We start from the raw sequence: 41,495 nt of genomic DNA on the forward strand, positions 1-41,495 counted from the left end.
CCACGGGTCGCCGCCTACCCACTCATACGGGATACTTCCCACCAAGCCCACGGACAACGCGTCCGTGGGCTTTTTTTTCATACACGGAGAGCCGCCGCGCTCGCATCCGACCGCTAAACTTAAACGCTCGACAGCGGTACGTTCGGCTGGCGCCAAGGTGGCAGAGTCTGGTCAGACGCAGCGGCCTGCAGAGCCGCCCAACGCCGGTTCAAATCCGGCCCTTGGCTTCGGTTCTCTTCGATACGGACCGGTCGGTCGGTCCCACGAACTGGCCCGCTTAGTAACCGTTAAACACCGGGTGACCCATGCGTGAACTATGCAACGACGCGCTGTGGCCGTGTTTGTCGCGCTGTTCCTCGCCGTCGCGGGCGTGGCGGGCGCGCTGACCGCGACGGCCGATAGTCCGGAGATAGCGCTCGAAAACCCGGAAGTCGACGCCTCAGTGAACGAGTCGATCGATGTCGGCGGCGAGACGTACGTCGTGGCCGCCATCTCTGAAAGCGAGAACGACGATGGCCAGACGGTCATCTCGGGGACGCTCGAACGCGAGTTCACGGCGGAGACCTCCGAAACCTGGGCGAACGGGTCGACCGTCTCGGTCGACGACAGCGAGTGGCGCGTCGAGATCCCCGGGGAGAACGCCACCGAGTTCACGCTCGTCGAGGTGCTCGACCGGCAGGCGATCCTCGAGGCCGACGACGCGGCCGAAAACGAGACGGTCACTCTTGAGGACGGCGAGTACGTCGCAGTGACCGACGAGAACGGCGACCGGACGCTGGTGCCCGTCGACGAGTACTTCCCCGCGCCCGAAGAGCGGTCGTACGCGACGGGCGAGACGCTCGGGTACGACGGGCAGACGGTCACGGTCGACGACGTGACGGCCGACGGGGCCGTCCTCGTGTGGGAGACCACCGAGACGGAGACGGTCGAGCTCGCCCAGCAGTCGACGGTGACGATCGGCGACACGGAGTACGTCGCGCACTTCCCCGACGCGTCGACGCTTCGGATGTCGACCGACATCGAGGCGTACGAGGCGCAGGTCTCCGAGATAGAGCGGTTCAACCAGTACAACAGCGGTCTCTCGCGCGTTCTCGTCCTCTCGGTCCTGTCGTCGATCATGCTCGCCGGGATGGCGTTCATCCCGTCGCGATACTGACCGCCGACCGGCGTTTTCGTTCGGTTCCGCTCCGCTACCCGAGTTCTACCGACAGTCACTACCCGTCGGGACCGCTATCGCGACCATGAGTTCGGCAACGGAGAAGGTGCGACAGCTCGCGCCCCACTGGGCGGTGATGTTCGTCGCCATGTTCGCCGCGCTGGCGGTCGTCGAGCGCGTCCTCGGCGGACTCGGGCTCGCGGCGTCGCTGCTGATCGTCTTGGCCATCGCCGTCGCGTATCCCGTCGTCGTTCGGACGCTCGGCGTCGCGCCGCCAGTCTGGCAGCGGTGACGGTGCTGCCGAGCGGAGTCCGACGGCAACCTCCTCGGTGGAGGTCGGCCAGATAACACCGGTGTCAGCCGGTCACCGTCCCGTCCCTCTCGTTTTTATACGGCTCGGTCGCCTTTCGATCGGTATGAGCGACGAGAAGCCGGCTTCGGTCACGTCGGAGCTCCCGGACGCACCGTTCCACACCAGCGGCACCGACCACATCACGGTCTGGGGGAGCAACGAGGAGGACACGCTCGCCTTCTACCGCGACCTGCTCGGGATGCCGCTCGTGTTGCGGCAGCCGAACCTCGACGACCCCTCGCAGACGCACCTCTTCTTCGACACCGGCGACGGCCGGATCCTCACGGTGTTCGTGAGCGACGAGCGGGCGTCCGCGCGCGGCCAGCGCGTCAACACGGGCGCCGTCCACCACCTCTGTTTCAGCGTCGAACCCGACGAGTACGAGGATATCATGGCGGCGCTCGAGGAGGCGGGGAAGGGGTACAACGTGTTCGACCGCGGCATCTTCCACTCGATTTACACGCAGGACAACAACGGGCTCGTCATCGAGCTGTCGGCCGACAAGTACGAGATCCCCGACGATCGGAAGGGCGAGGTGCTCGCGACCGCGCAGCGGCTCCGCGAGGAGGACGGCGCCGACTTCGCGCAGGACCGCCACATGGAGGGGGCCCTCGAAGAGCTCGGTCTCCCCGTGAACAAACACGACCTGCCCGACGCCGACGCCGGCGTGGGGGTCTGAGATGGCCGACCGCGCTCCGGGACCGCACACGGGCGAGGACCCGCACGGCGACGAGCCGCTGGTCACGGCCGGGACGCCGCTCGACGACGCCGACGCGGCGCTCGTGCTCGTCCACGGCCGCGGCGCGACCGCTCGGAGCGTCGTCGACCTCGGCGAGCAGCTGGCCGGCGACCGCGACGTCGCGCTCTCGCCGGCGGCTTCACCGCCGGCTGTCGGAGAGACCTCCGGTCTCTCACTACTCGCGCCCGCGGCGGCCGGCAACACCTGGTATCCGAACTCCTTCCTCGCCCCGGTCGAAGACAACGAGCCGGGTCGGAGTTCCGGGCTCCGGGCGGTCGGCGCCGCGGTCGACCGCGCGGTCGACGCCGGGATCGCACGCGACCGCGTCCTCGTCGGCGGCTTCTCGCAGGGCGCCTGCCTCGCGAGCGAGTTCGTCGCCCGCAACCCGACCCGCTACGGCGGGCTCGCCGTCTTCAGCGGCGGGCTGATCGGCGAGTCGGTCGACGTCGACGACTACCTCGCGGGCGGCGACGCGGCGGATGAGTCGGCTGACGGCGACGGCCCGCTCGCCGGCACGCCCGCGTTCGTCGGCTGTAGCGACGTCGACCCGCACATTCCCGAGGAACGGGTCCACGAGACGACCGCGGTGCTGGAGGCGCTCGGCGCCGATGTCGACGAGCGGATCTACGAGGGGATGGGCCACGGGATCAACGACGAGGAGGTCGCGGCCGTGTCGGAGCTGGTCGCCGCGCTCGCGTAGCCGCCTCCCGGCCCCGGCCGCCGGTCGCCGCTCACGCCGCCGCGACCGACAGCCACAGCGTCGTTACCGCCGTGGCGAACAGCACGGTCCCGATCGCGGTCGCCGCGGCCGTGAGTCCCCCCGTCAGCGTCGCCAGCATCGCCGGGACGCCGACCGCGAGGACGAACAGGGCGACCGACGCGCTCCCCGCAACCATTGGGTCGGCGCCACGCACGAACCGCCCGAGTCCGGCCGTGCTGTCTAGCGCCGCGGCCCGTCCGTCCGGCGGGCTCTCGGCCTCTCGGTTGCCCTCCGCGCCGCTCTCGACGGTGGCGTCTCTCCCCGCTCCCGAGCCTCGCCCGGTCACGATCCGCCAGCGGCCGTTCTCGTTCCGCGCCCGGGCGTACTCCCCCGCGACGAGGTCGGCGGCGCCCGGTGGATAGCCGAGTCCGCGGACCAGCGCGAGGAAGTCGCTCTCGTCGTACCGGCCCGCGGTCGGCCAGCGGTACCGGTCGCACAGGCGCTCGCCCGTCGGGAGCGCGTACGCGACGCGGACCGCGTCGCCGTCGCGTTCCCAGCCGATCAGTTGGATCCGGACGGTGCCGTCCCCGGCGGCGTGCCGGTCCAGGAGGTACAGCTCAGTCGCGTCGTCGAGCGCCGTCGGATCCCGGTCCGCGAAGGCGAGCGACGTCCCGTCCGGCAGCGACCTCGACCGGTCGGCCTCGGGCTCGGCCGCCTCCGTCTCCGGAGCGTCCATGTCGGTCGTTGTCGCCGGACGGGGATAAGTGCGGGTCCGACGGGCGGAGGCCGTCGAAGCCGTCGGCGGTCCCGTCCGGCTCACGCCAGCCAGTCGTCGGGCTTCGTGTCGTAGTCGACGTCGTCGGCCGCGATCCGGGCTTCGGTCTCGGCGTCGAGGTCGTGTTCCGTCACCTCGCCGCCGTCGTACTGGAACCGCACGCCGACCTCGGTGCCCTCGGGTTCCTCGCCGCGCCGCTTGGCGCGCCGGATCTCGCCGTCGTCGTACTCGACGCGGATCGTCGCGAGGTTCACCGGGCGCCCCCACAGCTCGAAGACGCGCTTCAGGGTCGCCTTCGCGCGCTCCTCGTCGAGTTCGACGCCGTTGTACCGGTGGCCCAGGAGGAGCTCGCCGCGGTTCCGGAAGTTCCCGTCCAACACGACGATTGTCGGCTTCCCGAAGTTCGTGAACCGGAGGAGCAGCTTCTTCCGGACGTCGTCGGCGTCGACGCTGGCGACGCGGTGCTCCTCGGTGGCCCGGCTGTACTCGTAGGTGAAGTAGTTCCCCTCGCGAACGAACTCGTCCGTGAGGAACGCGTCGATGAACGTCACGTCGTTGTGGCTCTCGCGGGCCTCGAACATGCGGTCCCAGCCGGCCGCGCGGTCGACGTCGTCGATCGCCGCCGCGACCGTCTCGTACCGGTCCACGTCGAACAGGTACCGCGCCTGCTCTTCGAGCGCCTCGCGGGAGACGTTCCGGAGGGCACCCCGGTGTTCCGGCCGCGAGAGGACGTAGTGGCGCTCGGCGAGCCCCTCGCGCGTGAGCAGCTTCCACGGGTAGCGCTCGATGTCGATCTTGTCGCCGCCCGTCTCGCCCTCGCCGGGACCGCCGCTGGCGGAGTCCTCCCGAGCGGACAGCGCCCGGTCGACCGCCTCGGCGTCGACGCGCGGGTCGCCGTCGGCGGCCATGTCGGCGAGCTCGTCCAGCGTCGCCGGGCCGGCGCCCGCGATTGCGGGGTGGGGTTCGAGCAGGTCGGCGACCTCGTCGAGGTCGACCCGTGAGTGGAAGTTCTCGGGGGTCACCCCCTCGACGCGGAGCAGCTTGTCGGTCACCTCCCGGCGGGCGGCCCGCAGCTCCACGTGCGTCCACAGCTCGAAGCCGAGCTTGTACGGGTTGAGCCCGGGCGAGCCGAGCACCCGGGACATGTGGTCGGCGTACGTGAGGAACTCGTCGGGGCCGGCGAACCCCTCGCCGCCCATCATCATCGACTCCCAGTACGAGTTGTGATTGATGAATCCGGCACCCACGTATCGGTGAGTTTCCTCCACGGAGATGTCGTATACGTCTCCGGTTCCCTCTTCGACGCTTACGACCTCGTCAGTCCACTCTTCGGTTTCGAACCACGCGAGTTCGTCGACATACCTCTCGAGTGCTTCGTCCTTAGAGGAGTAGCCGAACCCAATCTCCGTATGGAATCGATCGGCGGACTTGCCGGTCAGATGTACGTGGAAACAGCCGTCGGACTGCTCTCGACGGCGTGAGATAATATCGAAGTTTGTCAGCAGTAACTGTACGACCTTCGAGACCGATTCGCTCTTGCTGCTGAGTATCACCCCCTGGTCCCCGGCGTATCCGTCAGCATCGAACAACCCTCTAAGGAATTCGCTCACGACCGTTTTCGGCGAGCGAAGGACTGGCTTCGGGACGACCTTGTCGGCGGCACCCGTTCGCAGATCGAACCACTCCGTGAGCAGTCGAACCAGATTCGCGGAGTAAATGTACGTCCGCCATCGAGCCCCGTCTTCGGAGACGGTCGGAGAGATACCGAACAGTTCGTCAGCCAATCCGGCGAACTCCTCCGCTTTGGCCTTCGAGCCGGATGTAAATCCGACCTGTCCGGACGCTTCCGAAACGTGTCCGTCTCCGACCAGTAATCCGAGAAACCGTCCGAGTTTCTCGGACACTTGATCGGGAACTGCGATGACATCGCTCTTCGCGACGCTCTGATTCTCCCCATCGTACGACGCAAATGCTCTCTCGATGGCCTCGGACTTTTCCGCACGCCCCGTCTTACGATAGCGCATAACTGTCCAGATCGAGACGCCCGCCTCGGCGGCCACGTCGTTGAGCGTAGTGTGTTCCGGGTTCTGCCAGTCGACGTCGACGTAACTCGTCGGCCAGAGACCGTCTCCACCTGATATCTCGATCTTGTCGCCTTTCGAGATATCTCGTAGCTCGACCCACGAACCGTCTGGTTTCCGGATCCGGTGGTTGTCGGAGCCGCGTAGTTCGAAGCCGCGTCGAGTTTCGATCGAAACGGTGTCGTGATCCGAAATGACGTTGGAGTCGTAGACGGCTTGTGCCCCGTCACCGTCCGATACGGCGGGAAGATCATCAACGACCTCGCGCATCGGGAGGAGTCCCCCCTCGGTGAAGACGGGAGTTTCGGGTGCGACACAGGCCCATCCCTCGTTCATCACCTTCGTTTGTTTCTGTCCCGCAAAATAATATGCCTCCTCGCGGATCGCGTCGATGACGGTGGTCTCCCACGGCTCGCGGTCGACCGCCTTCCCGCTGTCGGAGTCGTACCGCTTCCCGTGGTCGCGCAGGAACGCGAGCACGTCCGGGCGCGGCTCCTCGGGCTCGACGCCCTCGCCGCGCGCCTCCAGCCACTCGTCGTCGAACACGTCGCGGCGCACCTCCTCGGAGAGGTCGAGCTCGTCGATCCGTTCTTCGATCGCCGCGAGCGGGTCGTCGTCACCGTCGCTCACGTCGGCCGCGACGCCGGGCTCCTCGACCGACCGGGCGGCGTCGACCGGGCTGTGCTGGTCGATCGTGTCCTCTAACGCGGTCACGGCGTCGATCAGCCGCTCCACCTCGTCGCGGTCGACGTCCGTCCGCTCGGCGATCGCCGCGATCCGGTCGGCGTTGCGCTCCAGCCGCGCCGCCGCGTTCGGGCCGCCCTCGCCGCGGTCGGCGTACAGCCCGAACCACTCGTTGTTCGCGAAGAAGTCGGCGTGCGCCTCCACGTGGGTGATGACGGCCTTCTGGTCGGCCGTCGAGTTCGACTCCTGGAGGAACGCGTGCGCGGGGTCATCGTTGTTGACGATCTCGAACGCCTTCCCCAGCCCGTGGCGGTCCAACTTCGACTGCCGCTCGTAGTTCATCCCCCACCGCCAGTGGGGGTACCGGCGCTGGAAGCCGCCGTAGGCGATCAGCTCGTTCATCTGGTCGTGGTCGACCACCCAGTAGCGCACCGGGTACGGCGCCAGCCCGAGCCGCTCGGCGAGGTCGCGCGCCTCGCGGGCCGGCTCGTCGAGCGACTCGGCCTCCCGTTTCGCCTCGATCCGGTCGTCTCTCATCGCCGCTCACCCCCGTCCGCGCGTCCCGTCGCACGGCCGTCGGCGGTCCCGGATCCGTCGCCCGACGACTCGGTGCTGAGGATCTCGTAGATGGCGTCCGTCACGTCGTCCGGCTCGGAGACGCGCGCGACCGCCACGTCGTCGGCGTCGCCGAACGCCTCCTCGAGTTCGTCGGCGTGGCGGGCGTTCGCCGCGCCGTCGCCGGGCTGGGTCTCCACGTACGCGTGGAGGTTGGCGTCGATCGACTCCATCTTCGGGATCACGCGCTCGGTGGTGTCGCTGCCGGCGTTCTCGGAGTCGCCAGCGGCGAACACGTACCGGTTCCACTCGCCGTACGGGTACTCCTCGAGGATCTCCTCCACGAGGTCGTACGCGCTGGAGATCCGGGTGCCGCCGCCGGACTGGATCCCGAAGAACTCCTCCCGGTCGACCTCCCACGCCTCCGCGTCGTGGACGACGTACCGGAACTCGGCGGCGTCGTACTTCCCGGTGAGGTACCAGTCCATCGGGGTGAACACGCGCTCGACGAGCTCCCGCTTCGTCTCGCGCATCGAGCCGGAGGCGTCGCGCACGTTGATCACGACGACGTTGCGCTCGCGCTTCTCTATCACCTCCGGGTGGCGGAACCGCTCGTCCTCCCGGCGGAACGGGACGCTGTCGAGCCCCTCCCGGCGGATCCGGTGGGTGACGGGCTCGCGGTCGACCTCGGCGTCGAGCGCGTCGAAGCTCTCCCAGCGGTCGAGCGCCGCCACCGGCTCGCCCCGCTCGCCTTCGAGCGTCGCCGCCGCGTCGGCGACCCACGCGCGGGAGACCGGGATCCCCTGCTCGCGCGCCCACGCGAAGACGTCGTCGACGTCGGCGCCCGCGACGAACAGCCCCTCGCGGACGTACGCCTCGTCAAAGTCGGTCGCGAGGTGGCGCTTCAGCCCGCGCTTGAAGAACTCGTCGACGTCGAGGGCCCCCCGCGGCCCCGCGCGGGCGGTGTCGGTGAAGTCGCCCTCCACCTCCTCGATCACCCGCTTCCCCTTCGGTTCGAGGTCGAGCCCGAGCGCCTCGTCGAGCTCCTTGGCGAACTCCTCGGGGTCCATCTCGTAGTACTCGTGGTCGCCGCCCTCCTCGCCGGGGTCGCCCTCCTCGTCGCCGTCGCCCGGCTCGGGGTCGACCGGCTGGCCGGGCTGCGGCTGGCCGTCGCCGCCCTGTCCCACCCCGCCGGCGGAGCGCTGGTCGTACTCGAACGCGGGGAGGTCGACCACCTTCACCGGAATCTTGACCCGGTCGGCGTCGGAGCCGCCGAGGTCGCCGCGGCTGATGAACTCCGCGAGGTCCTCCCGCCGGCTCTCGCCCACCTCGCGGAACCGCTCGCGGTCCTCGGTCAGTCCCACGGGTCACCACCCCCGTTCCGGTCGGCGCCGCCGTCATCCCCGTCGTCGCCGGCGCGGCCGGCGTCGACGTCGGGCCACTCCTCGCGCACGTCCTCCATCACCGCGCGGCTCGTCAGCTCCGCGGACGCGCGGCTGTACCCCCGCTCGCACAGTCGGTCGATCGTGTCGGCCTTCACCCGTTCCGTCTCGGTATCGGCGGGCGGGTCGGCCCACGCGGCGGGGTCGAGGTCGGGGAATCGCCGCTTCACGTCGGCGAGATCGTTCGCGTCGATCACCGCCTTCAGCTCGGGCACTTCCGCGAGCTCCACGTCGTCGACGCTGAACTCCTCGCCGCGGTTGCGCCACGCGTACCGCGTGAGCCCGCGGATCACCCGCTCGCGCCGGAACCGCTCGACGTCGCGGCCCGGGTCGGTCCCGCGGTAGTCGCTCTCGTCGAACCGCCCGAGCGTCTCCGTCTCGAACACCTTCATCGCGAGCGGGTCCGGCGCCGCGTCCTCGCGCTCGCGGTCGGTCGGGTCGTCCTCGTCCCACGCGTACACGTGTTCGACGTACTCGGCGACCGTCTCCGTCGGGACCGTCTCCTCGGCGAGGATCGCGTCGACCACGTCCTCGCGCTGGCGCTCGCGGATCCGCTCGGCGACCGGGCTGCGCCGCCCCTCGAACTCCGCGGCCTCGGCCCGCGAGAAGAGGGGGGCGTCGGCGAGCCCCTCCGCCATCGCGTCGAGCACGTCCGTCGGGGTGACCACGCGCTCGACGGGGAGGTCGGGGTGGCTCCGGTCCGCCGTCGTCGCGAGCAGGTCGGCGACCGCGTCGCGGGCGTAGGTGACCGGGATCCCGTTGCGGCCGTCCCCCTCGGCGAGGGCGACGTCGTCGACGGTGACCGCGTCGTCGCCGCGCCGGACCTCGCCCGTCTCGTACAGCTCCGCGGTCTCGATCAGGTCGAGGTCGCCCGGCGAGTCCTCGGCGTCGAGGCGCGTGACGACCGCGTACAGCGCCGCGGCCCCGACCGCGTGCGGCGCGAGCTCGCGCTCGACGAGGCTCCCGTCGGACTCTCTGACCTCGATCGACAGCGGCGCGGCGCCGGGGTCCCGGTCCCCCTCTGCGGGCCCGCTTCCCCGACCGACGCCGGTCGGCTCGGCGGGTTCGCCGACCGACTCCTCGACCGCGGTCGCGCCGGCGATCTCGCGCCGGAGCAGCCGCGCCTCCAGCCGGCGGTTCGTGAGGTACCGGAACTCGTGTTTCGAGAGCCGGCGCTTCAGCGCCTTCAGCGGGTCGGCGTCGCCGCGCTCGGCGTGCCGGTCCAGCTCCGCGTCGAGGTCGGGGTTCGAGATGACGATCAGCTGGGTGTCCACGTCCATCCCGATCCCCTTGTCGAGCTTCACGCGGCGCTCGTCGGGGACGTTGAGCAGCCGCCGGAGCAGGTCGGCGTGTTGGCTCGCGTCCTCGACGACCGTGGCGACGCCGTTCCCCTGCGAGAGCACGCCGTCGTAGCTGAACGCCTGCGGGTTCTTCCGCCCGCGCGAGTCGAGTTCGCGGAGCATGCCGCCCATCCACGAGCCGACGAGCCGCTCCTTCGCGGTCCCGTCGTCCTCGGCGTGGAGGACGCCGATCCCGCTGCCCACGTCGACGACGTAGCTCGTCACGCGGAGGTGGTCGCGGTCGGTGATCGCCGAGAAGAGGTCGCGGCGCCCGCGCTCGCGGTAGGTCGACTCCAGGTGGTCGTACGCCTCGCGGCTGAACGGGTCGAGCTCCACGTCGGCGGCGATCGGGTAGGCGTCGCCGTCGACCGCGTCGGCGATCGACTCCCGGACCGCCTCGGGGAAGACGGACAGCGGGTGCGACTGGACCGGGCTGCGGTACCACTCCCCGGCGTCGCCGCCGTCGCCGTACGAGAGCGACGCCGCGCCCGCGCCACCGCCCCCGCCGACGCCGCCCCCGGCGCCCGCGACGTTCCACTCGACGGTGTACCGCCGGCCGGCGTCCGTCTTCGAGAACGCGCGGAGGCCGTTGATCAGGCACCGCTTGAACTCCGATTTCCCCGTCGCGGTCGGCCCGTCGACCCAGACTATCGTCTCGTCGCCGCCCCGCCCGGTCGCGGCCGCGCGAAGGTCGTCGACGAACCCGTTGAGCGCGCGGGTGTTTCCGAGGACGGCGTGTTCGCCGTCGTTCGCGGGGTCGTCGAAGAACCGATAGCGGTCGAGCGTCTCGCCGCGCTCGCGGACTTCGCGGGTGCCGTACGACTCCACGGCCGCGAGGAGGTACCCCGCGCCGGAGGCGGCCGCGGTCGGATTCTCCAGCACGCGGTCGACGTAGGCGGCGAGGCTCATCGGCGGGTCGTACGCCCCGCGGAGCACCTCGTCGGCGGCGTCGAGGAACCCATCGCCGTCGTTTCGGGTTCGATCGCTCATCTCACCCACCGCCGTCTTCGATCTCCGAGCGCGCGACGGCCGCGCCCGCGTACTCCAACACCTCGGCGGCGCCGTCCTCGGAGTAGCCGCGGTCGACCAGGGCCGAGACCCAGTCGCTCCGGTCGTCGTCGTCGAGGTCGGTCGCGGACACCAGCGCGGAGAAGTTGATGTTATGCTTCTTGTCCTCCCACAGCTTCCGTTCGAGGGCGCGGCGGAGCCGGTCGTTCTCCTGCGGGTCGAACCCGCGCCCCTCGCGGGCGCGCCGCGACACCCAGTTCGACACCTCCTGTCGGAAGTCGTCCTTCCGGTCGGAGGGCACGTCGAGCTGCTCTTCGACGGCGCGTAAGAACGTCTCGTCCGGCTCCGTCTCCCGCCCGGTCAGCTCGTCGTCGACGGTGTCGTCGTCGATGTACGCCATCACGTGGTCCATGTACTTTTCGCCCTGTCGGCGGAGCTCGTCCACGTCGTACGCTAACGCGTGGCGCACGTCCTCGATGGCGCGCTCGCGGTACTCCTCGCGGACGCGGTCGAGCAGGCGCTCGTAGCGGTCGAGGTCCTCGGCCGCGATCGAGCCGTGCCCGCCGAGGTTCGCCTCGAAGTGGTCGAAAACGGACAGCGGCGAGAGGTACCCCCGCTCGCGGTGGGTGGCGTCCATGATCGCCTCGGCGATCTCGTCGCCGACGAAGCGCGCGGAGATGCCGTCCATCCCCTCGCCGACGTCGGCGGACTCGGCGGCGTCCTCGCGGAGCTTCCGCCGGTCGATCTCCTCGTCTTCGAGCTCGCCGTTGTACGCCTTCGCCTTCTCCACGAGCGTCACCGTCTCGTCGCTCGGCTCCTCCAAGCGGGTCAAGACGCCGAAGAGCCCGGCCATCTCTAAGGCGTGCGGCTCGACGTGGACGTTGGGCACGTCGGCGTTGTCGAGCATCTTCTCGTAGATCTTCGCCTCGCTCCCGTACTCCAGCACGTAGGGGTAGTCGATCCGCTTGGTGCGGTCGTTGAACGCCTCCATCTTCTCGTCGCCGGTCTTCTCGCGGTACTCCGGCATGTTCGTCCGGCCGACGATCACCTGATCGATGTCGATCCGGGGGTTGTTCTTCGGCTTGATCGTCGACTCTTGGGAGGCGTGGAGGAAGTCGTAGAGGAACTCCCGCTGGAGCTTCAGCAGCTCCTCGCCGGAGAAGAGCCCGCGGTTGGCGTTACAGAACGCGCCGGCGTAGTCGAACGCGCGCGGGTCGGACTCGCCGTACACCGCGAGCTTCGCGTAGTTGACGTCGCCGGTGAGCTCCGTCTCGTCCTGGTTCTTCTTGTCCTTCGGCTCGAACGTCTCGATGAACTCCCGGCGGTTCTCGTCGGCGACGAGCCGGACGACCTCGACGTGTTCGTCGAGGACGCGCTCCAGGTCGTCGTCGTAGTGCGCGAGCAGCTCGTTCAGGTAGAACTCCGAGGCCGGGTCCGGGTGCTGGTCGTTCCGGAGCGTGTAGGGGGCGTCGAGCCGCTCGTTGAGGTCGTCGATCACCGCCTGCCGCTGCGGCTTCGGGAGGAGGACGAGCGGGTCCTGACTCATCGGCGAGCGGACCGTGTCGTCGTCCGGGTCCTGGTCGTCGATCACCGAACAGAGGTCGACCCAGCGGAAGGTGTACATCCGGCCGGCGTCCTCGCGGGTGTACGCCTCGAAGTAGCGGCGCACGAGCCAGTCGAAGTGGGACTTGCCGGAGCCCACCGGGCCGAGCAGGAGCTTGATCCGCTTCTCGGGGCCGAGCCCGCGGGCCCCGGACTTCACCTTGTTGACGAACTCGTGGATCGCCTCGTGGACCTCGCGGCCGTAGAAGACGTTCTCGCCGTCGTGGAGCGGGTCCTCGGCGGCGAGCGCGTACTCGACGACGCCGCGCTCCTCGTCGTAGCGCGTCCCGTAGTGGTCGAACATGTCCGCGACGCGCTGGTGGGCGTTCCGCGCGATCCGGGGGTCGTCGTACAGCGCGTCGAGGTACCAGTCGAACGAGCGCGCCGCTCTGAGGTCGTCGGGGACCTCCGTCCGGTACTCCTCGCTGAGCCGTTCGAGCGTGTGTCGGTCTGCCATCGTATCACGTTCGCTCGGACGGCGAGGCGACGTCGCCGGCGTCCGACGCGACGGCCGGAGCTGTCGCTCTCCGTGCGCGTGTCGGCAACTCGTCGAGCCGCGAGCGGCGCGTCGTCGGAGGCGCGCGTCGGTGCCGGTGATCGCCTCGCCCGTATCCGAGGCTATATATGTGGGAGGGATTGGCACGGATAAGTATGTCGCCAGTTCACATCCCGCTCGATCCGTTCGGCGCCGTCGCAGTCCCCGGATTCGCCCCGATCGGTGACGGTCCGTCGGCCGGTTTTATCCGGGGTTCGTGAGATCCACGGCGGGCGCGGACCTCGGACCCTCGCGGATCGCTCGCGCGCGCCGTCCGTTTCACCCCCCGCCCGAGAACCGGAAAGCTCGCCCCCGGAACCCACTCTTTTGCGGGCCGCCGCCCCAGTACGCGTGTGACGTTCAGCATCTGCGTTCGCGAGCGGTACACCGACGACGACGGCGGCGACCAGATCCGGTTCGGCGTGGCGGTGACCACCCGCCTGCCCGGCGTCGGCACGCTCTGTCCGTTCGCCTCCTCGGACGGCGCGGTGGCGACCCAGTCGCTCGTCAACGTCGAGCTGGGGCGGAAGGGGATCGAGTACCTCGGCGACGGGCTCGCGGTCGACGACGCGCTGGAAGCGCTCCTGAACGCCGACGAGGGGAGCGCCCAGCGTCAGCTCCACGGCGTCGACGCCGACGGGACGTTCGCGTTCTCCGGCGACGAGTGTAACGGCTGGTACGGCCACCGAGAAGGGCAGAACTACACCGTCGCGGGCAACCTCCTGACGGGCGAGGACGTGATCGAGGACACCGCGGCCGCCTACGAGTCCGACGCCCACGGCGACGCGCCCCTCGCCGAGCGGCTGATCGACGCCCTCGCCGCGGGCCACGCCGCGGGCGGCGACAAGCGGGAGGACCTCGAAGTGCAGTCCGCCGCGCTGCTCGTCCGGAACACGGAGGAGGACGCGGACGACGCCTACTACAACGACCTCCGGGTCGACGCGAGCGAGACGCCGGTCGCAGACCTCCGCGAGACGTACGAGACCGCCAAGCGCGGCTACGAGACGATCTTAGAGAAGTACGCCGAAGAGGAGGCGGAAGAGGAGACTGATACCGACGCCGACACCGCCGACGAGGAAGCGAGCGACGACGCGGGAGCCGCTGACGGCGAGTAGCGTTCGCTCGCTACACCGACAGCCGGGCGAGGATCGGCAGGTGGTCGGACGGGTACCGGCCGCGATCGTCTCGGTCCGCGAGCGTCGCGAACGCCTCGACCGAGAGTTCGGGCGAGACGAGCGCGTGGTCGATCCGGCGCCCGTCGATGAGGCGAGCGAAGTCGGTGAGGCTCGTCTCCGGGCCGTGCCGGAGGTCGGCGGCGGCCGCGGCGTCGCGGAGCGGGCGGGCGTCGTCGTCTACCGGCGTCGCGGAGCCCTTCTCGTCGGGTTCCGAGCCGTCGCCGACGAGGATCCGGTGCGGCTCCGACCCCGGCGTGCAGTTGAGGTCGCCGACGAGGACGACGGGGGGCGTTTCGTCGGGGTCGCCGCCGGTCCGGTCCGACGTCGCTACCGGCGGGAGTCGCTCGCGGAGCAGGCGGGCGGATTCGCGCCTCGCGCGGGCACTCACGTGATCGAAGTGCGTGTTTATAACGCGAACCGCGGTGTCGCCGTCGCGGGCGCGCACCCGTGCCCACGTCGCGATCCGCGGATGAGACGCGTCCCAGCCGGTCGAGGGCTCTCCCGGCGTCTCCGAGAGCCAGAACGTGTCACCCTCGACGACCTCCCAGCGGTCGTTCCGGACCGCGATCGGGCACCCCTCGCCCTCGCCGCCGGCCTCGCGGCCGCGACCGACGAACTCGTACGCCGGGAGCCGCTCGCGGAGGTCCTCGCGCTGCCCGGGGAGCGGCTCCTGGAAGGCGGCGACGTCGGGGCGGTGGAACCGGACGAGCCGCGCGACGGCGTCCCGGCGGTCGTGCCAGGCGTCGTGGTGGTCGCCCCGGTTGGCGTAGCGGACGTTGTAGCTGAGCACCCGGATCCCGGTCATCACGTCGGGACTCGCGGGCGAGGCGATTAAAAGACGCGGAGCGATCGCGAGTTCGTTTGGCTCGTGGTCGGTGGGTGTGATTCCGCTCGTTTATAAATGACTGCGTGCGAATCGGCGGCGAACACCGCCGAAGCCACAGCCGTTTACTTATAAATGGCTGCCGACAGATCGGTGGTAGACACCGCCAAAGCCCCAGCCGCGAGGGCGGCCGCTCGCAGGCACGCGCCACAGCGTCGTTCATTTATAAACAGTCGGCACTGTCGCCGCCCGAGCGCTACACCGAGAACTCGTAGAGGTCGTCGCCGACGTGGTGGATCGACTCGACCACCTTCCCGCTGTCACCGACCATCTCGTCGCCGTCGGCCATCGCTCGGCCCACCGCCAGCACCTTCCCGTGGGTCTCCTCGGCGATCACGACGAGGTCGCCCTCGCGGATCTCCGGGTCGGCCTCGACGATCCCCGGGCGCATTACGTCGGCGCCGTCCGAGACGAAGGATATCGCGCCCGCGTCGACCGTGACGACGCCCGTCTCCGGGTCGTAGTCGTTCGCGCCCCGGACGGTGAGGAACGGCTCGTCGTCGTCGACGTAGAAGACGGCGGGGTCGCCGTCGACCAAGACGAGCTCGTAGCCGGCGTCGACGAACTCGACGAACTCGAAGGCCTCCCCGTCGATGTCGACCCCGAGGTGGTCGGCGACCGCCTCTTGGATCGCCGTGATCTCGTCGCTCCGGAGGTGGTGCCGGGATTTCACTTCCATGGGCGTCCCGTCGGCCGCTCGGCCGATAAATGGACCGCTCCGCGGCGTGAGCTCGGGCGATCCGCCGCGGTTTCGGCCCCGACCCGGTCTCGACTCGTTGGACCGATCAAAACGGCCTTAAACCACCTCTCCATATCCCCTCGTATGCTCAACCCACTGGCGATCGTGCTCGTGGCGATCGTGAATCCCCCCGCGATCGTGCTCGCGGCGGTCGCGACGCTGCTCGTCGTTCTCGTCACTTCGGTGAGGGGGACGGGGTGGGAACCCACGACCGACATCTCGGACGAAGTCCTCGAACACCGCGCGTCCGCGGTCCCCGAGACGGAGTTCCCGGAGCCGGGTAACCGCGCGATCGGCGGCGGTGGCGGCGGCGGCGCCATCCCGGCCGGCGGCGCCGAGGGCGAGGAGGGCGAGCTCGAAGAGGGCGGTACCGGAAGCTCGGGCCCCGGCGACATCCCCGAAGACGAGGTGGAGTACTTCGAGGTCGAGTTCGTCAAGCAGGGCGAGACGGTCGAGCTCTCCAACGATGAGCCCATCCTCGAACAGGGCGAAGACGAGGGGTGGGACCTCCCGTACGCCTGCCGGCAGGGCCAGTGCGTCTCCTGCGCCGGCCGGATCGCGGACGGCCCCTCGGAGGACTTCGTCGAGCACGACAACCAGCAGATGCTCGAGGAGGCCGAGATCGACGACGGCTACACGCTCACCTGCGTCGCCTACCCGCGCGACTCCTTCAGCATCGAGACCGGCGAGGCGCCGTAGCTCCGCGCTCCCCTCCCTTCTCCCTCGCCCTCCGCTCTCTCCGGTCGCGCTCGCTCGCGACACCCTTTTTCGCGTCTCGCCCCAACCCACCGTATGTCCGTCACCACGGCGCTCGTCGCCGGCGGCGGAGGCGTCGCCGTCGCGCTGATCGCCGCGGCCGTCTACCGCGACGCGGTCCGCGTCGGCGTCGACCTCGGGTCGCCGGCGGCCTGGGCCGCGCTCGTCGTCCTCACCGGCGGCGCGAGCCTCGTCACGCTGGTCCTCGTCCCCGACGCGCCCCTGCCCGGCGTCCTCGTGTTGACCGCGCTCGGCCCGCTCCTCTACCTGCTCGAACGCGACGACTCGATGAACGGCGAGGACGCGGCCGACCCGACGCGGCTCCCGAGCCAGTCCGGCGAGTCGGCGGACTCGGGCGACGACCCGGACCGGTAGCGCCCCCGGCGACCGAAATAGACCGGGACGCTTGCGCCGACAGATCGCGGCCCCACCGGGCGCCGTTCCGTCTCATCGACGATGACACAGTTCCTTTCGTCGCGCTCCGAGGCTCCTAAACCGCAACTTTCCATACCGTCGGCGCTGTACTGGAGGTAATGAGCGACGAGAGCGACGAGAGCCTCGCAGACCGGGTGGAGCAGTGGATGGTCGGTCAGATGCCGATCATCCAGATGCACGGCGGCACGAGCGTCGTGCGCGAGGCGGACCCCGAGACCGGCGAGGTCGTCGTCGAGCTCGGCGGCACCTGCTCCGGCTGCGGCATCTCAAACATCACCGCCGACAACATCCGCCGCGACCTCATCATGGACTTCGAGGAGGTCGACAACGTCACCGTGCGGACCGCCTCCTCCGGTGACAACGGGGCCTCCACCGTCGAGGGCGGCCGCGGCGGCGAGCTGAAACACGAGACCGAGTCCGCGAACCACTTCTGAACGCGACGGGGGCTCCCGTCGCGTCTCTTCTCTCTACAGCGGCGTGAACGGCAGCAACGCGAGCGTGTCGGCGTCGTAGGCGAGCGCCTCGGACTGTGAGACGCCCTCCGGCGTGATCATGTCGATCACGCGGGGCGCGTTGCCGGCCGCGCCTGCCTTCGCGCCGCCGAAGACGAACTCGCCGGCGTCTTCGACCACTGCCCGCAGGCTGCCCCGGTCCTCCGAGCCGACGATCGGGACCACCTCCCAGTCCGCGATATCGGCGTCGCCGACCGCCGACTTCGGGATCGAGGCCACGGCCGTGTTCGACTCGAAGCTGGCGAACACCTCCGGTGTGGCGACGTTCTCTCCGCTCGCGTCCGCGAAGCCCGTACCGAACCCGCTGGCGTCGAGCCGGTACTGCCACGGCTGCGCGAACTCAGCGGTAAGCCCGAGGTCGTCGAGCGCCGTCGTCCGCCCGCCGCTCGCGTCGGGATCGCGTAAGTAGACCAGGAAGTAGTGTGGCGAGAACGTCCCGCCGAACGTGTCGTACAGGTTCTCGACCTCGAAGGCGAACCGGTACTCCTCGTCCGTCTCCAGTACGCGGAACGAGCGCAGGTCGAACGCGCCGTCTTGGAAGTCGCCGCCCGTGGGGTAGGTGTACCCTCCCGGCCCGTCGTCGTCCCCTCGCGGGTCGGTGAACTCGGCGACGAGGTCGCCGGGCGCGACCGTGACGCTCCCGGAGCCGAGTTCCGTTCCGCCGTCGGCATCCCTGACGACGACGTCGAACGTACCGATCCCCGAGATGCTGAAGCCGAGATCGACCGTCTCGTCGGTCGCGTTCGGCGGAAGTCTGACGTTGCCGACCTCTTGGAACTCGCCGTCGACAAAGATCTCGACCGGCGTCCCGCCGACGAAGCCCGCGTCGTTGGAGCCGGTCGCGGTGATGAACGGCTCTTCGAGGTCCGCTTCGTCGGCGACCTCGACCGTCGCCACCTCCTGTTCCGGCCGCTCGTACTCGGGAAGCCGATTGATCTCGCGACCCCGCGCGGGACGCAGCCGGACCGCTGTCCCGCCGCTCCGGGCCACCGACGCGAGCAGGGTCGTACTCGGCGTGACGACCGCCTCGTCGACGCGGACGCCGGTCGGATCGAGGTCGACGCCGGCGCCGACCGCGTCCGAGTAGATCTCCGCGACGTACTTCGGTCCGTTCCGGCCGCCGCGACCGTTGCCGTTGCCGCGGCCGTTGCCCCGCCCCTTTCCGTTGCCGTTGCCCCGACCCTTTCCGCGACCCGGCGCGTCACCCGAGTTGCCGGGCGCGTTACCGGAGTTTCCGGGCGCGAGGAAGTCGAGCGGCACGTCGACTGCGCGGCCGTCGCCGTTCGTCATGACGCCGACGTACCACTCGCCGCCGCTGCGGCGGGCGATCGCGAGGTAGTCGCCGATCGCGGCGCCGACGACGCGCGTCTCGTCCCAGCCGGCGGCCGGGACCGACTCGATGAAGCCGAACTCGGGCTCGGCGTCGAAGTTCTCGCCGTCGGGCTCGTACCCCTCGTAGTCGGCCGGAACCGGCGACGGCTCGCCGGGGTCGGTGACGGCGACGGTGTTGAGGTTGAAGCCGCCGACGTCGCCGCTGAACCCGTCGTCGCCCTGCTCGTAGTCGAGCTCGATCGCGACCTCGTTGTCGCCCGCGTCGAGCTCGACCTCGGTCGTGAACAGCTGCCAGTCGTCCCAGTAGTCGGTGAAGTCGGGCTCGATCGTTTCGGTCTCGTCGTTGACGCGCAGCGTCGCCCGCGGGGTGCCGGCGTTTTTCACCCGCTGTGCGTTCTCCTCCGCGTCGCTCGCGTACCGGAGGTGGAGGTCGTACGTCCCGGCGCTCGGCACGTCCTCGACCGTGAACGACACCGACGACCCGCTCGGCGCGCGGTTGGGATCGACCGCGACGTAGTTGGTCCCGAACGCGTCGCGCCAGCTGTCGCTGGTGACCAGCCCGTCGAGATCGCCCGCGGCGGCCTGGAGCCCCTCGCCGACCGCGAACGTCTCGTCGATATACCCCTCGATCCGGTCGGCGGCCATCTGGAGGCCGCTGAGGTACGTCGGGTACATCGCGAGCTGCTTCGCCCGCGTCGTCTGGATCTGGTCGCCGCGGTCGTCGTTGAAGGTGATGTCGAAGATGCCGGGCTGGTAGCTCACCGGGCCGGCGAGGTTCCGCGTGAACGGCAGCGTGACGTGGTGGTCGCGGCCCACGTTCGACCCCAGCTGGCCGAACCCGTCGTACTCCTGGGCCTTGACGACCTCGCGGTTCGCCACGTTCGGGTAGGTGCGGATCTCGCCGGTCGGCTTGATTCCCTCGTGGATCTCCAGCAGCTGGCGGTTCGCCGCCGCCTCGCGGATCACCCGCCGATGGTGGTTCACCGCGAGCTGGTTGTGGTGGTTGTGGGTCGCCTCGGTGCCGTCGCCGTCGATGCCGAGCCCCCTGTCGGCGACGTAGCCGTTCTTGATCGAGTTGATGCCGACCGAGTCGTACTCGGCGAAGGCGTCCCCGTCGAGGACCGCGTCCTCGTAGTTCGGGATGTTGCCGGCCGTCTCGTTGTGGGCCGTCATCTCGACGGGCTCCGGGAGCGAGGCGCCGAAGTCGGTCACCTCCCGCACGTCGAAGTCGGGGTAGGAGTCGTCCACGCCGAACTCCAGTCCGGAGCCGTCGCCGGGGTAGGTGCTCCAGCCCTCGTTCCACCCCTCGACGAGCACGCTGTCGATGCCGTTCTCGCTCGCGAAGCGCATGTACCGCTTCATCCGCTCCGTGCGTGCGCCGTGGATGTACGCGGCGGGGTTGCCGCCCCCGGCCGCGACCTCGTCGTCGGTCCTGTACTCCCAGTTGGCCGACCCCGCTATCATCGTCCACCAGATGCCGACGTACTTGCGGGGCTCGATCCAGTCGGTGTCGGGCCTGCCCGCCCCGCTCGGCAGGGCGACCTCGTCGAGCGAGTCCGCGAGCAGCGGGACGAGCTGCGACTCGATCAGCTCGCCCGGACCGTCGACGACCTGTATCGTGCGCCACGGCGTCGCCGCCGGGAGCTCCAGCGAGGCCCTCGACCCGTCGGGCAGCGGCGTGAGCTCGGTCGCGAACGCCGTCCCGCCGTCGTCGCTCCGGGGCGCGAGCGTCGCGGCCGCGTAGTCGTCGAGGTTCGCCTCGTGGACGCTGAGGTACGCGTCGCCCGCGTCGACGGTGAGCGGCGTGTGCGCTCCGTTCCGCATCGGCGTGCCGTTCGGTCGCCGGTCGTCGACCCCGGCCGACACCTCCGACAGCGGCGTGTTCGCGTACTCCTGTTCGAACCGCGGGTTCGTCACCGCGTTCTCGATCCACCACGCGTCGTAGTCGTCGGCGAAGTCGACGCCGGTGTTCTCCGAGTCGATCACCGCCTTCCCCGAGTTGGCCGCGAACCCCTCGCCGAGGACGACCCGAAGGCCGACACCGTCGTCGAAGACGCGGATCTGGAGGTTCGCGGTCCGTGCGTCCTCGGCGGCGCCCCCGTCCGATCCCACGTCCGCGAGCCCGACGCTGAGAGCGTTGTACTCGGCCGAGACCTCGTCGTAGGCGCCCCACACCGGCTCCCACTCCTCGGTCGAGACCGCCCGGACCGTCCCCGTGACCGCGACGGAACCGCCCGACCCCTCGGCGCTCGCGCCGAACGCCGGCTGGTTCCGGAAGTCGAAGCCGAGCTCCGACGGGCCGACGTACGTCGTCCCGTTCCGCGCGACCTCGTAGGTCGGGACCCCGTCCGAGGCGTCGAGGGTGACCGCGATCGACCCGTCCGGCGACTCGATCCGCTGGACGGGGTCGTCCTCGCGGTTCGCCACCGGCGCGGCGTCGTCGGCCGACACGTCCCGCGAGTAGGCGGCCGCGGCGACCAGCGCCCCCACGCTCCCGAGGAACCCCCGCCGCGTCGATCCGTCTAACGGCTGCTGTGATTGTTTTTCACGCATTCTGCCCGCACAGTATATACGATGAATAATAATGTTATTGTGTCTAATCTAAGTGATTGAATTTCGAAACGACCGAGTCGAGCTGTCGGCGCGGCGGGGAGGTCTCGGGGCCGTGCGGGGCCGTGCGGGGGCGTCCTGGGCTCGCTCCCTACCCTACAGCGCGTTCTCAAGCGCCGACGCGACGCTCCGCGCCTTCTCGGCGAGCGGCTCGGGGACCGTTCCGGCCGCGACCGCCTCGTCGAGCTCGTCGTCGTCGACGCGCTCGACCGTTCCGTCGGGGCGCTTCACCACGTCGACGTGGAGGTCCACGTAGCGCGCGGCGTCGGGGAACACCTCCACGGGCGTACAGACGTTGACGTACGTCCCGCGGACGGTCCCGTCGCGGCCGCGGTACGTCGTCGGGTACCACCAGCGTCCCTCCTTCAGGCTCGTCTCGGCGACGTCGCCGGCCACGCGGTCGACCCCGAGCCCGTCGTACGTCCCGCCGCCGGTCATCTCGCGCTCGACGGCCACGGTCCCGTCGGGGTCGACCCCCGTCACCGTCGCCTCGCCGAGGGTGATCAGCCGGCCGTCCGGCTTCCCGTGGTCGATCCGGAGCGCGTCGCCCTCTTGCGGCCCGAACGCGTCGGTCACGACCGCGAACGGGAACTCGGCGTCGGGGGCGGGCTCGCAGAGCGCCTCCGCGAGGTCGACCCCGGCCGAGGCGTCTGCGGCGCCCGCCTTCACGCGGTGGTGGCCGGGCATCGTCGCGGTCGCGGTCCGGCGCGCGTCGTCGAGCCCGAACCGGCTCTCGCGGCCGAACCAGACCCAGACGCCGGCGTTCGGCGCGGCGACCGGCGCCTCGCGGAGCCGGCTTCCGTCGTCGAGTACGCCGAGCCCCGACCCCGTCTCGTCTCCCGAACCCGCCGCCGCGCGTAGCTCCTCGGCGGCGTCGACCGCCGCGTCGAGCCCCGCGGTCAGCGCCTCGGTGTCGGCGTCGACGGCCGGGGGTCGCCACACCGCGCGCCACCCCTCGGGCGGTTCGAGGTCGAGCAGGTCGAGCATCCCGGACAGCTCGCGGGCGGCCTCGTCGTCTCGCACGTTGACCCGCGTCCCGGATCCCGGTTCGAGCGCGACGAGGTCGCCGCCGACCCGGAGTTCCCCGGCGAGCTCTAGTCTCCGGTCGGTCCACGGCGCCGCCGACTCGCGCACCTGAACGCGGACCGGGTCGCCCGTCTCCACCCGGTCGTCGACGGCGCCGTACGGGAGGTACCCCTCGGCGGTATCGTCGTCGGTCCGGAGCCGCACCACCGCGCCGCCGCCGAGCGTCTCCGTCACCTCCCCGTCGAGGACCGCGCCGGGCGGCGTCGGGTCCGCCCACGCGAGCGCGTCGCGGCCGGCGTCGGTCAGGAGGCCCCGAACCGCGTCGACCGCGTCGGTGTCGCCGTGCGCGCCGACGCCCTGCCGATCGCCGCTCGTCTCGATCCGGACGTCCGGCGGGTCGTCTCCGAACGCGGCGTCGAAGCGCCGACGGATCGGCGGCGAGGCGTCGACGACGTCGTGGCCGGCGTCGAGCAGGCGCGCGGTGAGCGCCGTCGCGTAGATGCCGCGGACGCGGGCTCGCGGCATCCTCAGAGCTCCCCGCGCTCGCGAGCGAACCGCACCCGGTCGTTCACCGTGTCGCCGAGCGAGAGCTCGACGACGACGGGGTCGCCGCCGTCGCCCTCGCGGAGGACTCGTCCGCCCTCGACCGGGACGCCCCACCCGTCGAGCGAGAGGTAGCCGCGGAGGTCGCTCCCGTGAGTGAACAGGTCGACGTCGGCGGTCGCGTGTTCCTGCGTCTCGGACGCGCTGTGGGCCATATCCATGTCGGAGTAGTAGGCTGCGTCCGCGTCGAAGAACGCTCGGAGTCGGTCGGCGTCGCGGGCGACGAGCTCGGCGACGCGGTCCGAGGCGTCGGCGACGGCGTCCGCGTCCAGCCCGGCCTCTCGGAGGGCGCGCTGGACCCGTGGATCGAAGTGCATACCCCGCCTTCGGGCGCCGCCGTTTCAACGCTGTCGGCTGCGCCGCTTCCGCCCGCTCATCGCCGGACGCCGCTCGGGTGCCGCCCAGTAATTAAGTCACCCGGGTGGCAAACGGGAGCCATGCCATCCGACGAGGACCCGATCGCGTCCCGGGCCGACGACGACCGCGACCTCTACGACGTCGCGACCTGGGAGGAACGGACCTCCCTCGACGGGCTGTCGGTCGCGTTACACTGGTTCATTACTCGCTCGGCGAAGGCGCTGGTCGTCTTCGTCGCCTTCGTCGGACTCCTCGCGATCGTCGGCTCGTTCGGGCTGGGGCTCGTCTTCGACCCGGCCATCGCGATCCTCCTCGGGCTCTCCGCCGTCCCCGCGCTCGGCCTCGCCGCCTACGTGTACGTCTCGGACGTCACGACCGCCGAGCCGCTGTCGCTCCTCGTGGCGACGTTCCTGCTTTCGATCCTCACCGCGACGTTCGCGGCGGTCCTGAACAGCGTGCTCCAGCCGTACTTCCGGCCGTTCGGCTTCCTCGGGCTCGTCGTGTTCTTCTTCGTCGTCGTCGGCCCGATAGAGGAGTCGGTGAAGCTGCTCGCGGTGCGGCTGTACGCGTACACCGACGCCCGGTTCGACGCCGTCATCGACGGCGCCGTCTACGGCGCCATCGCGGGGCTCGGATTCGTCGTCATCGAGAACTTCGTGTACATCGCCCAGAACGTCGACATGGCGGAGCTGACGGTCGGGATCGCGGCGCTCGGCGCCGGCGACGGCATCGCCGCGCTCCGGGCGCTCGCGGGCCCCGGCCACGTCGTCTACTCGGCGTTCGCGGGCTACTACCTCGGGCTCGCGAAGTTCAACCCCGGGAACCGCGGCCCCATCATCGTCAAGGGGCTCGTCCTCGCGGCGGCGATCCACGCGCTGTACAACACGCTCGTCGGCCCGGTGACGGGCGTCGCCTCGCAGCTGCTCGGCCTCCCGCAGGTCGTCGCGCTGTTCGGCTTCGTCGTGGTCTTCCAGGGCGCGTTCGGGTACGTCCTCCTCCGGAAGATCTGGCGGTACCGCGACGCGTACCTCGACACGCGCGACGAGGTGGGCGAGGACGTCGAACCGGAGCTCGACGAGTTCGAACAGTAAGGGCGAAACCGGCCTCGTTTCCGCCTTCCGCCGTCAGGGCGCCTTTTCGACCCGCGAGCGGTCGCCGGTGCCGCCAGTCAGCGCGCTCGCGAGGGCGCCTTTCACCACGACGTCGTCGCCGAGGTCGGTGAGCCGCACCTCCGGGACGTTGATGAACACCATCTCCGGGAGCTTCTCGCGGATGGGATCGAGTATCCGGTCGGGGTTGTTGAGCGCGACCGCGCCGCCGACGCTCACGACGAGCGGCGCGTACGCGTGAATGACGTTAGCGATCCCCATGGCGTTCCAGTGGGCGACCTGATCGATCACGTGGTCGGCGAAGGTGTCCTCGCCCGCGGCCTCGAACACGTCGACCGCGGAGAAGTCGGGGTCCTCGATCGGGAGGCTCGTCTCGATCGGGTCCTCCTCGTACAGCTCGCGGGCGTACTTCGGGATGTTGTTGCCGGAGCAGTACCCCTCCCAGTGGCCGTCGAGCCCGCAGCCGCAGGTCATGAACCCGTGCGGGTCGACGGTCATGTGGCCGACCTCGCCGGCGTTGCCGTCCCACCCCGAGAGCACGTTTCCGTCGACGGCGACGCCCGCGCCGATCCCCGAGGAGATGGTGAGGTACACCATGTCGTCGGGGTTGCGCTCGGAGTGGAACCGCTCGCCGATGACGCCCGCGATCGTGTCGTTGTGGAGGTACACCTCGTCGGTGTCGAGCAGTCGCCCGACCGGCCCGACGAGCGGGATTCGCTCGACGGTGTCCGGGAGGTTCGCTGGCCCCTGGACCACTCCCTCCGCGAGGTCGAGCGGGCCGATCGAGCCGATCCCGGCCGCGACCGCCTCGCTCGGCGCGATTCCCGCGTCGGTACAGGCCCCACGGACCACTTCCAGGACGGCCTCCGTGACGGCGATGCCGTTCGGTCCCCGCGGGGTGCCTCGCGACGCGGAGCCGAGGACCGCCGCGGTCTCGTCGCCGACGACCGCCCGGACGTTCGTCGCCCCGAGATCGACGCCCACGTAGTACATCGGGTGTAAGCGCGGACCCGTCTCACTTAAGCGGGACGCTTCGGGCGGTCGAGCGAGGGAAAAGAACCGAGCCGTTTCCGCGAAACCGCGTTACGACGCCGTCTCGCGGACGAACGTCACCGGACACGGCGCCGAGAGCATGACCTCCTGTGCCGCGCTGCCGAAGACGGCCTTCCCGGTCGGCGAGCGCCGCCGGCCGCCGACGACGACGCGGTCGGCCTCGAGCCCCTCTGCGGTCTCGACGACCTCGTCCGCGAGGTCGCCGACCGCGCCGCGGACCGAGTGGCGCACGCCGGCCGCCGACAGCGCCTTCGAGAGGTCTCGGGTGGTCCGGTGTCGCTCCGCGACGTCGTCGGGCGTCGAGTTCTCGCTATCCGGGTCGAAGCCCAGCTTCGTGCGGGTCTCGTCGAACTCCTCCTCGTCGAACACGTGGGTCAACACGACCTCGGCGTCAGCCGGCCCCGCGAGCGCGATGATCTCGTTCGCGAGCCGCTCGGTGCGTTTCTCGTCTTCGCTGCCGACCGCCAGAACAATCGTTTCTATGCTCATACCTCCTCTTCGCGCCCTGTCGGTTTAAGACTGTCGGAGTTTTAACTCAGTTCTGAATTAACTTTTATGCGATCGATCCTGACACTCTCCCGCCAGCGAGACAGTTTCGGCCGCGAGACGACGTCCTCGACCGGTTCCGGTCGGACGAGCGGGGCGCTGCGGGCCTCTCGAACGGCTCTCGACCAGAGAATGGCGGCGACGACTGCGGGGGAACCCGATCAGTAGTCGGGCGCGTCGTCTTCGACTTCGCGCTTCAGCGAGTCGCGGCGGGACTTCGCGTCGCGGCCGGTCGCCTCAAGGAGGAACTCGTTTTTCGCGTCGACGGCGTCCGCGGCGGCTTCGGCGTTCCCCTCGGCGATGACGTCCTCGGCGGGCCGCTCCTCGAAGTGGACCGCCAGCTTGTCCTTCTTGCTCCCGTACTCGGCGGCGCCCGCGACGATCCGATCGAACACCGGGTTCTCGGGGTCCTCGACGACGTACAGTTCGTGGCCCTGCCACTCCTCGGTGTCGGTGACCTCGCCGAAGTACTCCTCGATAGAGCCCTTCAGGTCCGGCATGCGATCGTCCAGATGCTCGCCGCGGCGCATCTTGTACTCCTTCATGCCGCGACCGTTCGACAGGCCGGCGTAAACCAGTTTCGTCACGGCCGCTCGGCGGGTTCGACCGCCGACGCGGCGCTCTTTTCCGTCCGTCTACTGAGGCCGCTCGTCGACGTACCCGCGCTTGCACTCCGGACAGATGTCGCCAGCGCGCATCGAACTCCCGTCCGCGGCCCGGACCATCCCGCACTCGGGGCAGTAGTACTCCGTCGGCCCGTCGTCTCCTATCGTCTCCAGCTCGGGGCTCTCGCCGCGGGTGATGCCCGTCTCGCCCCCGTCGCCGGCGTCGAACGCGACGCTCTCCGCGTCGTCGGGGGCCTCGACGTACTCCGTCTCCTCCCCGTCCTCGGCCGCCGGCTCCTCAGCGGCCTCCGGGGTGAGCCCGCCGCCGAACTCGACGCCCGCGTCGCCGCCCTCGCCGACCTCCGCGCTGAACCCCTCGTCCTCGCCGCCGTGGTCGGGCCAGGCGGTCGCGCCGTCGGCGTCGCCGTCGTCCTCGTCGACGGACGGCCACGCGCCCCGCTCCCTGTCGTCGCCCGATTCCTCCTCCTCCTCGTCGAGGATCACGCCGTCGTCGCTCTCCGCGTCGGTCTCGTCGCTCGACACCGATTCCGGCGCGGCGTCCGTCGTGGATGACGCGGCGGAGGCGGACGAAGCCGACGCCGACTCCTCGCCCGCGTCCAACAGCTCCGCGTCCTCGTCCGCCGGGTCCGGACCGCCCGAAGCGTCAGACGCCCCCGCGGCGTCGGGGGGTTCCGACGCGTCCGCCGGCGCGTCGCCCGCTTCCGGGGACGCCTCCCCGTCGGCGGCTTCGGTCCCCTCGTCGTCGGCTCCGTCGTCGAGGATCACGGCGTCGTCGCTCCCCGCCCCGGGCTCTTCGTCGAGCGTCAGTCCGCCGGCGCCGGTCCCCGCGTCGTCCGCGTCGACGGTCCCCGACGCCGCGTCCGGCGTCGTCCCCTCGGCGGGGCTCGGACCGCTGCCGCCTTCCGGCGTCGCGGCCGCGCCCGCGTCGCTCTCGCCGGCCGCGTTCGCGGCGGCCTCGTCTGCGAGCTGCTCCATCGTCGTCACCTCGGTGTTTTCGCTGACGATCTGCGTCTCGCCGCAGCGAGCGCAGGTCTTCACCTCCTTGACGGTCGTGACGACCTCGTCGCCGTCCTCCTCGCGCTCCCGCCGGAGTTCGGGTTCGCCGAAGTCGTGTCCGAGCAGACACCTGAGTCCCATTGTGCCACCCTGCGGTGCCGAGGGTAAAAAACGCCCCGTCGGCGTCCGACGCTCGGCACACGACCGGTATCGCGGGACGACGCCGTCTCCGCGCCCGATTCCGCCGCGCGCGCCGCGGACACAGACTCTTTGTGGATCGCTCGCGTACCGTGTACTCACATGCCTACCGTATCCTACAAGGGCGAGGAAATCGAGTGCGAGGAGGGCGCCAACCTGCGCGACGTGCTCAAGGAGGCCGGTCTCTCCGTCTACAACGGCAAGATGGAGCAGCTCAACTGCCGCGGCGCCGGCTCGTGCGGCTCCTGTGCGGTCCAGGTCGACGGCGAGGTGAGCGAGCCGAGCAAGAAGGAGCGCGCCCGCCTCTGGCTCCCGCCGCACCACCCGAGCCACGACGTCCGCCTCGCCTGTCAGACGAAGGTCGAGGGCGACGTCGAGGTGACGAAGGGCCGCGGGCTCTTCGGCCAGCATATCTGAGCGAGCGCGGTCGCTCGCGTTGACGTTCGAAGCCCGACGGCGCACGCGCGACGAGCGGTGCGCTGGTCGGGAATAAAATACGGCCGCGGCGGACGTGAGCCCGCGACGCGGACGAGAACGCTTGGTACCGTGTGTCAGAGTCGCGTTCGGCGTCAGCCGACCGACCCACCTTCTCGGATCGGCTTACTGCCGAACGACGTTGGTCGCGCGGGGGCCCTTCTCGGAGGACTCGATGTCGAACTCGAGCTCCTGGCCCTCTTCGAGGTCCGGGCCGCCGACGTCTTCCATGTGGAAGAACACGTCGTCGTCCGCGTCGTCAGTCTCGATAAATCCGTAGCCGCCAGTGTCGTTGAAGAAATCAACCTTTCCGGTCGCCATTGCGACTAAAGGCAGAGCCCGGTCGGGCATAAGAATTGCGAGTGTACAGTTACCACGTCTCTCTCCGAACGTTTGTCTTCGAAAACTCGAGTTCTACTGACGATAACTGGCCGTACGACGGACTTGTATCGAGGGCTTGGCCGATCCGTCGAGTTCTCTGCCGCCCAGTCCGACGCCGACGTTTATGTCTCCGGCCGCGAAAGCGAGGCGTGTGTCTCACGCGCATCGAGCGAGCGGCCCCGGCCTGACGCTCCGCGAGAACGGTCCCGCGCTGTTGGTCCCGGCGGCGTGGGCCGTTGCGGCGGGAGCCGTCCTCGGCGTCGTCTCTTCGCACGCGCTGTTCGTCGCCCACGTCGTCATGAGCGCCCTGCTCGTCGCCTTCGTCGCGGCCTCGTGGCGCGACATGGCGACGGGCGTCCTGCGCGCGTGGAAGCTGGCCATCCTCGCGGGCACGCCGGTCACGCTCGCGGGCGTCGCCGGGTTCCTCGCGCGCGACGGGACCGCGCTCGCGGCCGCGCTCCCGGCCGACGCGCTCCTCGCCGTCGCCTTTTACGGCTGGATGCTGCTGCCCGCGCCCGCGTTCGTCTACACGGGCCTGCGCGACCCGGCGGTCCCGCGCTCGGTCGTCCACCACGTCGCCGCCGCGTGTTCGGTCACGGGCGCCGTCGTCGCCGCGCTCGCGGGCTCACCGACCGGAACCGTCGCGGGAATCGCGCTCGTCGGCGCCGGACAGACCGCGGGCATCCTCGCGGCGACCGCGCTGTACTCGCTCGAAGTATGACCGACGCCGACACCTACGACTGCGAGACGTGCGGCGCGAGCGTCGCCGTCGCGGACGCCCGCCGGTCGGAGCCGTTCGGCGACCTCGACCCCGACACGTGGCAGACGCTGAACTGTCCGCACTGCGGCGACCGCCTCGCGACCGTCTTCGTCGGCGACGAGTGAGCCGCGGCCCTCCTCCCGAGCGCCGGCCGATCCGTCGCGGTCCGTGCTGACATCCCACATTATCTACGGCTGCGGCCCGTAGCCGACCCATGCTCGACGTCGGCACGGCCTACCTCGTCGCGGCGGGCGCGCTGCTGCTCGTCGCGCTCGGCGTCGGGGCCCGAGCTCTCGTCCGGATCTTCCGCGAGGCCCGCGAGCGCAGCCGGAAGCGACGCGAGGGCGAGCTCGAACGCTACACCAAGGACCCCGTTTACGACCGCGATCCGGCGGACCCGGAGGCTGACGGAGCGGCGCGGTCGACCTGTCCGCAGTGCGGCGCCGAAAACGCGGCCGGATTTCGCTACTGTCGCGAGTGTGCGGCGCCGCTGGGGCCAAATTAGCGCCCGCTCCGACCGCTGCGTTCGCGGAACCGGTTCCGTCTGAATATCTGAACTATACAAAATTATTCGAGCTCAGCGGTACAACGTCAAGTCGAATGGGCGACTCGGAGTCCGAACCGTGGAGAGAGACCATGAGCGGGCGTGAGCGCGTCCGGCACGTCGCGGAGCTGCTGGACGAGCCGACGCCGGTACAGGAGATCGCGGACCGGGCGGACGTCTCACGCGCGACGGCCGACGACGAACTTCGTCGACTGGAGAGCGACGACTGGGTGACTGAGACGACCGTCGACGGGACGAAAGCCTACGACCTGAACCCCGTGCGGATGCTCTTCGACGAGGTGACGGACCTGATCGAAGCCCACTCGCGTGAGGAACTGGAGCGTCGACTCACGGAACTGAAGGAGGAACAGGAAGAGCTGGCGACGGAGTACGACGTCGATTCGCTCGCTGAGTTCCGGGAACGCCTCGCTGACGAGGCGTTCTCGGCCGCGGAACTCCGTGAGCGTCGCAACGCGATCGCCACGTGGGAGGCGATCAACACGGAACTCGGGCTTGTGAAGCACGCCCTCCAGCTGTACGATGACGTCCTCGAACTCTCCTCGCCGCGGACTGACTCTCCCTCGACGCTCGCCTGATGGTCGTTTTCCTCGCTGACCGGACGAACCTTCAGAGCAAGCGGCTCCACGACCGCATCGGGAACCGGCTCGGCGGCGAGTTCGACACCGTCCGACGGAGACGTGCCGAACCGCGCGAAGCGGGCCCGTACCGCGTCGTCGCCGACGTGAACCCGCGGCAGTTCTTGGACGACGACGAGTACCCGGTGACGGCTGCGCGGATCGAAATCGGGTTTCAACCACAGACTGGTGAGCCGCACGAGTACTACCGGTTCAACTGGATAGAGCCAGACCGGAGGCTGCTGGTGGGTTGGCATCGGGACGACACGCACGATGACCTCAGTACAGTTCATCTACAAGTCAACGACGGTGCGACGCCCGCCGCGCACGAGCCGGCGCAGTTCATCAACTCACATCCGCTGGACGTCGTCGAGCGACACCTTGACTCGCTCCGAGATGTCGTCCTCGCGGTCGAGTGGGACCGGGGACGCCCCGTCGGCCTCGACCTCGCTGCGCCCCCGGGCGAGTAGGTCCGGTGGGGGCCGCACGGCGTCGTTTCTTCACCCGCTCGCTGTCGCTCGCGGGTTCGGAATATGCCGCCTCCCCGATTTGAACTCGCCGAGACGCTCGCCCTCGCTCCGCTCGGGCTCACGACTCGTCTGCTCAAATCGGGTCGGGAGTATTTTCGCTGCGCACAACTCGGTCGCTGCGCTCCCTCGTAGGTTCGCAGGAAAATGCCGCCTCCCCGATTTGAACGGGGGACAGCTCGATCTTCAGTCGAGTGCTCTCCCAGTCTGAGCTAAGGCGGCTCGCACTCGCACCAACGCCGATTCCAGACAAAAGGATTTCGAAAGGCCGCGCGCCGATCGCGCGCAACCCACTCGCGTCGCTCGAATCGGGACGCCGACCATCGTCGCGGTATCGGACGATATCGCCGCCGATCCGCGGCGACGGCGCGGATCGTGGCTTCCGCAACCGCCCCCTTTCTCGCGCCCCTCCGATCCCTTGATGGCATCTCACGACGACCACGACCACGCCGACCACGACACCCACCACGAGAAGCTCGACGCTGCGGTCGACGCCCGCGACGACTGGGCGCGCCGCCGCCGCAAGGGGATCCCGACCGACGAGAACCTCCTCGTCGTCGCCTGTATGGACGAGCGAATCCCCGTAGAGGAGGCGCTCGGCATCGACCTCGGCGACGCGCAGGTGTTCCGCAACGCGGGCGGGAAGGTCACCGACGACGTGATCCGCTCGGCCGCGCTCACGACGAACTTCTTCGACACCGACGAGATCGTCGTGATCAACCACACTGACTGCGGCATGATGAGCGCGCCCGACGAGGCGGTCCGCGAGGGGCTCGAAGCGCAGGCCGGCGACCTCGACGACGCCGACCTCGACCCCTCGCTCCCTGAGCTGAACATCGGTGACGCCGACCTCCTCGACTGGGTGAAGATGACCGACGACATCGACGCGGCCTGTGCCGCGCAGGTCGAGCACCTCCGCGAGTCCGAATTCATTCCCGACGACACGACCGTCTCCGGCTACGTCTACGAGGTCGAGTCCGGCGAGCTCCGCCGCCCCGACGAGCGCATCGCCGAGGAGATCAGCGAGCGACGCGCCTGAGCGTCGGCGCCCGACGGCGCGCCCCTATCCCCCGCCCCGAGGTGTGACGTTTTTATGCGCCCGCGGCGAACTCGGTCACGAATGGACCGAGCACGCGCGCCCGCGGTCGGGCGGGGTGGTGTCGGTGGACGCTGACGGCGACGCTGGCTCCGGATCGGACGCCGCGAGCGACGCGGACGGCGCGCGCGCCACGAGCGCCGACGCCGACGCGCCGGTCGTCGCCGGCTTCTTCTCCGGCTGCGGCGGCCTCGATCTGGGCTTCGAGCGCGCGGGGTTCGACGTCGCGCTCGGGAGCGACCAGTGGGAGCCGGCCGCCGAGACGTACCGCCGCAACTTCCCCGACACCGAGTTCGTCGAGGAGGACGTCCGCGAATTCGACGCCCCGGCGATCCGCGCCGCCGTCGAGCGGGCCGGCTACGACCCGGACGGGATCGACGTGGTGATCGGCGGCCCGCCGTGTCAGGGGTTCAGCCGGCTCAACAACGAGCAGATCGAGCTCGACGAGATGGAGAAGGACCGCCGGAACACCCTCTTCGAGGAGTTCCTCCGGATCGTCTCGGTGCTGGAGCCGCAGCTGGTGTTGATGGAGAACGTCCGCGACCTGATCAACCGGCAGACCAGCGACGACCGGTACGTGAAGGACCTCATCGTCGACGAGTTCGCGGCGCACGGCTACAAGTGCGAGTACCGCGTGCTGGAGGCCGAGCAGTACGGCGTCCCCCAGAAGCGCCGCCGGATCTTCTTCATGGGGACCGACCGCGACGTGCCGATCCGGTTCCCGGAGCCGACCACGCCCGAGGGGCAGTGGCACACCGCCGGCGAGGCGCTCGCGGACGCGAGCGACGACCTCCCGAACATGACGTACGCGGACACCGGCGAGAAGACGCTCGAACGCATCCGCCACGTCCCCCCGGGCGGCTACTACCGCGACCTCCCCGACCGCCTGAAGACGAAGAAGTACCAGTGCGACTGCGAGGACACCGACACCTGTCCCCACGAGCCGGAGATCGTCAAGCGCTACGGCACGTACCTCCGCCGGCTCGACCCCGAGGAGCCGTCGCTGACGGTGAGCACGAACGTCTTCATCCACCCGACCGAGGACCGCTACCTCACGCCCCGCGAGATGGCGCGGCTCCAGACGTTCCCCGACGAGTTCGTCTTCGAGGGGACGAAGACCGACGTGATGAAACAGATCGGCAACGCGGTTCCGGTCCGGCTCGGCGAGGAGCTGGCGCGTCAGCTGTTGGAGTACTACCCCGACGTCCGCGACGCGCCCCCCGCCGACCCCGACGTGTACGAGCAGCAGTCGCTGACTGACTTGGCCTGAGATCCTTTTTAAGTAGTGATTGGCGATGCGGCGAAGGATTCCACTGTCCCAGCAACTTGCTTATAAATAGTCGCTGGTAGATCGGTGGCGAACACCGCCAAAGCCCCAGCCGGGAGGCGGGCGCACGCTCGCTGTGCTCCTCAGTCGCTCGCGCTGCTCGCTCCTTGCGGTGCTTACGTCGCCTGCGCCCGCCTCCCGGCTGCCCCTTTGAGTCCCACCCCTACAGCAACCGCACCGCACCTCACACCTCCCCAGCCTCGTCGGCCTCCCTCCGCTTCGCTCCGGTCGGCCGACTCCCTCGCGCGTGCGACATCGCGCCCTCCGGGCGCTCGTCGGCACGCGCCGCCGCCTCTTTATTTATAAATAGTCGCCGCTGCTCACGGACTGTTCGCAACAGCAGAATGGGGCCGCTGAGAGTCGAACTCAGGTCCACTGCACCCAAGGCAGCGAGGATACCACTACCCCACGGCCCCGCACCCGTACGTACCCCGAAGAGCCGCTAAAGGGTTTCGTTGCGCTCCGCGCCGCGGTCGGCCGGGAGCGCTCACTCCTCGTCGTCGCGAAGTTCGAGGTCCGCGACGATGTCGTAGGGGTCGGTTCCCTTCCGGACCGCGTCGAGGATGAAAAACGCCTCGTCGGGCGCGAGGAAGTGCCTCGTGACGCCGCGGCCGAGCGGCGTGGGCTCGAAGCCGTCGATGAAGTTCCACTCCAGCAGCTTCCCGAGCGCGTGCTTGGTAGGGACCTCGCCGATCATGCGGTCGTTGAGGCGCTTCGCCTTCTTGCCGGCGACGACGACGTTCGCGAGCGTCTCCTCGGCGGCCGCGGTCTCGTCGTAGTGGGTCGCCACGTCCTCCATCTCGCCTTTTAAGAGGGTGAACGCTACCTCGTCCTCGGTGCGGTCCATCGAGCCGTGGTAGACGCCGTCGGGCTCGACGAGGAGGTAGACGCGGCCGCGGTCGTGGTAGTCCGGGCGCCCGGCCCGGCCGAGCATCTGCGAGAACTCCTGGACGGAGAGCCACTCGATCCCCATCGCCAGCGAGTCGAAGATCACCTGCGAGGCGGGGAAGTCGACGCCGGCCGCCAGCGCCGCGGTGGTGACGACCGCCGAGAGGTCCTGGTTGCCGAACATGCGCTCGACCTTCTTCCGGCGCCCGTAGTCGAGGCCGGCGTGGTACGGCGCGGAGTCGTAGCGCAGCTTCCGGCTGATCTCGTGGCAGCGCCGCCGCGAGTTCGTGAAGATGATCGTCTGCCCGCGGTACCCCTTCGACGACTTCGTGTCGAACTCGCGTTTGACGAGCTTGTCCGCGATATCGGCCTTCTCGCGGCCGTCCGCGAAGGTGACGTGTCGCTCGATGGGGACCGGTCGCTCCTCGTACTCGATGAGCGTCGCGCGGAGCTTCTTCGCCAGCCACTCGGGGTTCCCGACGGTCGCTGAGAGGTAGACGAACTGCGTGCCGTCGTATCCCTCGTGGGTCTCCATCCGGTTCTCGCTGTAGTACTTCAGCCGCGAGATGAGCCCGTCGAGGCGGTGGCCGCGCTCGCCCTCCTTCAGCGTGTGGACCTCGTCGATGACGACCGTCCCCACGTCGCCCAGGTCCTTGCCGGTCCGGAGCGCGTGGTCGATCCCCTCGTAGGTGCCCACGATCACGTCCGCGCCCGGGTCGAAGCGGTTGCCGTCGTCGTTCACCCGCGAGGAGCCGACGCGGATGGAGACGTCCAGCAGGTCGCCGTAGCGGTCCTCGAAGTCCTCGTGCTTCTGGTTGGCGAGCGCGACGAGCGGGACCAGGAACAGGAGCTTCCCGTCGCCCTTCAGCGCGCGGTCGATCCCGGTCAGCTCGCCGACGAGCGTCTTCCCGGTCGCCGTGGCGCTCACGACCAGCTGGTCGTCGCCGTCGAGGAGGCCGTTCCGCACCGAGAGGCTCTGGACCGGGAGCAGCTCCTCGAACCGCCCCTGGAGGTGCGAAGAGAGGTCCGGGTGGAGGTCGAGGTCCTCGGTGCGGACGGGCGAGACGTCGTCGACGTTCGCGGACACCTCGTCGTACTTCGTGAGGTCGGGGTCGAGCCCGCCCTGGAGGAGGCTCACGATCCGGTCTAAGTCGCCCGACTCGTACAGCAGCTCCTCTAAGCGCTCCTCGGCCGCGCCCGTGAACTCCCCCTTGTACGACAGCTCCCGCTCTAACTCCCGGCGGGCGCAGTCCCGGCAGATCAGCTCGCCGTTGTGGTCGATGGCGTCCTCCGAGGTGATCGGGCCGTATCGCCCGTCGCTCGCGCAGCGCCGACAGGTCCGGACCGCCGTCGCCTCCAGCTGGTAGCCGTCGAGCATCTCCTTCAGCCGCTTCCGGCTCTCCGGCGAGGTCTGTTCGGAGATCCGGATCCGGCCGGCCGCGCGGGCGAGGTCGACGAACTCGTCCGGCTGGCGGGGGTGGTCCTCGCCGTCGCGGATCACGCGGAACTTCCCCGGGCGCGGGCCCGCGGAGGTCTCCTTGAGTTCGAGCCGCCCGCGGAGCACGCGCTTCCCGTCGCGGTTCGCGACGACGGTGTAGTCGCTCCGCGCCTCGTGGAGGAACAGCGTCTCGACCTCGGCCAGCTGCTGTGACACTGCCGTGCGGTACGCGAGCGAGGTATTTCAGGTGTTCGGCTCGGGGATCGGAACCGGTCCCGAGACGCGCGGCGCCGCGGCTACGTCACGCGAACGCGCGGAAAAGAACCCGCCTCACGGACGGGGTCGAGGGGTCTACGAGACGAGCAGCTTCTCGCCGCGGTCGACCGTGATCCGGCACGGCGGGGAGAGCTTGTTGTACGCGCGGCGGAACGCCTCCTTCACGACGGACGCCTGCTCGACGTCGCAGTACGCCGTGAAGACGACGTCGTCCTTGTCGAGCCGCGCGGCGGTGCCGACGGGCTTGCCGAACGCCTGGCGCATCCCGTCGGAGACACGGTCCGCACCGGCGCCGGTCGCCTGCTTGTTCTCCCGGATGACCTGGTGGGGGAACTTGCGGAGGGTCATCTTGTAGTTGCCCTCGCCGAGCTCCTTGATCAGGTGGCGGTTCGCCGAGAGGCGCGCGCTCTCCAAGGAACCGTGTCGGACTTGGAGCTCCTCCTCGACGCGGAGGCTGATCTGGACGGGGTAGTCGTCCGGCTCCGCGGAGAGGTCGCCCATGTTGTGCTGGGCGATCTTCGAGCCGGGGATGCCCGTGATGTACTCGCGGCGGGTGTAGGACGGCTTGTCGATCGTCCGATACATAGAGGCGGGTTTGTCAGACATGGCTACTTGTCCGATGTAGCCGCCGCTGCGGCGATAAACCCTTCGATAGCGAGGCGGCTTCGTCGGCTCGTCGGGAGGCAGCGCCGGCGTGCCGCCGGATCGCGGGGTGCGTTGACACACCGTCCCGGCCGCGGTCCGAGTCGACACGCCCCCCTCACTCCTCCGCCGTCGGGTCGAGCGCGACGTGGTCGAACCCGCGGTCCGCGAGCCGCTCCGCGGCCCGGTCGGTGACCGACGGCGCGACGAGGACGCCGCGGACTGCGGGGGCGTCGTCGGGGTCGCGGTTGTCTCTCTCGGCCCCGAGTTCCTCCCGGAGCGCCCGGACGTAGCGCGCCAGCTGCCCCACGGCGTCCGGGCCGACGCGCCGGCGTTTCAGCTCGACGACCACGGGAACTCCGTCCTCATCGACACCGAAGACGTCCATCGGGCCGGCGCTGGAGGGGCGTTCGGTCTCGCGGGGTTCGAACCCGGACTCGACGAGGTCGGGACGCTCCAGGATTCGGGTCCGGAGGTCCTCCTCGCTGCCGTGGAGGGTGAGGTCGCGGCCGCCCGTCACGGCCATCGCGGAGAGCTGGTGGACGTCGGAAAACCGGACCGTCAGGGTCTCGTCGGGGTTGCTTCGGGTCGAGCGCACGCGGAGCCGCCCCTCGCGCACCGCGGCGCGGTGTTCCGATCCGGGCGGCTGCCAGTTGACCGGCTGGCGCCCCTCGTCGGTGTGGACGAGGGCGGCGCCGTCGGGTTTCAACACGAGCAGCCGGTCGCCGCTGCCGAGGTCCGAGGCCGCGCGGCCCTCGTACGAGACCGTACAGGTGCCGAAGGCGCTGACGAGGTCGCCGCGCTCGAAGGCGTCCTCCAGCTCCCAGAGGGCCTCGCGGTGGCTCGGGTCGTGGACGCTCGTGACTGTCACTACGAGTCGTACGTGGTTGTCGCTCAAAAAGGGCGCGAGGAAGCGGTTGGTGGTAGTCGGTCGTAAGTCGCCGTTGTTGTCGACGGTGGTGGAGCGCGTTACGGGATCGACGCTGCTATCGATCGCTTATAAATTGTTCCTGGCGCTGACTCGGTGACGACCTCCAAAGCCCCAGCCGCTCGCTTATAAATAGCTGATAGTGGATCGACGGCGGACATCTCCAAAGCCCCAGCCGCTCGCCTATAAATAGCTGATAGTGGATCGACGGCGGACATCTCCAAAGCCCCAGCCGCGAGGCCGCCGTACGCTCGCTGCGCTCCTCACTCGGTCGCTCCGCTCCCTCGTTGCGGTGCTTGCGTCGCCTACGGCGGCCTCGCGGCTGCCCCTTTGAGTCCCGCCCGCACCGCAACCGCACCTCACGCCTCCCCAGCCTCGTCGGCCTCCCCGCGGTCGGCCGACTCCCTCGCGCGTGCTGCTCGGCCGCGAGGCGGCCTCGCAGGCACGCGCCACCGCATTTTTCGTTTATAAACAGCGCTGCCCGCCTACGTCCCGTGTTCCCAGCTGCCCATGTACTCGCGCTGCTCGTCGCTGAGCTCGTCGTACTCGACGCCCTCGGCGGCGAGCTTGATGTCCGCGACCTCGCGGTCGAGCTCGTCGGGCACGTCGTGGACGCCGGCGTCGTACGCGTCGCCGTTGGCGGCCAGCTCGCGGACGACGACCGCCTGAACGCCGAAGCTCTGGTCCATCACCTCGACCGGGTGACCGAGGGCGATGGGCGCGGCGAGGTTGACGAGCCGCCCCTCCGCGATGACGTTCAGGACGCGGCCGTCGGGCATCTCGAACCCCTCGACGCCGTCGCGGACCTCGTAGCGGTCGACCGCGAGCTCGTCGAGGTGATCGAGGTTGACCTCCACGTCGAAGTGGCCGGCGTTCGCGAGGAGGACGCCGTCGTTCATCTCCTCGAAGTGCTCGCGGGTGATCACGTCGCGGTTGCCCGTCGTCGTGATGAACACGTCGCCCTTCTTCGCGGCCTCCCTCATCGGGAGCACCTCGTACCCCTCCATGTGGGCCTCTAAGGCCTTCCGGGGGTCGACCTCGCAGACGATGACGTTCGCGTTCTGCCCGGACGCCTTCTTCGCGACGCCCTTCCCGCACTGCCCGTAGCCGCCGACGACGACGTTCTTGCCGGCCCACGAGAGGTTCGTCGTCATCGCGATGGTCGCGAGCGACGACTCGCCCGTGCCGTGGACGTTGTCGAACAGCTGCTTCATCGGCGTGTCGTTGACGGCGAAGACGGGGTAATGTAGCTCGCCGTCGGCGTCCATCGCGCGCAGCCGGTCGACGCCGGTGGTCGTCTCCTCGGCGCCGCCGACGATGGAGTCGATCAGGTCCGGGTACTCCTCGTGGACGAGCTTCACCATGTCCATCCCGTCGTCGACGGTGATGGTGGGCCCGTGGGCGATACAGGCGTGCATCGCGTCGTAGTACTCGTCGTCGTCGACGCCGCGGACGGCGTAGGAGGTGATCGACTCGTGGGCGTCGAGCGCGGCCGACACGTCGTCGTGCGTCGAGAGCGGGTTACAGCCGGTGATCGCGACCTCGGCGCCCCCCTCGGCGAGCAGCTCGACGAGGTTCGCGGTCTTCGCCTCGACGTGCATCGCCATCGCGATGGTCTCGCCCGCGAGCGGCTGCTCGTCGACGAACTCCTCGCGGAGGGCGTTGAGAATCGGCATGTGCTGGAGCGCCCAGTCCATCTTCCGGCGCCCCTCCTCCCGGGCCGCCTCGACGTCCGAGAGGTGCTGTGACACCGGCGGATACGCGGATTCGCTCATGTCTCTCGGTTCGCTCACGGCGCACTAAACCCTGCCGACACGGAGTCCGCTCCGGAAAAGAGAAGTCGGTCGTCAGCGACCGAGACTCGGGTTACCGACCCGAACTGCGGTCCGCGTCGTCAGTTACCGCCGGGGCCGCCGGCGTGGTCCGGCGGGCCGCTCTCGCCGTCGTCGTCATCGTCGTCTTCCGCGTCGTCCTCTTCAGCTTCGTCATCGTCCGCGTCGTCTGCCTCGGTTTCGGTCTCCTCCGCGTCGTCGTCCGCGTCCTCATCGTCCGCGTCGTCGTCGTCCGCGTCGTCACCGCCCGGACCGGCGTGGGCCGGCGGGCCGCGTTCGCCGTCCTCTTCGCCGTCGGGACCGGCGTGGTCGGGCGCGTTGCCGGGCGCGTCGGTCTCGTTTTCGGTGTCGTCGTCATCGTCGGCCTCGTCGGGACCGCCGGGGCCGCCCGCGTGGTCCGGGGCGTTACCGGGGTTGTTCTCCGTCACGAAGTCGGAGACCGCGCTGCCGATGCCGCCGTCGCGGTTCTCGAGGCTCTCGATGAACTCCTGGACGAGCTGGCCGAACGGCGTTCCCGCTTCGGACTCGTCGTCCTCGCCGCCGACGGTGAGGTCGGCGGTCGTCGAGACGCTCTCGTTCTCGTACGTCGCGGTCACGTCGACCGTGACGTTCTCCTCGGCGGCGGGCAGGCCGACGGTGCCGTTGGCGTCCGTCTCGTACTCGCCCGTGCCCGCGTACGAGGCGTTCTCGCCAGCGTCGTCCGCGAGTTCGACGACGACGGAGGCGTTCTCGACCGCCTCGTCGTCGTCCGTCACCGTGACGACCGGCTCGCCGTCGGTGTCGGCGACGTCGAGTTCGAGGCCGTCGGGCGCCTCGATGTCGACCGTCTCGGAGACGCTCTCGTTCTCGTACTCGGCGGTCACGTCGACGGTCACGTCCTCCTCGGCGGCCGGGAGTTCGACCGTCCCGTTCGCGTCGGTCTCGTACTCGCCGGCGCCCGCGTACGACTCGTTCGCGGGGTCGGCGACCGTGACGTTCACCGTCGCGTTCTCGACGGCGGTGTCGTTGTCCGTCACGGTGACGACCGGTTCGCCGTCGGTGTTTTCGACTTCGAGTTCGAGCCCGTCGGGGGCTTCGAGGTCGACCGTCGTCGCGGCGGTGTCGTTACCCGCGGCGGCCGTGACCTCGACGGTCACGTCCTCCTCGGGCGCTTCGAGGTCGACGGTGCCGTTGGCGTCCGTCTCGTACTCGCCCGTGCCCGCGTACGACTCGTTCTCCGCGTCGACCACGCTCACGACGACCGTGGCGTTCTCGACCGCGGTGTCGTTCTCGGTCACCGTGACCGTCGCTGTCCCGTCCGCGTCCTGCTCGACGCCCACTCCGAGGTGGCCGTCGGCGGCCGCGACGCCGGTCATCGCGCCCAGCGCGACGACCGCGATCAGTAGGATTGCTGTCGTGCGTTCGCTCATGTCCACTCGGGTCCACTCCCTGTTACCCTATAAAAATCGGACTCGCTTAACGCGGTTTAATTCGGTTTTCATCCGGGTTAACGGCGCTGAGACGTTTGTTTTGGTTGATCGTGGTTCGGTGGCGGTTTCGCCCTCGATCGAACCCGGTTTCGACCCCGGACGCGGGTCGGTCATCGCTCGCGCGCGATACGTCTCTGGGAGTGTCGCGCTCGACCGAGTTGTGTTCTCTCGTTTATAGGCAGGCGACCGTTTCGCGGCGATGACCTCCAAAGCCTCAGCCGTTCGCTTATAAACGGTTGATAGCGGATCGACAGCGAACACCTCCAAAGCCCCAGCCGCGAGGACTCGCGCGGCTCGCTGCGCTCCTCAGTCGCTCGTTTCACTCGCTCCCTGCGGTGCTTGCGTCGCCGAGC

General features: G+C 69.6%; 37 protein-coding genes and 3 tRNA genes. 18 read left to right on the forward strand and 22 right to left on the reverse strand.

Annotated features, from left to right (window positions below; translation table 11 throughout):
• The first annotated feature begins 151 nt into the window (after positions 1-151).
• The 5 genes from AC4NMM_RS12750 to AC4NMM_RS12770 all read left to right on the forward strand — a co-directional run bounded on the left by AC4NMM_RS12750 (position 152) and on the right by AC4NMM_RS12770 (position 2,947).
• Positions 152-227 (forward strand) — tRNA-Cys (locus tag AC4NMM_RS12750).
• A gap of 89 nt (positions 228-316) precedes the next feature.
• Positions 317-1,156, forward strand: coding sequence for a hypothetical protein (locus AC4NMM_RS12755; protein WP_491924417.1), 840 nt, complete (start codon positions 317-319; stop codon positions 1,154-1,156).
• Positions 1,157-1,241: 85 nt separating this feature from the next.
• Positions 1,242-1,448 carry a hypothetical protein gene (locus AC4NMM_RS12760; protein WP_096394198.1) on the forward strand — a complete coding sequence of 69 codons (207 nt, stop codon included), beginning with the start codon at positions 1,242-1,244 and terminating at the stop codon, positions 1,446-1,448.
• Between the two features lie 124 nt (positions 1,449-1,572).
• Positions 1,573-2,187, forward strand: coding sequence for a VOC family protein (locus AC4NMM_RS12765; RefSeq protein ID WP_491924418.1), 615 nt, complete (start codon positions 1,573-1,575; stop codon positions 2,185-2,187).
• Between the two features lies 1 nt (position 2,188).
• Complete coding sequence (locus AC4NMM_RS12770) at positions 2,189-2,947, forward strand: alpha/beta hydrolase (RefSeq protein WP_096394196.1); 759 nt, start codon at positions 2,189-2,191, stop codon at positions 2,945-2,947.
• A gap of 31 nt (positions 2,948-2,978) precedes the next feature.
• On the opposite strand, the gene AC4NMM_RS12775 is transcribed toward AC4NMM_RS12770, so the two are convergent.
• From AC4NMM_RS12775 to AC4NMM_RS12795, 5 genes are all read right to left on the reverse strand, one after another.
• Positions 2,979-3,683 (reverse strand): hypothetical protein, encoded by a 705-nt coding sequence (locus tag AC4NMM_RS12775; RefSeq protein ID WP_491924419.1) that lies wholly within the window; start codon positions 3,681-3,683, stop codon positions 2,979-2,981.
• 80 nt (positions 3,684-3,763) lie between these two features.
• Positions 3,764-7,024, reverse strand: a complete 3,261-nt coding sequence (locus AC4NMM_RS12780; RefSeq protein WP_096394194.1) for a SpoVR family protein — start codon at positions 7,022-7,024, stop codon at positions 3,764-3,766.
• Positions 7,021-8,406 (reverse strand): DUF444 family protein, encoded by a 1,386-nt coding sequence (locus AC4NMM_RS12785; protein ID WP_096394193.1) that lies wholly within the window; start codon positions 8,404-8,406, stop codon positions 7,021-7,023. Before AC4NMM_RS12785 ends, AC4NMM_RS12780 begins: the two co-directional genes overlap by 4 nt.
• Entirely contained in the window at positions 8,397-10,814 is a 2,418-nt protein-coding gene (locus tag AC4NMM_RS12790) for a kinase anchor protein (protein WP_096394192.1), read from the reverse strand. The genes AC4NMM_RS12785 and AC4NMM_RS12790 overlap by 10 nt, the downstream gene beginning before the upstream one ends.
• A gap of 1 nt (position 10,815) precedes the next feature.
• On the reverse strand, positions 10,816-12,891 hold the full coding sequence (locus AC4NMM_RS12795; RefSeq protein ID WP_491924420.1) for a PrkA family serine protein kinase: 2,076 nt from the start codon (positions 12,889-12,891) through the stop codon (positions 10,816-10,818).
• A gap of 431 nt (positions 12,892-13,322) precedes the next feature.
• On the opposite strand from AC4NMM_RS12795, the gene AC4NMM_RS12800 reads away from it, so the two are divergent.
• On the forward strand, positions 13,323-14,084 hold the full coding sequence (locus AC4NMM_RS12800) for a DUF1028 domain-containing protein (RefSeq protein ID WP_491924421.1): 762 nt from the start codon (positions 13,323-13,325) through the stop codon (positions 14,082-14,084).
• A gap of 10 nt (positions 14,085-14,094) precedes the next feature.
• On the opposite strand, the gene AC4NMM_RS12805 is transcribed toward AC4NMM_RS12800, so the two are convergent.
• On the reverse strand, positions 14,095-14,949 hold the full coding sequence (locus tag AC4NMM_RS12805) for an endonuclease/exonuclease/phosphatase family protein (RefSeq protein WP_491924422.1): 855 nt from the start codon (positions 14,947-14,949) through the stop codon (positions 14,095-14,097).
• 274 nt (positions 14,950-15,223) lie between these two features.
• Positions 15,224-15,706, reverse strand: coding sequence for an RNA-binding protein (locus tag AC4NMM_RS12810; RefSeq protein ID WP_096394188.1), 483 nt, complete (start codon positions 15,704-15,706; stop codon positions 15,224-15,226).
• A gap of 144 nt (positions 15,707-15,850) precedes the next feature.
• On the opposite strand from AC4NMM_RS12810, the gene AC4NMM_RS12815 reads away from it, so the two are divergent.
• From AC4NMM_RS12815 to AC4NMM_RS12825, 3 genes are all read left to right on the forward strand, one after another.
• On the forward strand, positions 15,851-16,465 hold the full coding sequence (locus tag AC4NMM_RS12815) for a 2Fe-2S iron-sulfur cluster-binding protein (protein ID WP_096394187.1): 615 nt from the start codon (positions 15,851-15,853) through the stop codon (positions 16,463-16,465).
• Between the two features lie 93 nt (positions 16,466-16,558).
• Entirely contained in the window at positions 16,559-16,897 is a 339-nt protein-coding gene (locus AC4NMM_RS12820) for a hypothetical protein (protein ID WP_096394186.1), read from the forward strand.
• A gap of 158 nt (positions 16,898-17,055) precedes the next feature.
• Positions 17,056-17,391 carry a NifU family protein gene (locus AC4NMM_RS12825; RefSeq protein WP_004599172.1) on the forward strand — a complete coding sequence of 112 codons (336 nt, stop codon included), beginning with the start codon at positions 17,056-17,058 and terminating at the stop codon, positions 17,389-17,391.
• A gap of 33 nt (positions 17,392-17,424) precedes the next feature.
• Here the strand turns inward: AC4NMM_RS12825 and AC4NMM_RS12830 are convergent, their stop codons facing one another.
• From AC4NMM_RS12830 to AC4NMM_RS12840, 3 genes are all read right to left on the reverse strand, one after another.
• Positions 17,425-21,291: a glucodextranase DOMON-like domain-containing protein gene (locus AC4NMM_RS12830; protein WP_491924430.1), complete on the reverse strand. Its 3,867-nt coding sequence runs from the start codon at positions 21,289-21,291 to the stop codon at positions 17,425-17,427.
• 216 nt (positions 21,292-21,507) lie between these two features.
• Complete coding sequence (locus AC4NMM_RS12835) at positions 21,508-22,962, reverse strand: ribonuclease FAU-1 family protein (protein ID WP_491924423.1); 1,455 nt, start codon at positions 22,960-22,962, stop codon at positions 21,508-21,510.
• Positions 22,963-22,964: 2 nt separating this feature from the next.
• Entirely contained in the window at positions 22,965-23,357 is a 393-nt protein-coding gene (locus AC4NMM_RS12840; RefSeq protein ID WP_491924424.1) for a DUF7532 family protein, read from the reverse strand.
• 120 nt (positions 23,358-23,477) lie between these two features.
• Between AC4NMM_RS12840 and AC4NMM_RS12845 the strand changes: the two genes are divergently transcribed.
• Complete coding sequence (locus tag AC4NMM_RS12845; protein ID WP_017341812.1) at positions 23,478-24,488, forward strand: PrsW family intramembrane metalloprotease; 1,011 nt, start codon at positions 23,478-23,480, stop codon at positions 24,486-24,488.
• A gap of 33 nt (positions 24,489-24,521) precedes the next feature.
• Here the strand turns inward: AC4NMM_RS12845 and AC4NMM_RS12850 are convergent, their stop codons facing one another.
• From AC4NMM_RS12850 to AC4NMM_RS12865, 4 genes are all read right to left on the reverse strand, one after another.
• On the reverse strand, positions 24,522-25,499 hold the full coding sequence (locus tag AC4NMM_RS12850) for an ROK family protein (RefSeq protein ID WP_017341813.1): 978 nt from the start codon (positions 25,497-25,499) through the stop codon (positions 24,522-24,524).
• Positions 25,500-25,589: 90 nt separating this feature from the next.
• Positions 25,590-26,048 carry a universal stress protein gene (locus AC4NMM_RS12855; protein ID WP_096394183.1) on the reverse strand — a complete coding sequence of 153 codons (459 nt, stop codon included), beginning with the start codon at positions 26,046-26,048 and terminating at the stop codon, positions 25,590-25,592.
• A 218-nt stretch (positions 26,049-26,266) separates the two neighbouring features.
• A complete protein-coding gene (locus tag AC4NMM_RS12860; protein WP_096394182.1) occupies positions 26,267-26,650 on the reverse strand; it encodes a DUF5611 family protein in 384 nt (127 codons plus the stop codon).
• A gap of 90 nt (positions 26,651-26,740) precedes the next feature.
• On the reverse strand, positions 26,741-27,868 hold the full coding sequence (locus AC4NMM_RS12865) for a DUF7093 family protein (protein ID WP_096394181.1): 1,128 nt from the start codon (positions 27,866-27,868) through the stop codon (positions 26,741-26,743).
• Between the two features lie 159 nt (positions 27,869-28,027).
• Here AC4NMM_RS12865 and AC4NMM_RS12870 point away from each other — a divergent pair, with 159 nt between their 5' ends.
• Entirely contained in the window at positions 28,028-28,342 is a 315-nt protein-coding gene (locus tag AC4NMM_RS12870; protein ID WP_096394180.1) for a 2Fe-2S iron-sulfur cluster-binding protein, read from the forward strand.
• Between the two features lie 183 nt (positions 28,343-28,525).
• Here AC4NMM_RS12870 and AC4NMM_RS12875 read toward each other — a convergent pair whose 3' ends face one another.
• Positions 28,526-28,720 (reverse strand): cold-shock protein, encoded by a 195-nt coding sequence (locus AC4NMM_RS12875; RefSeq protein WP_004599158.1) that lies wholly within the window; start codon positions 28,718-28,720, stop codon positions 28,526-28,528.
• A 184-nt stretch (positions 28,721-28,904) separates the two neighbouring features.
• On the opposite strand from AC4NMM_RS12875, the gene AC4NMM_RS12880 reads away from it, so the two are divergent.
• From AC4NMM_RS12880 to AC4NMM_RS12900, 5 genes are all read left to right on the forward strand, one after another.
• Complete coding sequence (locus AC4NMM_RS12880; RefSeq protein WP_096394179.1) at positions 28,905-29,501, forward strand: hypothetical protein; 597 nt, start codon at positions 28,905-28,907, stop codon at positions 29,499-29,501.
• On the forward strand, positions 29,498-29,665 hold the full coding sequence (locus tag AC4NMM_RS12885; protein WP_017341819.1) for a hypothetical protein: 168 nt from the start codon (positions 29,498-29,500) through the stop codon (positions 29,663-29,665). The genes AC4NMM_RS12880 and AC4NMM_RS12885 overlap by 4 nt, the downstream gene beginning before the upstream one ends.
• Before the next feature lie 89 nt (positions 29,666-29,754).
• A complete protein-coding gene (locus tag AC4NMM_RS12890) occupies positions 29,755-30,045 on the forward strand; it encodes a zinc ribbon domain-containing protein (protein ID WP_096394178.1) in 291 nt (96 codons plus the stop codon).
• A gap of 131 nt (positions 30,046-30,176) precedes the next feature.
• Positions 30,177-30,680, forward strand: a complete 504-nt coding sequence (locus tag AC4NMM_RS12895) for a winged helix-turn-helix domain-containing protein (protein ID WP_096396191.1) — start codon at positions 30,177-30,179, stop codon at positions 30,678-30,680.
• Entirely contained in the window at positions 30,680-31,189 is a 510-nt protein-coding gene (locus tag AC4NMM_RS12900; protein ID WP_491924425.1) for a hypothetical protein, read from the forward strand. The genes AC4NMM_RS12895 and AC4NMM_RS12900 overlap by 1 nt, the downstream gene beginning before the upstream one ends.
• A gap of 205 nt (positions 31,190-31,394) precedes the next feature.
• Here the strand turns inward: AC4NMM_RS12900 and AC4NMM_RS12905 are convergent.
• A tRNA-Phe gene (locus AC4NMM_RS12905) sits at positions 31,395-31,468 on the reverse strand.
• 199 nt (positions 31,469-31,667) lie between these two features.
• Between AC4NMM_RS12905 and AC4NMM_RS12910 the strand changes: the two genes are divergently transcribed.
• Positions 31,668-32,285, forward strand: coding sequence for a beta-class carbonic anhydrase (locus AC4NMM_RS12910; protein WP_096394176.1), 618 nt, complete (start codon positions 31,668-31,670; stop codon positions 32,283-32,285).
• A 124-nt stretch (positions 32,286-32,409) separates the two neighbouring features.
• Positions 32,410-33,612, forward strand: coding sequence for a DNA cytosine methyltransferase (locus AC4NMM_RS12915; protein ID WP_491924426.1), 1,203 nt, complete (start codon positions 32,410-32,412; stop codon positions 33,610-33,612).
• A gap of 402 nt (positions 33,613-34,014) precedes the next feature.
• Here AC4NMM_RS12915 and AC4NMM_RS12920 read toward each other — a convergent pair.
• The 6 genes from AC4NMM_RS12920 to AC4NMM_RS12945 all read right to left on the reverse strand — a co-directional run bounded on the left by AC4NMM_RS12920 (position 34,015) and on the right by AC4NMM_RS12945 (position 41,082).
• Positions 34,015-34,085 (reverse strand) — tRNA-Pro (locus AC4NMM_RS12920).
• A 71-nt stretch (positions 34,086-34,156) separates the two neighbouring features.
• Complete coding sequence (locus AC4NMM_RS12925; protein ID WP_096394175.1) at positions 34,157-36,211, reverse strand: DEAD/DEAH box helicase; 2,055 nt, start codon at positions 36,209-36,211, stop codon at positions 34,157-34,159.
• Between the two features lie 135 nt (positions 36,212-36,346).
• The gene (locus tag AC4NMM_RS12930) at positions 36,347-36,877 is read right to left on the reverse strand and encodes a 50S ribosomal protein L16 (RefSeq protein ID WP_096394174.1); all 531 of its coding nucleotides are present in this window, start codon (positions 36,875-36,877) and stop codon (positions 36,347-36,349) included.
• 154 nt (positions 36,878-37,031) lie between these two features.
• On the reverse strand, positions 37,032-37,784 hold the full coding sequence (gene nucS / locus AC4NMM_RS12935) for an endonuclease NucS (RefSeq protein ID WP_491924427.1): 753 nt from the start codon (positions 37,782-37,784) through the stop codon (positions 37,032-37,034).
• Between the two features lie 542 nt (positions 37,785-38,326).
• Positions 38,327-39,616, reverse strand: a complete 1,290-nt coding sequence (locus AC4NMM_RS12940; RefSeq protein WP_491924428.1) for an adenosylhomocysteinase — start codon at positions 39,614-39,616, stop codon at positions 38,327-38,329.
• Positions 39,617-39,735: 119 nt separating this feature from the next.
• Positions 39,736-41,082 carry a DNA primase gene (locus AC4NMM_RS12945; RefSeq protein WP_491924429.1) on the reverse strand — a complete coding sequence of 449 codons (1,347 nt, stop codon included), beginning with the start codon at positions 41,080-41,082 and terminating at the stop codon, positions 39,736-39,738.
• Between the last annotated feature and the right edge of the window lie 413 nt (positions 41,083-41,495).

This window comes from Halorubrum sp. SD41 (assembly GCF_058630335.1).

Excerpts from the sequence above, each read along its gene's own strand:
- AC4NMM_RS12755 (WP_491924417.1), top strand. The coding sequence starts at position 317 with ATGCAACGACGCGCTGTGGCCGTGTTTGTCGCGCTGTTCCTCGCCGTC.
- AC4NMM_RS12760 (WP_096394198.1), top strand. The coding sequence starts at position 1,242 with ATGAGTTCGGCAACGGAGAAGGTGCGACAGCTCGCGCCCCACTGGGCG.
- AC4NMM_RS12765 (WP_491924418.1), top strand. The coding sequence starts at position 1,573 with ATGAGCGACGAGAAGCCGGCTTCGGTCACGTCGGAGCTCCCGGACGCA.
- AC4NMM_RS12770 (WP_096394196.1), top strand. The coding sequence starts at position 2,189 with ATGGCCGACCGCGCTCCGGGACCGCACACGGGCGAGGACCCGCACGGC.
- AC4NMM_RS12775 (WP_491924419.1), bottom strand. The coding sequence starts at position 3,683 with ATGGACGCTCCGGAGACGGAGGCGGCCGAGCCCGAGGCCGACCGGTCG.
- AC4NMM_RS12780 (WP_096394194.1), bottom strand. The coding sequence starts at position 7,024 with ATGAGAGACGACCGGATCGAGGCGAAACGGGAGGCCGAGTCGCTCGAC.
- AC4NMM_RS12790 (WP_096394192.1), bottom strand. The coding sequence starts at position 10,814 with ATGAGCGATCGAACCCGAAACGACGGCGATGGGTTCCTCGACGCCGCC.
- AC4NMM_RS12795 (WP_491924420.1), bottom strand. The coding sequence starts at position 12,891 with ATGGCAGACCGACACACGCTCGAACGGCTCAGCGAGGAGTACCGGACG.
- AC4NMM_RS12805 (WP_491924422.1), bottom strand. The coding sequence starts at position 14,949 with ATGACCGGGATCCGGGTGCTCAGCTACAACGTCCGCTACGCCAACCGG.
- AC4NMM_RS12810 (WP_096394188.1), bottom strand. The coding sequence starts at position 15,706 with ATGGAAGTGAAATCCCGGCACCACCTCCGGAGCGACGAGATCACGGCG.
- AC4NMM_RS12815 (WP_096394187.1), top strand. The coding sequence starts at position 15,851 with ATGCTCAACCCACTGGCGATCGTGCTCGTGGCGATCGTGAATCCCCCC.
- AC4NMM_RS12820 (WP_096394186.1), top strand. The coding sequence starts at position 16,559 with ATGTCCGTCACCACGGCGCTCGTCGCCGGCGGCGGAGGCGTCGCCGTC.
- AC4NMM_RS12825 (WP_004599172.1), top strand. The coding sequence starts at position 17,056 with ATGAGCGACGAGAGCGACGAGAGCCTCGCAGACCGGGTGGAGCAGTGG.
- AC4NMM_RS12835 (WP_491924423.1), bottom strand. The coding sequence starts at position 22,962 with ATGCCGCGAGCCCGCGTCCGCGGCATCTACGCGACGGCGCTCACCGCG.
- AC4NMM_RS12840 (WP_491924424.1), bottom strand. The coding sequence starts at position 23,357 with ATGCACTTCGATCCACGGGTCCAGCGCGCCCTCCGAGAGGCCGGGCTG.
- AC4NMM_RS12845 (WP_017341812.1), top strand. The coding sequence starts at position 23,478 with ATGCCATCCGACGAGGACCCGATCGCGTCCCGGGCCGACGACGACCGC.
- AC4NMM_RS12850 (WP_017341813.1), bottom strand. The coding sequence starts at position 25,499 with ATGTACTACGTGGGCGTCGATCTCGGGGCGACGAACGTCCGGGCGGTC.
- AC4NMM_RS12855 (WP_096394183.1), bottom strand. The coding sequence starts at position 26,048 with ATGAGCATAGAAACGATTGTTCTGGCGGTCGGCAGCGAAGACGAGAAA.
- AC4NMM_RS12860 (WP_096394182.1), bottom strand. The coding sequence starts at position 26,650 with ATGAAGGAGTACAAGATGCGCCGCGGCGAGCATCTGGACGATCGCATG.
- AC4NMM_RS12865 (WP_096394181.1), bottom strand. The coding sequence starts at position 27,868 with ATGGGACTCAGGTGTCTGCTCGGACACGACTTCGGCGAACCCGAACTC.
- AC4NMM_RS12870 (WP_096394180.1), top strand. The coding sequence starts at position 28,028 with ATGCCTACCGTATCCTACAAGGGCGAGGAAATCGAGTGCGAGGAGGGC.
- AC4NMM_RS12875 (WP_004599158.1), bottom strand. The coding sequence starts at position 28,720 with ATGGCGACCGGAAAGGTTGATTTCTTCAACGACACTGGCGGCTACGGA.
- AC4NMM_RS12880 (WP_096394179.1), top strand. The coding sequence starts at position 28,905 with ATGTCTCCGGCCGCGAAAGCGAGGCGTGTGTCTCACGCGCATCGAGCG.
- AC4NMM_RS12885 (WP_017341819.1), top strand. The coding sequence starts at position 29,498 with ATGACCGACGCCGACACCTACGACTGCGAGACGTGCGGCGCGAGCGTC.
- AC4NMM_RS12890 (WP_096394178.1), top strand. The coding sequence starts at position 29,755 with ATGCTCGACGTCGGCACGGCCTACCTCGTCGCGGCGGGCGCGCTGCTG.
- AC4NMM_RS12895 (WP_096396191.1), top strand. The coding sequence starts at position 30,177 with ATGAGCGGGCGTGAGCGCGTCCGGCACGTCGCGGAGCTGCTGGACGAG.
- AC4NMM_RS12900 (WP_491924425.1), top strand. The coding sequence starts at position 30,680 with ATGGTCGTTTTCCTCGCTGACCGGACGAACCTTCAGAGCAAGCGGCTC.
- AC4NMM_RS12910 (WP_096394176.1), top strand. The coding sequence starts at position 31,668 with ATGGCATCTCACGACGACCACGACCACGCCGACCACGACACCCACCAC.
- AC4NMM_RS12930 (WP_096394174.1), bottom strand. The coding sequence starts at position 36,877 with ATGTCTGACAAACCCGCCTCTATGTATCGGACGATCGACAAGCCGTCC.
- AC4NMM_RS12940 (WP_491924428.1), bottom strand. The coding sequence starts at position 39,616 with ATGAGCGAATCCGCGTATCCGCCGGTGTCACAGCACCTCTCGGACGTC.
- AC4NMM_RS12945 (WP_491924429.1), bottom strand. The coding sequence starts at position 41,082 with ATGAGCGAACGCACGACAGCAATCCTACTGATCGCGGTCGTCGCGCTG.